This is a genomic window from Mumia flava (genome assembly GCF_002797495.1).
Classification (GTDB): domain Bacteria; phylum Actinomycetota; class Actinomycetes; order Propionibacteriales; family Nocardioidaceae; genus Mumia; species Mumia flava.
The window spans coordinates 844,996-901,342 of sequence record NZ_PGEZ01000001.1 but is presented as its reverse complement, the minus strand read 5'-3'; the positions used below and the strand labels follow the sequence as shown (position 1 = coordinate 901,342).

Genomic DNA, 56,347 nt, shown 5'->3' with positions numbered 1-56,347 from the left:
ATGGCGACCACGGCCGGATTCGCGACGCTCGCGGACTGGGAGGCGGTCTACAGCGCCTTCGGCGAGGGCGGCGTCGGCGCGTTCGTCACCGGCGGCGGCGCGATCGTCGAGGCCGGGCTCGGGCTGCCCGCCTCGCTGAGCGCGACGATCCTCGCGACGATGGCCGTGCTGTTCGCGGCGACGACGATGGACACCGGCGTCCGGCTCCAGCGGTTCGTCGTCCAGGAGGCCGGCGACCTGTTCGGATGGAAGATCGGCAAGGGCGTCGCGACCGTGGTCGTGCTCGTGGTGGCGATGGGACTCACCTTCAGCCAGGGCGCCGCGGGCGAGGGCGGCCTGCGGATCTGGCCGCTGTTCGGCACGACGAACCAGCTGCTGGCGTCGTTGACGCTGTCGATCGTCGCGGTCATGCTGCTGCGCAAGCGGCGCAACCCGTGGCCCGCGCTGATCCCGCTGGCGTTCGTCTTCGTGATGTCGTTCTACGCGGCGCTGGTCCAGCTCGGCGACCTCCAGGAGGCCGAGGACTGGCTGCTGCTCGTGCTCGACGTGGTGATCATCGTGGCCGCCCTGTGGGTCGCGGTCGAGGCGCTGATGGCCATGAACAAGGCGCGGACCGAGCCGGCCGAGGAGGCCGACGCGGACCTGGCCGGCAGCTCCCGCGGCGACGGGTCGTGACGCGCGGGTGAGCGACGCGTCGTCCAGCGGTCCTGCAGGCAGTCGCCTGCGGGACCGCTGGTCCGCGTTCACCGCCGGCCTCCAGGAGTTCTACGCCGGCCCGTACCGCCGTACGTTCGCCCGTGCGCAGCGCGACGAGGACGATCTCTTCATGCTCGTCGTGCTCGCCGACGCCCTCGGGGTCCCGGATCCCGCCGCGTACCACTCCGTCGAGCTCGTCCCGGCGCTCTACCCGGAGTTCCACGCGTGGCATCGCCGGGCCGGGCTGGAGCGCTCGCCGTTGGAGCACGTCGGGTGCTGCTGAGACTGGCCGCCGAGCGGCGCGTCCTGTTCGTGGGCGGCAAGGGCGGCGTCGGCAAGACCTCCGTCGCCTCGGCCGTCGCGCTCGAGCGCGCTCGAGACGGCGGCCGCGTGCTGGTGGTGTCCACGGACCCGGCGCACAACCTCGGTCACCTCTGGGACCGCCCGCTGGGTGACGAGCCGACGACGGTGGTCGCGGTCGCCGACGGTGCGCGGGCCGGCGGCGGTGCCGCGCGGGTCGACGGCCGCGGCGGTGGCGTCGACGCGGTCGAGATCGACCCGGCGCGGACGGTGGAGACCCACCTCGCCGGGGTCCGCTCGACGATGCTGCGGCTGCTCCCCGAGCGGTTGCACGGCCAGGTCGAGCAGCACCTCGCGTTCGCGCGGGAGGCGCCGGGGACCTACGAGTCGGCGATCCTGGACCGGCTCGCCGAGTGCGTCGAGGCGGGCCTGGACGCGTACGACCTGGTCGTGGTCGACACCGCGCCGACCGGTCACACCCTGCGGCTGCTCGCCCTGCCCGCGCAGCTCACCTCGTGGACGGAGACGCTGCTCGCCAGCCGCGACCGTGCCGAGCGGTTCGGCGCGGCCGTGCGTGGCTTGGGCGGGCGCCGGGCGGCGGACGTCGACGTCGACGCCGAGCTGCGGCGGGTGCTCGTGCGGCGCCGACGGCGGTTCGCGACGTTGCGCGACGTGGTCGGGGACCCGGGGCGGACGTCGTTCGTGATCGTGGGCGTCGCCGAGCCGATGCCGGTCGCGGAGTCCCTCGCCCTCGACGCCGAGCTCGCCTCGCTGGGGGTCGACGTGAGCGCCGTCGTGGTCAACCGGCGCTCACCGGCTGACGCGGGCGAGCTGCTGGCGCAGCGACGCCGTGCGGAGGACCAGCAGCTGCGCGTCCTGCGAGCCGGCCTGGAGGCGGGGTCAGGAGCACGGGCCGGCGGCGGGCCGGACGTGGTCGAGCTGCCGCTGCTGGCCGGCGACCTCGTGGGTGAGCCGGGCGTGGCCGCGATCGGTGCGGCGATCCGGGCAGCGGGCTGACCACCCGGGGCGCGCCTCAGGTGTCGAAGCCGACCCGGCGGCCGCCCTCGCCGGAGAACTCCAGGTAGGCGACCTTCGCGACCGGCACGACGACGCTGCGTCCACGGTCGTCGGTGATCGCCAGCAGGCCGTCACCGTCCTGGGCCTGGCTGAACGCCTTGAGGATGTCCTCACGGCTGTCGCTGGTCTCCAGGGACAGCTCACGGGCCGAGTGCTGGACGCCGATCCGGATCTCCACGTCGTGCCTTTCTGCTGATGGGTGCGCCGCACGCTGCGCGACGCAGGTTCACGCTATCTCGCCCGGGTACGGTCGGGCACGGGCGTTCGCTGCCCGCGTACCGTCCGGGGCTCCTCGTCAGTCGTCGCCGGGCTCGTCGGTGCGGGGGAATCCCGAGATGCCGCGCCACGACAGCGCACTGACCATCGCGACCGCGTGCTCGCGGGAGAGCTCCGAGCTCTGGTCCAGCCAGTAGCGGGCTCCGACGTGCGCCATCCCGACGAGGCTGACCGCGAGGAGCTCCGAGGCGACCGGCGGAAGCTTCGTGTCGTCGTGGATCACCTCGGCGATCGCCTTGGCCGTCTCCTCGTTGACACGATCCACGCGTCGACGTACCTCGGGGTCGCTGGTGATGTCCGACTCGAAGACCAGCCGGAACGCCGCCTGGTCGCTCGCCACGTAGTTGTAGAACACCTCGATCGTGGCCTGGACGCGTTCTTTGTTGTCGTCGGTCGAGGCGAGTGCGTCGCGGACGGCGTCCACCACGGTGTCGCACGCCGAGTCGAGCAGGGCGAGGTAGAGCTCCAGCTTGCCCGGGAAGTGCTGGTACAGCACCGGCTTGCTGACGCCGGCCCGCTCGGCGATGTCGTCCATGGCCGCCGCGTGGTAGCCGTTGTCGACGAACACGCCGCGTGCTGCTTCGAGGAGCTGGGCCCGGCGGGCGCTGCGGGGGAGCCGTCCGCCGCGCGGTCGGTCGCTCGTGGTGGTCTCGCTCACAGAGTGATCGTACGCCGTTGCTACCGACGGGTACGTGCCCGGCTCGGGCGGCGTGGCGCCGTCGAGCGCCGCGTCCGAGGGGCGGACGGTCCGTCCGCGTCGCGGGACGGTCCCGGGCGGCTCGTGGGCGCCAGGCATCATGGAGAAGGCGGGAACAGGCCCGGGGGCGGCGTTGTTGACGCACTCGTGGCACCCGCCGTGCCGTACCCACCCAGACCCCGACCGAGGAGACGTCGTGGCACTAGCACCCCTGGTCGAGCCCGCTGACGAGCTGACCGTCGACGAGGTTCGCCGCTACAGCCGGCACCTGATCATCCCCGACGTGGGCATGGCCGGGCAGAAGCGGCTGAAGAACGCGAAGGTCCTCGTGATCGGCGCGGGCGGACTCGGCAGCCCGGCGCTGCTGTACCTCGCGGCGGCCGGCGTCGGCACGATCGGCATCGTCGAGTTCGACGAGGTCGACGAGTCGAACCTCCAGCGCCAGGTGATCCACGGCCAGAGCGACGTCGGCCGGTCCAAGGCCCAGTCCGCGAAGGACTCGGTCGCGGAGATCAACCCGTACGTCGACGTGGTCCTGCACGAGACCCGGCTCGACGTCGACAACGTGCTCGAGATCTTCGCCGACTACGACCTGATCCTCGACGGCACCGACAACTTCGCCACCCGCTACCTGGTCAACGACGCCGCGGTGATCCTCGGCAAGCCGTACGTGTGGGGCTCGATCTACCGCTTCGAGGGCCAGGTCTCGGTGTTCTGGGCCCAGGAGGGTCCCCAGTACCGCGACCTCTACCCCGAGCCCCCGCCGCCGGGCATGGTGCCGTCCTGCGCCGAGGGCGGCGTGCTCGGCGTGCTGTGCGCGTCGATCGGCTCGGTGATGGTCAACGAGGCGATCAAGATGATCACCGGGATCGGCGACCCGCTGATCGGCCGGCTGCTCGTCTTCGACGCGCTCGAGATGCGCTGGACCGAGCTGAAGATCCGCCGCGACCCGAACGGCGTCGTCCCGACCGAGCTGCTCGAGGACTACGAGGCGTTCTGCGGCGTGCTGTCCGACGACGCGGCGGAGGCCGCCGCCGACTCGACCATCTCCGTCGCCACCCTCGAGGGCTGGCTGAAGGAGCGCGAGGAGGGCAGCCGCAGCTTCGTGCTGGTCGACGTCCGCGAGCCCAACGAGTACGAGATCAACAAGATCCCGGGCTCGGTGCTGATCCCGAAGGGCGACTTCCTCGCCGGCAACGCGCTCGAGCAGCTGCCGCAGGACCAGCAGGTCGTGCTGCACTGCAAGTCGGGACAGCGCTCGGCCGAGGTGCTGGCGATCGTCAAGGGTGCCGGCCTCGAGGACGCGGTCCACGTCGGCGGCGGCGTCGTGGCCTGGGTGAACCAGATCGACCCGTCCCAGCCCGCGTACTGACCCCTCGCTGGTCGACCGGCGCCCTCGCTGGTCGACCGGCGCCCTCGCTGGTCGAGCCTGTCGAGACCACCACGGCCCCCGGACCCCACGTCCGGGGGCCGTGGTGCGTCCGGCGCCCCGTCGCCGCATGACAGGCTGACCCGGTGGACACGCACGACCCTTCCGACGCCGCCGACCCCGAGGCGTACGTCGAGGCCGTGCTGCGGATCGCCGAGTCGGTCCCGCCCGGCCGGGTCACGTCGTACGGGGTGGTGGCCGCCGCCGTCGGACGCGGAGGGCCGCGGCAGGTCGGCCGGGTGATGGCGACCTACGGGGCGGCCGTGCCGTGGTGGCGCGTGATCCGTGCCGACGGGACGGTGGCACCGGGATTGGAGCACCGGGCGCGCGAGCACTACCTCGAGGAGGGGACGCCGTTGCGTGGAGATCTCGACGGCCCGCTGCGGGTCGACGTGCGCGCCGCCGCCTGGGATCCCCTTCGCGCCGTGTGACGCGAGCGCCGTTCTTCCTGCTGCGCAACGGTCCTGACGTCACACAGCGGGAAGGGGTCGGCGCGTCTCCGCGAACTGTCAGCGGGCTCTGCTGGGATTGAGCCATGACCCCGCGGTACGTGCTCTCGCCCCCCTCGGAGCGTGCGGAGCGGCCGGAGCTCGACGAGCACCAGCAGGCGGTCGTCGATCACCCCGGGGGTCCGCTGCTCGTCCTGGCGGGGCCCGGCACCGGCAAGACCACGACGCTGGTGGAGTCGGTCGTCGACCGGATCGAGCGGCGGGGAGTCCCGCCGGAGCAGGTCCTGGTGCTCACGTTCAGCCGTCGCGCGGCCGACGAGATGCGGCAGCGGATCGCCGCACGGCTCGAGCGGACGGTCGCGACGCCGTTGGCGACCACGTTCCACTCGTTCTGCTACGGACTCGTGCGCGAGCTCCAGGACCCGAAGGACTACGCCGAGCCGATGCAGCTGCTGTCAGCTGCCGAGGCCGACCACCGGGTCCGCGAGCTGCTCGAGGGCGCGGCCGACGGAGTCCGCCACCCGTGGCCCGCGCGGCTGCTCCCGGCCTTGCGCACCCACGGCTTCGCCGTCGAGCTCCAGCGGCTGGCCGGCCGGGCCCGCGCCCTGGGTCTCGACCCGGTCGATCTCGCCACCACGGGCTCCGCGACGGGCCGTACGGACTGGGTCGCCGCAGCCCACTTCTTCGAGGAGTACCTCGACGTCCTCGACGCCCAGAACATGCTGGACTACGCCGAGCTCGTGCACCGTGCCCGGCTGGCGGTGGAGGATCACCGAGGCGAGCTGGCCGAGCGCTTCTCGTACGTCGTGGTCGACGAGTTCCAGGACACCGACCCGGCACAGGTCGCGCTGCTGGAGGCCCTCTGCGGGGGTGGCCGCGACCTCGTGGCGGTCGGTGATCCCGACCAGTCGATCTACGCGTTCCGTGGCGCCGAGGTCCGTGGGGTCTGGGAGTTCCCCGGGCGGTTCGCGGCCGCGGACGGTCGGCCGGCGCCGGTGCGGGCTCTCCGCCGCACGCGCCGGTTCGGGCCGCGCCTGCTCGCGGCGTCCAAGCGGGTCGCCGACAGGATCGGGCTCGGCACCCTGCCGCTCGAGGCCCGCGGGTTCCGCGACACGGTGCCGACCCCGGCCGCGCACCTCCGCGCAGGGGACGACGAGCTGTGGCTGGCGACGTTCACCGACCCGGCGGCCGAGGCCGAGCACGTCGCGCAGCTCCTGCGGCGCGCGCACCTCGAGGAGGGGACGCCGTGGGACGAGATGGCGGTCCTGGTCCGCGGCGGCGCCGCGATGGGACGTCTCCACCGTGCCCTGGTCGCAGCGGGCGTTCCGGTCGAGGTCGCCGGGTCGGAGGTGCCCCTCCGTGCTGAGCCCGCGGTCGGCGGGCTGCTCGCCGCGCTCGAGCTGGCCGTCACGCTGGCTGAGGAAGCCCGGCCCGACCCCGAGGCGGTCGAGGCTCTGCTGACCGGTCCGCTCGGCCACCTCGACGGCGCCGACCTCCGGGTGCTGTGCCGGGAGCTCAGACGGCGGGACGCGTTCGGCGACGACGGCGAGCGCCGTCCGCCCCGGCCGTCGACCGAGCTGCTCGTCGACGCCCTCGTCGAGCCCGGCGTCCTCGCGGGCCTGCGCGGCGGCAGGGTCGACGACGTCGCCCGTCGCGCACGCCGGGTAGCGGACCTGGTCCGTCGCTGCGCGACGCTGGTCGCCCAGCACGCCTCGCCCGAGGTCGTGCTGTGGACGCTGTGGCGTGGGACCGCGTGGGAGCGTCGTCTGCTCGACGCCACCGCGGCCGGCGGCGAGGCGGCCGCTGCGGCCCATCGCGACCTCGACGCGGTCGTCGCCCTGTTCGCGCTGGCCGCGCGGTCCGAGGAGACCCAGCGCCGCCGCCGCGTCGGTGCGTTCCTGGACGAGGTCCGTCACCACGAGGTCCCTGCTGACTCGCTGCCCGAGCGCGGCCGCCGCGGCTCCGTGGTGAGCCTCCTCACAGCACACCGCGCGAAGGGTCTCGAGTGGCCCCTCGTGGTCGTCGCCGGGGTGCAGGAGGGCGTCTGGCCGGACGTGCGGCACCGCGGGAGTCTCCTCGCCGCCGAGCGGTTGGGAGGGCTCGAGCACGGCGCCGAGCTGCGAGGGCCGACGAGTCACGTGGAGCTGTTGGCGGAGGAGCGCCGCCTGTTCTACGTCGCGATCACCCGCGCGCGACAGCGGCTCGTCGTGACGGCCGTCGAGAGCATCGATCCCGAGGGCGACCAACCGTCTCCGTTCCTCGACGACCTGCGCCCGCTCGCGTCCCGCGCGCCGGCACACCCCGTGCGCCGCCCGGATCGCCCGCTCTCCTTGCGTGGGGTGGTCGGGGAGCTCCGTCGCCTCGCGCAGGAGGGTGCGACCGCGGCAGTCCGTGACGGCGCGGCTCGGCGTCTCGCCGAGCTCGTCGAGAGCGGTGTCGACGCGGCGGCAGGGGCTGACCCCGCGACCTGGTGGGGACTGCGCGAGCCGACCGAGAGCGACGCCCAGGTCCGTCCGGCCGGTGACCCGATCGTGCTCTCCGGCAGCACGTTGGACGGCATCGTCTCGTGCCCGCTGTCCTGGTTCCTGGGGCACGAGGCCCGCGGTGAGACCACGAGCACGACCGCCCAGGGGTTCGGGCTGCTCGTCCACGCCCTGGCGGCCGACGTGGTCCGAGGGGAGTCGGCAGCGGACCCGGCCGCACTGGACGCGACCTTGGATGCGGTCTGGGACCGGTTGTCGTTCGCCGCCGGGTGGGTCTCGGCTCGCGAGCGCGAGGAGGCGCGGACGGCGATCCGTCGTTTCGCGCTCTGGCACCATGCCCAGCAGGAGGCCTCCGCTCGCCGCCCGATCGCGGCCGAGCACGAGTTCCGGGTCCGGTTGGCCGTGGGCGACGAGCGGGTCGTGCTGCGCGGGTCGATGGACCGCGTGGAGGTGGACGCGGCCGGGCTGGTGCACGTCGTCGACTTCAAGACCGGCCGTTCTCCCGTGAGCGGGGCCGAGCTCGCCGAGCACGCGCAGCTCGGCGTCTACCAGCTGGCGGTCGAGCACGGCGCCGCCGACGAGCTGCTCGGTGGTCCTGCCGACGACGCCGGGGAGGTGGCGGGAGACCCCACCGACGCCGAGGCCGCTGCGTTCAGCGGAGGTGCGGAGCTCGTCCAGCTGCGGGTCCCGGCATCGACCCGCGACCTCGAGCACCCGAAGGTGCAGCCGCAGGATGCGCCTCACCCCGACGAGCCGTTCTTCGCGCTCGAGCTCCTCGAACGTGCCGTCCGTACGGTCCGCGAGGAGGAGTTCGTGGCGACGCCGAGCGAGCGAGCCTGCCGGTTCTGCACGTTCAGGCGATCCTGTCCGGCGAAGGTCGAGGGCACGACGGTCCTGTCGTCCGGAGGCGGTGCGACCGGCCGTCGGGGCGGTACGGCCGGTCCGGGCACCGGTGCCGACGGGGCCGAGGAGGCGACCGCGTGACGAAGCCCCTGCTCCGCGACACCACCGATCTGTGCCGTGTGCTCGACATCCCGTTCTCGTCCGAGCAGCTCGAGGCGATCACCGCGCCCGTCGATCGTCCGTCGGCGATCATCGCCGGCGCCGGCTCCGGCAAGACGACCGTGATGGCAGCCAGGGTGGTGTGGCTGGTCGGTCACGAGGGGATCGACCCCGGTGCGGTCCTCGGGCTGACCTTCACCCGCAAGGCCGCGAGCGAGCTCGGTCACCGGGTGCGTGGAGCGCTGAGTCGGCTCGCCGACGAGTCGGGGGTGCGCGGTCTGATGGACGAGGGCGGCGAGCCGGTGGTCTCCACCTACCACGCGTACGCCGGGGACCTGATCTCCGAGTACGGCCTCCTGCACGGACACGAGCCGGACGTCCGGATCAGCACCGACGCATCCCGGTTCCAGCGCGCCTACCGCGCGATCGCGAGCTACCCGGGCCCGCTCGCGTACGCATCGACGTCGCTGCCCGACCTCGTGGCGGACGTTCTCGCGCTGGACGGGCAGATGGCCGAGCACCTCGTGACGGCGGCGGACGTGCGGTCCTTCGACCGGCAGCTCCGCGACGACGTCGAGCGGACGACCGCCGAGATCCGACGGGTCAGGCTGCACGACGAGATCGTCGCGGCCGCCCACCGACGCGACGAGCTGGTCGCGCTGGTCGAGCGCTACCGCGCCGCCAAGAACGACGCCGGTGTCGTCGACTTCTCCGACCAGATGGAGCGGGCCGCGCGGCTGGCGCTCGGCTGCCCCGAGGTGTCGCAGAGCCAGCGCGACCGGTTCGCGGTCGTGCTGCTGGACGAGTACCAGGACACGTCGGTGGCCCAGCGCGATCTTCTCCAAGCGCTGTTCTCCGGATCCACCGTCGCGGACGGTCGTGGTCACCCGGTGACCGCGGTCGGCGACCCCTGCCAGGGGATCTACGGCTGGCGCGGCGCGGCGGCGAGCAACCTCCAGTCCTTCCTCGGCGACTTCCCGGCCGCCACGGCCTCGACCGAGCAGGCGTCAGCCGCTCCTGCCTGCCGCGAGTCCCTCGCCCACCCGCTGCACCTCCAGGTCAACCGCCGCAGCCGCGCGGAGATCCTCGACGTCGCCAACCGCCTCGCCCGCCCGTTCTACGCAGCGAACACCGACGTCCGCCCGTTGGCCGCTGCGCCCGACAGCGACGGCGGGGTCGTCCGCGCCGCGCTGCACCGGACGGTGGAGGACGAGGTCGGCTGGGTGGCCGACGAGGTGGTGGCCGCGCGGTCGGAGGTGCGACGGCAGGGTGCCGGCTGGTCGGAGATCGCGATCCTCGTCCGGACGCGCACCGAGATTCCGGCCCTGGTCGCGGCGCTCCGCGAGCGTGCGGTCCCGGTCGAGGTCGTCGGGCTGTCTGGGCTGCTGTCCCAGCCGGAGGTCGGTGACGTGCTGGCGGCGATGCGCGTCGTCGCGGACCAGACCGCCAACGCCGACCTCCTGCGGCTGCTCACCGGCCCGCGCTGGCGGATCGGGCCGCGCGACCTCGCCCTGCTCGGCACCCGGGCGCGCCGCCTCGCCGGGCGCCTCGACGTCGAACGCACGACGACGCTCGTCGAGGAGCTCGAACGCTCGGTGGCCGGCATCGACCCGACCGAGATCGTGTCGCTCGCCGACGCCGTCGACAGTCCCGACGACCCGCACGACCGGCTCGGCTACTCCGAGGAGGCACGGCGCCGGTTCGCCGAGGTCTCGACCACGCTGCGTGGTCTGCGGCGACGCGCGGGTGGTTCCCCGGTGGAGCTGGTCCGGCACACGATCTCGGCGCTCGGTGTCGACCTCGAGCTGATCGCGACGGGCGGCGCTGCGGCTCAGGTTGCCCGTGACAACCTCGCCGCGCTGATCGACGCGGTCGCCGACTTCGTCGCGGCCGAGCCCGCGGCGAGCCTGACCGCCGTCCTGGCCTACCTGGACGCCGAGGAGCGCTACAACGGCGGCATGGAGGTCGCGGCGCCGTCCGAGGCCGACGCCGTCAAGATCCTCACCGTCCACACGGCGAAGGGACTGGAGTGGGACGTCGTGTTCGTGCCCTTCCTGAGCGAGGGCGTCTTCCCCAGCGACCGAGCACGCTCGGCATGGCCGCGCAGCGCGAGGACGCTTCCTCACGACCTGCGCGGCGACTCCCACGACCTGCCCGCACTGGAGAGCCTCGACCGTGCCGGTCACGCTGCGTTCGCCACCGCGATGCGAGAGGACGCGCTGCTCGAGGAGATCCGGCTCGGCTACGTCGCGCTCACCCGCGCGCGGCACCTGCTCGTCACGAGCGGCCACCACTGGGGTCGCCGCCGGACGGTCCACGGGCCTTCGCCGTTCCTGCAGACGATCACGGACTGGCTGCGTGAGCAGGCGGGCGAGCCCGAGCTCTGGGTGCCGGCTCCCGAGGACGGCGAAGACAATCCCCTGCGCGCAGCACGGGCGGCGTTCGCGTGGCCGGCGCCCCTCGACGCCGAGGCCGTCGGATCGCGTCGGGAGGCTGCGCGGCGCGTGCGTGCCTGGATGTCTGCGCGGGCGCCGGGGGACACCGACGCCGACTCGAAGGAGCCCGACCTCGTGCCCGCCTCGGTGACACCCCCGACCGACGCCGACGTCGAGCCCTCCCATGCAGCCGACGACGCCGAGCAACGCGAGCTGCGTCGTCTGTCCGAGCTCGATGTCGAGATCGCTCACCTGCTCGCCGAGGCGAGGGCGGGGACCTCGGAGTTCCAGGAGGTCCCGGTTCCTGCGCGCCTGTCGACGACGGCGCTGATGGCGATGAACGCCGACCCGGACGGGTACGCCCGGACGCTCGCGCGCCCGCTTCCCCGGCCGCCCGCGCCGGCGGCCCGGTTCGGCACGCGGTTCCATGCGTGGGTCGAGGCGCGGTTCGGTCAGCAGGTGCTGCTCGCCGACGACGACCTCCCCGGCCGCGACGATCTCGACATCGCCGACGACGTGGAGCTCGCCGAGGTCGTGCGTGCGTTCGAGAGCGGGCCGCTGGCCGACCGCGTCCCGCACGTCGTCGAGGCCGCGTTCACGATCCGGCTCGCCGGTCAGACGATCAGCGGTCGCATCGACGCCGTCTACCGCACCGACGACGGATGGGAGGTCGTCGACTGGAAGACGAGCCGCTCCGCGCAGGCCGACCCGCTCCAGCTCGCCGTCTACCGCCTCGCCTGGGCAGAGATGCACGGCGTCCCGCTCGAGCAGGTTCGAGCTGCGTTCTGCTTCGTCCGGCTCGGCGAGCTCGTCTACCACCACGACCTCCCGGGTCGCGGGGACCTGGAGAGGATCGCGTCAGGCGCGGGCGTAGGGTCGGCGTCGTGACATCTGGCTTCACGTTCGCCGGCGGCGAGCACGACCGGCACTCCGAGCGGCGTGACCTCGAGTCCCTGATCCCTACGCTGCTCGCCGACCCGACGACCCGCGTCCTGGAGGTCGGTGGCGAGCACGTCGGGGTGGTCGGGACCGAGGACCCGACGCTGCGATGGCGCTCGCCCGCGGAGTCGCCCCGTGGAGAGGTGATCTACCTCGGCACGCTCGACGGGCTCGAGCACGTCGCGGTGATGGTCGATCGGGTCGCGTCGCCTGCGACGGCGCTGCGCCTGATCGCGGCCGACCTCGATCCGGCGCAGGCGCGGATGGCCGTCCACGCCGTCGGGATCGCCCAGTGGCACCGCACCCACCCGCGGTGCGCGCGGTGCGGGGAGCCGACGGATGCCGCGCAGGGAGGACACGTCCGGCACTGCCCCGTCTGCGGGGCCGATCACTTCCCACGCAGCGACCCGGCCGTCATCATGCTCATCACCGACGAGGACGACCGTGCGCTGCTGGGTCGCCGTCCGACCTGGCCGGACGGCCGGTTCTCCACGCTCGCGGGCTTCGTCGAGCCGGGCGAGACGCTGGAGGACGCCGTCCGTCGTGAGACCCACGAGGAGACCGCGGTCACGGTCGGCGACGTCTGGTACGCCAGCAGCCAGCCGTGGCCGTTCCCTTCGAGCCTGATGCTCGGGTTCTACGGCCGGGCGCTGAGCACCGACATCACCGTGGACGGCACCGAGACCGCTGATGCCCGGTGGTTCACCCGCGACGAGGTCACCGAGATGACCGCCGCAGGTGCGCTGTCGCTCCCGGGCATCGTCTCGATCTCACGCTGGCTGATCGAGGGCTGGCACGGCGGCCACGTCGAGGGCGCCTGGCGCTGACCCGGCGCCGTCCATCCCCGCCGGCCGTCGACGAACGACGATGACATCCGACCACGGGCGGGTTCGGATGCATCGACGCCCGTGGCGGCTGCTCGACGCCGGGCTCGGGTGTCAGCCCGAGATCAGGGCGAGCTGGTCCTTGACCTGCGCGAGCGACGGATTCGTCAGCGCCGAGCCGTCGGAGAAGACGAGGGTCGGGACGGTCTGGTTGCCCCCGTTGGCCTGCTCCACGATGAACGCCGAGTCGGGGTCCTGCTCGATGTCGACCTCGGCGAAGGTGATGCCCTCCTGGTTCAGCTGGCGCTTCAGCCGGTGGCAGTAGCCGCACCAGGGGGTCGAGTACATCGTGAACGTGGCCGACATTCCTGTCCTTCTCTCCAACTAGGGTGGTCGTCGACGCACAACGTCGCCGCCTGCCGAGCTTATTCCGCGTACGAGGAGGACCGTGCCCGCCGACGACCGATCAGCCGACTCCCTGCTGGAGGCGCTGGACCCGGAGCAGCGCGAGGTCGCCCTGGCCCTGCGGGGTCCCGTCTACGTGCTCGCCGGCGCGGGCACGGGCAAGACGCGGGCGATCACCCACCGGATCGCGTACGGCGTGGCCTCGGGGGTCTACAAGCCGACCGAGGTGCTGGCGGTCACGTTCACGAGCCGCGCGGCCGGCGAGATGCGCGGCCGGCTGCGCGCCCTGGGTGCCGACGGTGTGCAGGCCCGGACGTTCCACGCCGCCGCGCTGCGTCAGCTCGGCTACTTCTGGCCCCGGTTGTACGGCCACGCGCTGCCCGAGCTGATCGCGTCGAAGCTCCCGCTGGTCGCCGAGGCGGCGCGGCGGTGCCGGGTGCAGCCGGACTCTGCGCTGCTGCGTGACCTCGCGGGTGAGATCGAGTGGGCCAAGGTGTCGAACGTCCTCCCCGACGACTACCCGCGGCGTGCAGGGTCGGCCGGGCGTGGGCTCGACGCCGTCGATCCGGCGACGATCGCGCACGTGATGGCGGCGTACGAGGAGGTCAAGCGCGATCGCGAGCGGATGGACATGGAGGACATCCTGCTGTGCACCGCGTCCATGCTGGCCGACCACCAGGACGTCGCGGCGCAGGTTCGCCGCCAGTATCGCTGGCTCGTCGTGGACGAGTACCAGGACGTCAACCCGCTCCAGGCCACGCTGCTCGACCAGTGGCTCGGCGGGCGCGACGACGTCTGCGTCGTGGGCGACCCGCAGCAGACCATCTACTCGTTCGCGGGCGCGTCGCCGAGCCACCTGACCGACTTCCCCCGCCGCCACCCGGGGGCGAAGCGGATCGAGCTCGTCCGCAACTACCGTTCGACGCCGCAGGTGGTCGCGGCGGCCAACGCCGTGTTCACCCGCTCGCGCCGCGACGGTGTGGTCCTGCGGGCGCAGCGCGACGCGGGCGCGGAGGTGTCCTACACGCAGTTCGCCGACGAGGTCGCGGAGGCCGAGCAGGTCGCCGCCAGCATCCTGGCGCTCCGTGAGCGCGGGACGGCCCTGCGCGACGTCGCGATCCTGTTCCGGACCAACGCCCAGTCGGAGGCGTACGAGGAGGCGCTGGCCGCCCGCAACCTCGCGTACGTCGTGCGGGGCGTGGAGCGGTTCTTCGACCGTCCGGAGGTCAGGCAGGCCGTCACGCTGCTGCGTGGGCAGGCGCGCGGTGGCGTTCCGGCCGAGGACGGGCTGGTCGCCGAGGTTCGGGCGGTGCTCGGCTCGGCCGGCTACACCGAGCGCGCTCCGAGCAGCGGCGGAGCACAGCGCGACCGTTGGGAGTCGCTGCACGCCTTGGTGTCGATGGCGACCGACCTGGCCTCGGAGCGTCCGGACGCAGGACTCGCCGAGCTGGTCGAGGACCTCGAGCGCCGAGCGCAGCACGCCCACGCCCCGCTGGCCGACGGCGTCACCTTGGCGACCCTGCACTCCGCGAAGGGTCTGGAGTGGTCGGTGGTCTTCCTGGTCGGCGCGCAGGAAGGCACGATCCCGATCACCTACGCCCACGGGGACGCGGCGATCGAGGAGGAGCGCCGGCTGTTCTACGTCGGGGTGACGCGCGCGCGTGACCGGCTCGAGGTGTCCTGGGCGCAGGCCCGCAACCCCGGTGGCCGGGCGTCGCGGCGTCCGACCCGGTTCCTCGACGGTCTGCGTCCGCGCGATGCGGCCGAGGAGCGCGGTCCGGGTCAGCGTCGCGTGCGGCGCGAGCGCACCCTCGCCCGGTGCCGCAGCTGCGACACGGTGCTCTCGACCGGCGCGGAGCGCAAGCTCGGTCGGTGCCTCGACTGTCCGTCGACCTACGACGAGACGCTGTACGAGTCGCTGCGGCAGTGGCGAAGCGAGCAGGCGAGCGAGCAGCGGGTGCCGGCGTACTGCGTGTTCACCGATGCGACGCTCACGGCGATCGCCGAGGCTCGTCCGGGCGGTGAGGACGAGCTGTTGCGGGTCCCGGGAGTCGGGCGCGGCAAGCTCGCGAAGTACGGCGACGAGGTGCTGGCCCTGGTCGCCGACGGGGCGTCCTGACGGGGTGGCCGAAAAAGATCGCAACAAGGCCGATAATTGGTTTGCGCGCTGTCGAAGGGCAGGCGTACTGTCAGGGAACGTCAGCCCCAACGACTGAGAGAGGAGTGTGCGTCATGGAGATCTATGGTTCCAAGCCCGCCGCGTTCGTCGCCGCCGCAGGCACGTGTGCCATGACGCGCACGCGTACGGGCGCCGTCAAGCCGTTTTTCGGTTGGACGAACGTCCACGCCTTCCTCGACCCGGGGGCCGCTGCCCGGAGCTCTGTCCCATCGCCTTGACCCGATGAGACAGGACCTCACAGGCCGCGGAACCCGAACCGGGATCCGCGGCTTTTCTGTTGTCACCACCGCCGACACACCGCACCTCTCTCAGACCAGGAGAACCACCATGACCGCCGTGCTCGAGCAGCCGTCGCTCCGCACGATTCCCTGTCACGCCCACGACCCCGAGCTCTGGTTCGCCGAGTCGCCCGCCGACGTCGAAGCGGCCAAGGCTCTCTGCCTCGACTGCCCGATCCGCGCCGAGTGCCTGGCCGGCGCGCTCGACCGTGCCGAGCCCTGGGGGGTGTGGGGAGGACAGCTCTTCCTCAAGGGCACCGTGATCCCGCGCAAGCGGCCCCGCGGACGCCCGCGCAAGGACGCCGTCGCCTGAGGCGACGTCACGACGACCCGAGCGCGCGTGTGCGGCCGGACCGGCCGCGCGTGCGCTCGACCGAGAACAGAACAGGAGCACGACCGTGCTGAGCCGCATCGCGCGCAGCGCACAGCGGGCCGCGTACGGTGCCCGGATCCGGATCGCCCGGATCCTGTGACCGGACCGGCCGCCAAGCCCGAGTGCGGGCGCCCCGACTCCCGGGGCGCCCGCACTCGCACGTCCGGCGTGTCAGCCTGGTGACCCGACCTCGGCGATGCAGCGGTTCAGGTACCGCTGCTCGGGGATGCTCCGGGTCAGCCGTGCGGCGGCCTCGAACGACGCGAGCGCGCCGTCGCGGTCGCCGAGACGGAGCAGGAGGTGGCCGCGGACCGCGTGCGCGCGGTGGTTGCGCGGGTCGGTGACGTCGTCGAGGACGGCGAGCCCGGCCGCCGGGCCGTCGACCTCGGCGGTGGCGGTGGCCAACCCGATCGACGCCGCGGCCGAGGGCGCGATCTCGTCGAGCATCCGGTAGAGGACGACGATCTGCTCCCAGTCGGTCTGCTCGGCCGACGGCGCCTCGGCATGCACGGCCGCGATCGCGGCCTGGACCTGGAACGGCCCCACGTACCCGCGGGGGAGCGCGTCCTCGAGCAGGGCGACGCCTTCGGCGACGAGGCCGCGGTCCCATGCCGATCGGTCCTGGTCCTCGAGCGGGACGAGGTCGCCCGCTGCGTCGAGGCGCGCACCGGACCGAGCCTCGGTGAGCAGCAGCAGGGCGAGCAGCCCGGCGTTGTCGGGATCGCCGGGAAGAGCCGTGACGAGCGTGCGGGCGAGGCCGATCGCGGTCTCCCGCAGGGCGCTGTCCGTGGCGTCGGCGCCCTCGGTGCGCAGATGGCCCTGCGTGAACATCATCGACACGGCGTGCCGGACCGCGAGCACGCGCCCCGGGAGCTCGGCGACCGGTGGCGGCCGGAACCGTACGCCCTCCCGTGTCAGCGTCGCCTTCGCCCGGCTGATCCGCTGCGCCGTCGTCGCCTCCGGCACCGCGAACCCGTCGGCGATCTGCCGGGTCGTCAGGCCGCCCACGGCACGCAGGGCGAGCGCCACCTGCGAGGCCCGCGTCAGGCTCGGGTGACAGCAGAGGATCATGAGCGCGAGCGTGTCGTCGACGTCGGTCGTGGCGCCGGTCGTGGGGTCCGGGTCCGGCCGGACGTCCAGCTGAGCGGCGCGTTCCTCGCGGGCGCGGCGGCTCATCTCCTGCCGCTGCTGGTCGATCATGCGGCGCGAGGCCACACGGAGCAGCCAGCCGCGCGGGTCGGTCGGCAGCCCGTCGGCCGGCCACCGGTCCGCCGCTGCCATCAGCGCTTGCTGCGTCGCGTCCTCGCAGTCGTCGAAGTGCCCGTACCGGCGGGTGAGCGCGGCGAGGACGTGCGGCAGCTCGCGTCGCCACACGTCCTCGTACGCGCCCGCCGACGCGTCACCCGTCGGTGCGGTCACCGCTCATCACCGGGCGGAGCTCGACGGTCTCACCGGGTCCGCCGAAGCTCGCCGTGATCTCCTCGGCCCGCTCCTGGCTCTCGACGTCGATCAGGAAGAAGCCCGCGAGGTGTTCCTTGCCCTCGGCGTACGGGCCGTCGGTCACGACGCGGTCGCCGGCCGACCACCGGAACAGGCGGGAGCTCGCCGGGTCGCCCAGCGCCTCGGCGTGGACGAACTCGCCGCGCTCCACGAGCTCCTCCAGGGCGCTCTCGAACTGCTGGTTCAGGCGGTCGCGGGTCTCGGCGGGGAGCGCCCGGTGCTCCTCGATGAAGTCCGAGGTCGGGTGGCCCCACGGCTGCGGGTTGGACTGGATCAGGATCACGTACTTCATGGCTGTCTCCCTGGCGCTGGTCGGTACGGTCGGGGGCGCGCCCGCGCTCCCGTCATGATGTCGAAGCAGGGCGCGGCTTCTCGACATCGGGGACCGGCGGCGGCGGGGACCGGATCAGTCGGCGAAGCCGGGGAGGCTCTCCTCCAGCACCGCACGGAACGGCGCGGTGGCGCCGAGCTGGCTGAGGACCGCCAGCCCGCCGCTCCAGGTCCGGTGGATCAGGAGGTACGAGGGCGGCAGGTTGATCCGCATGGCGGTGCCGAGTCCCTCCCGCGACGGACGGGCGATGCGCTGGGCCTGCTCGCGCATCCACTCGCGGGAGAAGGTGAACTGGTCGTGCCGGGCCGGCTCCACGAACGGCTCGAGGTAGTCGCGCAGCAGGTCCTCGTCGAACCGGACGCCCGGCTTGAGGAAGCCTTCCTCCCGCAGACCCTCGACCACCGTGGGGTAGTCGTCGTCGACGGCGGCGCGCAGGAGCCGGCCCATCACACGGGGGAGACCTCCGGGCAGCCGGGCGACGGCACCGTAGTCGACGACCCCGAGGCGGTCGCCGTCGAGCACCCGGTAGTTGCCCGGGTGCGGGTCGGCGTGCAGCATCCCGACGCGCGCCGGGCCCGCGAAGAGGAACCGGGCGAACAGCTCTCCGTAGTGATCGCGCTGCTCGGGCGTGCCGGTGTCGATGATCTGCGCGAGCGACCCCACGGACGGCATCCAGGTCGAGACCAGCACCGTGTCGGTGTGCATCACGGGCTCGGGGACCTCGATGTCGGAGTCGCTCGCGAAGCCCTCGGCGAAGGCGCGCTGCGCCTCCGCCTCGAGCCCGTAGTCGAGCTCCTCACGCACACGGGCGGCGAGCTCGTCGGCGAGCGGCTTGACCTCGATCGCCGGGAACACCACGGCGAACATGCGGCTGAGCCGTCCGATCTGGCGCAGGTCGGACCGGAGCGCGGCCGCCGCTCCCGGGTACTGCACCTTGACCGCGACCTCACGGCCGTCGTACCAGCGACCCCGGTGCACCTGACCGATCGACGCCGCGGCGGCGGGCTCGTCGTCCAGCTCGATGAGCTGGTCGCGCCAGCGGGGCCCGAGCTCGGCGTCGAAGACCCGGTGAACCCGGCTGATCGGCATGGGCGGAGCGGAGTCCTGGAGGCGGGTGAACGTCTCGCGGTAGGGAGAGATGAGCTCGGGCGGCATCGCGGCCTCGAAGACGCTCATGGCCTGCCCGAACTTCATCGCGCCGCCCTTGAGCTCGCCGAGGACGGCGAAGATCTGCTCGGCGGTCCGGAGCTGGACCTCGTTGAGGACGGCATTGGTCGGGGTCCCGACGAGTCGGCGACCGACTCCCACCGTCGTCCGCCCCGCGAACCCGATCGGCAGGGTCGCCAGGCGTGCCGCACGCGCCAAGGAGCGTTGCGGCAGGGGTGCGTCGTCTCGGTCGCGGCGACCGCGGCGACCAGCGGATCCGGCGTCGCCCTCGCTCATGCCGTCATTCTGACACCCGGCGCAACCTCGGGTCCGGTCGCCGCTTCGACGATCTGGCACGCGCAGCCGACCGCTTGGGCGAGGACGTGCTCGTGGCGGTCGTCGGGTCCGGGACCGAGCACGAGGACGCTGCCCTCCGTGGCCGCGGGCCGGGCATCGCCGTAGTCGAGCACCTGCTCGGCGATCGTGACCGCGAACCGCCAACGAGTGGCCGCGGGCAGCGGCGAGGGGTGCCCGGCGGTGCTGGCGATCGGGCGGGCGTGCTGGGCGAGGACGAAGGGCCAGGACCGGTCCCAGCCTGCGCGGTCGCGGTCGTCGCACCGGACGCACGGGGTGGTGCCGGGCCGGACGAGCGGCCCGAGACGGACCGACGTCGACTCGCACACCACCGGCAGGTGCGGGACTCCGGCGCCGGTCAGCACGTCGACCACCTCACGCGGGCACGGGCCCGTCGAGAGCACGAGGACCAGGGTCGGGCTGTCCACGGTGGCGCTCGTCGCGGTGACGCCGCCGGTGGCGAGCACCGCCATCACGGCCTCGGCCAGCGGCTGGGTCGCCGGGTCCGCGTGCACCTCGACCCGGCAGCGCGACCGGGAGCGGACCCGACGACGGACCTCGCGCGCGTCGTGGCCGGCGGCGCTGAGGGCGACGGCCTCGGCGACGAGCTCGCGACCGGCCGTGCCGGCCCAGGTCTCGGCGTCGAGCAGCAGGCCGGCGGCGACCAGCGACGCGACGGTCGCGCGCGCCTCGCCGGGCTCGAGTCCGGTCATCGCCGCCAGCATCGCGATGTCGCGGGTGCCGTCGCACAGCCGCAGGATCGCGGCGGTGCCGGGCCGGTCCTCGACCAGGATCGGCCGGTCGGCGACGGTCCCGGCCTGCAGGGTGCGCCGGTCGCGGCGGACGACGGTGACGGCGGGGTGCAGCAGGGGCTTCATCGAGGCTCCTCGGGCTGGTGGGCGAGGGGGTCGACCCACCATGCCCGAGGAGGGACCGGAGCCGGGGAACTCATCCACAGCTTCGATGCGTCGAGGGTCCTGGCCGCGCGCAGCCGCCCGCCTTCCCCTGCCGGCGACGCGCGCGGACCAGGACCTGACCTCCACACGCTAGAGCCGCCGGGCCGACTCGGCAATCCGAGCGGGCAGAACGTTGTCCACGCCTGTGGAGAACCTTGGGGATAGCTTGTGGGAACCGCCGGGCGACGCTGTGGAGAGCTCGATGCAGCGGTGGACGACGGTGTGTGGAGCCGGGCCGTACGGAGCCGCTCCGGCGGTCTGACCTGCGGCGACACGCGAAGCGAGGCTGTGGACGGCACAAACCTGTCGCACCGAGGTCGTACGGTGGCTTCGTGACCGCCCCGTTCGAGCACGACGAGACCGGCCTCGATCGGATCGACCCGACCGATCCGGTCGACGACGCACGCGTCGAGGTGCGCCGCAGCGCCCGCCGGCGCAAGTCCGTCCAGGCCTACCGCGACGGTGATCGGATCGTCGTGCTGATGCCCGACTCGTTCAGCCGCGCGGAGGAGACCCGCTGGGTGCGCGAGATGGTGGCGAAGGTGCTGCGCAAGGAGCAGCGCAGTCGCCTGGGTGACGTCGACCTCCTCGAGCGGGCGACCGCGCTGTCCCAGACGTATCTCGACGGGGCCGCGGTGCCGTCGAGCGTCCGCTGGGTCGACAACCAGGAGCACCGCTGGGGATCGTGCACGGTCGAAGACCGGACGATCAGGCTGTCCTCGCGACTCCAGGGCCTGCCGTCGTGGGTCGTCGACTACGTGCTGCTGCACGAGCTCGTGCATCTGCTGGTCCCGCACCACGGGCCGCGGTTCTGGGCGCACCTCGAGTCCTACCCGCGTACGGAGCGGGCCCGCGGATTCCTCGAGGGGGTCGTGGCGGGCCGCTCTCTGGGCGGCTGAAGCCTCGCTGCCTGCGGGACAGCGACGCTTCACGGAGTCGTCACCGGATCGTGACCGAGGCCTCCGCGCAAAAATCAGTGCATGGCGCAATCATGAGGGAGGCTCACCCCCGTCCCTCAGGAGCATCATGAACACCACCCCCGAGGAGAACCCCTCGCAGCACGTCACCCGCCGCACGCTGATCTCCGGGTCGGCCGCCGCGGCGGCCCTCGCGGCCGCAGGGTACGCAGCGCCGGCCGCCGCGAAGCCGAAGCACGGCCACGGCCACGGCCACCACGACAGCGCGACGTTCACCGTGCTCGGCACGACCGATCTGCACGGCAACGTCTTCAACTGGGACTACTTCAAGAACGCCGAGTACGACGACTCCGCGCACAACGACATCGGTCTGGCGAAGATCTCGACGCTGGTCGACGCGATGCGCCGCAGCCACACGTATCCGAGCCCGCTGCTGATCGACGCCGGCGACACCATCCAGGGAACGTCCCTGGCCTACTACTTCGCCAAGGTCGAGCCGATCAGCCGGACCGTGATCCATCCGATGGCCCGTGCGATGAACGCGATCGGCTACGACGCCGCGGCCCTGGGCAACCACGAGTTCAACTACGGCATCCCGCTCCTGCGCCGCTTCGAGCGGCAGTGCGACTTCCCGCTGCTCGGCGCGAACGCCCACGACGCCACCACCGGCCTGCCGGCGTTCCCGCCGTTCGTCATCAAGAAGGTGAAGGTCGGGCGTCACCTGATCCGCGTCGGGATCCTGGGGCTGACGAACCCGGGGATCGCGATCTGGGACAAGGCGAACGTCGAGGGCACGATGGTCTTCCCGGGCCTCGTGGAGGAGGCCGCCCACTGGGTGCCGAGGATGCGGCGGGCCGGCGCGGACGTGGTGATCGTCTCCGCGCACTCCGGCGCCGACACGTCCTCGTCGTACGGCGACGCGCTCCCGTACCCGGAGAACGCCGCCAGCCTGGTCGCCGAGCAGGTGCCCGGCATCGACGCGATCCTCGTCGGGCACGCGCACGCCGAGATCGCCCAGCGCGTCGTCACGAACATCGAGACCGGCAGGCCCGTCGTGCTGACCGAGCCGCTGCGGTGGGGCATGCGCCTGTCGGCGCTCGACGTCACGGTGAGGAAGACCCGCGGGCGGTACGAGGTCACGTCGGTGTCCGCGCAGGTCCTGAACGCCAACACGGTCGAGGAGGACCCGGAGATCGTCCGGCTGCTCCGTCGCGACCACGAGACCGTCGTCGCGTACGTGAACTCCGTGATCGGCACCGCGACCGAGGCCATGTCGGCGGCCACCGCCCGCTACGAGGACACCGCGGCTCTCGACTTCATCAACGTCGTCCAGGCCGGTGCGGTCAAGGACGCCCTGGTGGGCTCGCCGAGCGAAGGACTGCCCGTCCTCAGCATCGCGGCGCCCTTCAACCGCGAGGCGGCGATCCCGGCCGGCGAGGTGTCGGTCCGGGACGTGGCCGGCCTGTACATCTACGACAACACGCTGCTCGGGATCAGGATGTCGGGTGCGCAGATCGCGGCGTACCTCGAGAAGTCCGCGGAGTACTTCAAGGCGGTCCCGGGGCCGGGCACCTACGCTGCCGGCGACGTGACGAATGCGCCGACCGCGACCGCCCCGAACGGGACGCCGGACTACAACTACGACGTGATGGGCGGGCTCGACGCCCCGCTGACGTACGACATCGACCTCACCGCGCCCGTCGGCAGCCGGATCGTCGGACTGGCGTACGGAGGTGTGCCGGTGGCCGCCGGCGACCAGTTCGTCGTCGCGATCAACAACTACCGCCAGTCCGGGGGCGGCAACTTCCCGGGCGTGACGAGCGCCGAGGTGGTCTACAACGCGCAGGTGGAGATCCGGCAGCTGCTGATCGACTGGGTCAGCGCCCAGGGCGTGATCGACCCTCCGACGTTCCACCAGGTCGACTGGCGGCTGGTGGCGGGCTCGACCCCGCTCACGATCACCGGATGAGCGCGGTCCGTGCGCGTGCTGCCGCGACCAGCGCGCGCACGGACGCGTCGGTCTCGGGCAGCGCCTCGGCATCGAACCAGGCCACGTCGATCGACTCCTCGCTGATCACCGGCGTGGCGCTCGCGGGCGCGACCGCGACGAACTGCACGTCGAGATGGTGCGACGGCCGGACCGGCCCGCACGGGACCTCGTGCAGCGACAGCAGCACGGGCTCGGGATCGAGTCGCAGCCCGTCGATCCCGGACTCCTCGGTCGCCTCCCGCAGAGCCGCGGCGGCGAGGGTCTCGTCGCCGGGCTCGCAGTGCCCGCCGGTCTGGAGCCAGCGTCGCAGCCGGCGGTGCAGCGTGAGCAGGACCCGCGACGCGTCCGCGCTGACGACGAGCGCGCTCGCGGTCAGGTGGTCGGGATGGCACGCCCGCTGCATCGCGTCGGGGTGAGCGTCGAGATGCTCGACGTAGCGTGCTCGCAACGCGTCCTGGACGCCGTCGGGCGCGGACCAGCGCGCGAGCAGCGCCCGCGCGTCGGCGTGCAGGCTCACCGGTCGCCGGAGTCCGTGGGGCCGCCGTCGCCCGGAGCGTCCGGGCCGGCGTCGGGCGCCGTGCCCCCGTCGTCCGCGCCCCCGTCGTCCGTGCCCCCGTCGTCGGGCCGCTCCGTGCTGCCGTCCAGCAGGTCCGCGAGCGCAGCGTCGAAGCTCGCGGAGTCGTCGGTGGCATCGGTGTCGTCGACTGCGAAGCCGATCGGGTCGTCCAGGTCGGCGGCCGTCGGCATCAGGTCCGGGTGGGCCCACACCGCGTCGCGCGCCGAGGCGCCCTGGCGATCACGCAGCGCAGCCCACAGGGCGGCGGCGTCGCGCAGGCGGCGCGGTCGCAGCTCGAGCCCGACGAGCGACGCGAACGTCTCCTCGGCCGGCCCACCGGCCGCCCGGCGGCGGCGCATCGCCTCGCGCAGCCGGACCGCGCTCGGCATGCGGCCGTCGGTGGCCTGCGTGACGACCTCGTCGACCCAGCCCTCCACGAAGGCGAGCAGAGCCTCGAGCCGATCGAGCGCGGCCTGCTGCTGCGGGGTCCGCTCGGGCTCGAACAGCCCGCCGGCCAGGGCCTCCTGGGCGGCCTGCATGTTCGTGGGGTCGAAACCGCTGAGCTTGTCCTCGATCGCGCGCACGTCGATCGTGGTGCCGCGGCCGAACTCCTCGACGGTCGTGAGGATCCGGGCGCGCAGCCACCCGGCGTGGGCGTACAGCCGCTGGTGCGCGGCCTCGCGCAGCGCGGCGTACAGGAAGACGTCGGCCTCCGACTCCTCGAGGCCCTCCGCGAACGCGCGAAGGTTCGCGGGCAGCATCGCCGACACGCCGCTCGGGCCCATCGGCAGGCCGGTGTCCGTCGAGCTGAGCACCTCGGCGGCGAGCCCGCCGACCGCCTGGCCGACCTGGGCGCCGAACATCGCGCCCCCGGCCTGGCTGAGCATCCCCATCAGCGGCCCGGCCATCGCCTTGGCCTCCTCGGGCAGCGCCGAGGCCATCGCCCCGACGACGTGCGCGGCGATCGGCTCGACCATGGCCTGCCAGGTCGGCATCGTCTCCTCGACCCACGTCGAGCGGCTCCACGCCTTCGCCCGTACGGAGGCCGCGGGGAGGTCCGTCACCGAGTCCAGCCAGGTGTCGGCGAGCCGCACGGCGTCGGCGACCGCGGCGTCCTCCGTGCTCAGCGGTGCCGGGTCCTTGCCGGCCGCGACGGTCTGGCGGGCGACGTCCTTGGCCAGCTCCCAGTTCACCGAGCCGTCGTGCGGCGCGAACATCCGCTGCATCTGCTGCATCAGGAGGTTCATGTCGGGCATCTGGCCGCCGCCGAACGCACCGAAGAGGCCCTCCATCGGCGTGCCCGCGAACGGGTTCGCGCCTGCGGGACCGCCGGCTCCGGCGTCCCCGCCCGGCCGGCCCGGGATCTTGCCGAAGCCGATCCCGCGGTCGGGCGTGGGCTCCGACGAGCCGTCGCCCGGCTCCTCGGGCAGGTCGTCTCGGTCGCGGTCCTCGTCGGATGCCATGGCTCCAAACGTACCCGCGTCGTCGCGGGCACCCTAGAGTTGTTCGCCATGAGCGATGTGATCCGCCTGGTCGACGTGCGAGACGAGCCGCTCGACCTGACCGAGGTGTTCGAGACGGTGGGCGACGACGTCGCGGGCGCGGTCGCGATGTTCGTGGGCACGGTCCGCGACCACGACGGTGGCCGGGGCGTGGACGCCTTGTCCTACTCCTCGCACCCGAGCGTGTTCGACGCGATGAACGCCGTGGCGTCGTCGGTGGCGGAGGAGTGCGCGGTCACCGCGCTCGCGGTCGTCCACCGGATCGGAGCCCTGGAGGTCGGCGACGTCGCGGTGGTCGCCGCCGCGTCGGCCCCGCACCGACCCGAGGCGTTCGCCGCCTGCCGGGAGCTGATCGAGCGGCTCAAGGCGCAGGTCCCGATCTGGAAGCTCCAGCTCTTCGACGACGGCAGCGAGGAGTGGGTCGGCACTCCGTGAGGGTCGCGTCGGCCGTCGGACCGGGGCGCCACCGCGACCCAGGGCCGGGAAGCCGCCACGCCACCGCCGTGCGCCGTGGTCCGACCCCGGCGGGGTGGGCGTGCCTAGACTGTGCCGCGTGAGGATCCTGCTCTGGCTCGCCGTCCCGCTCGCGATCACCGCGGTCGCGGCGCTGTGGGCCGCCTGGTACGCCCGGTCGGGGCGTCGCGCCACCCCCGAGGTGGAGGTGGTGACGTACCGGCGGGACGGACGGCACGGTGCCGTGCCGGGCTCGGGTGCGCGCGACCGGCGGTTCGCCGCCGCGGTCCGTCGCCCGGTCAGGACCCCGGTCGTACGGGGCCGCTCGGCCCCCGTCCGCGGCAGCGGCGTGGTCGTACGCCGGGCCGGGCGGTGAACGCGCCACGATGAGCCGTCGCACCTTCACCCTGGCGACCGCCGGGTTCCTTCTCGTCAGCCTGCTCGCGGTGGCCCTCGTGCTGCCGGTCCCGTACGTCACCATGCGTCCGGGCCCGACCGTCGACGTCCTCGGCGACTACGAGGACGCGCCGGTGCTCGAGATCGACGAGTCGGTCGAGACCTATCCGACCGAGGGCGAGCTGCGGCTGACGACGGTGTCGGTGACACGGGCGGATGCCCGGCTGACGCTTCCCGAGGCGTTCTGGGCGTACTTCGACGACGACGAGGCGGTCGTGCCCCGCGACCTGATCTACCCGCCGGGTCAGACCGCGGAGGAGTCGCGCGAGCAGAACACCGCGCAGATGGAGGGCTCGAAGCTCGACTCGGAGGCCGTCGCGCTGCGCGCGGCCGGGTACGACGTGCAGCAGGTCGTGGTCGTGGGGGCCGTCGAGGAGGGCAGCCCGTCGGACGGTGTCCTGCGGCCCGGCGACGTGGTGCTCGCGGTGGACGGGACCGGGGTGGAGGCGCCCGGCGACGTGGTGGACCTGGTCGGGGCGCAGGCGCCGGGCGACAGCATCCGCCTGCGGATCCGGCGCGACGGCGAGACCTCCACGGAGACGGTGGTCGCGGGCGAGCAGCCCGACGACCCCGACAAGGCACGGATCGGGATCACCCTGGGCACCGACGTCGACCTGCCGTTCGACGTCACGAACACGATCGGGGACACGATCGGCGGGCCGAGCGCCGGCCTGATCTTCGCCCTCGGCCTCTACGACGAGCTCACGCCCGGCCCGCTGACCGGCGGCCAGACCGTCGCCGGGACCGGGACGATCGACCTCGAGGGCTCGGTCGGGCCGATCGGGGGGATCCAGCAGAAGATCGCCGGCGCGGTCGACGAGGGCGCGAGCGTGTTCCTGGTCCCGGCCGCGAACTGCGACGAGGCGGCGGCGCTCGACGACCCGGGTGCCGTCCTCGTCGAGGTGGCCACCTTCGACGACGCCGTGGACGCGCTGGGCGTCCTGGCCGACGACCCCGACGGGACGGTACCGACATGTCGCTGATGCCGAGCAACCCCCTGCGCGACGTCGCGTGGGAGATCGAGAACCTCGCCGACTCCGAGGGCTGGGACCAGGCGCCGTCGCTGTACGCCCTGGTCGAGACGGCCCGGCTGCGCTCGGACGAGCCCGCGCTCGCCCGGGAGCTCGGGCTCGACGAGGACTCCGACGAGGACGGCTACACCGCGGTGGCCCAGGACGAGCTGCCCGCGGACCGCGACTTCGAGGACTTCGTCGCCGAGATCGTGTGGCCGCCTCAGGTCCACGGCACGGCGGCGGTGCTGGAGCGGCTCATGCTGCCCCCGGAGGCCGAGGCGGCCCTGCCCGACGACCAGACCGACCTGCTGTCGTACGTGGCCGAGCACCCCGATCGCCAGGAGGTCCGGATCACCGTCGCGGTGACCCGGGACGGTGGTGCGCACTGCGTCCTGCGCCTGCGTGGCGTGGACGAGGTCGCCGAGGGTCCGGACCTCGTTCCGGGTCTCGTCTCGATGCTGCGGCAGACCTTGACGGACTGACCTGGCAGACTGGCAGTCCGTACCAACGAAGGAGTCGCGTGAGTCACGGATCCGCCGCCGCCCCGCCCGACCGGCCCGGGATCTCGCGTCAGGGCCGACGCGTCCTGATCCCGACGATCATCACGCTGGTCGCGCTGCTCTTCCTGGGCGCGATCTTCACGGGCGTGTGGACGGACCGGCTGTGGTTCGCGTCGATCGACTACGGCAGCGTCTACTCGACCCTGCTGAGCACGCGCGTGCTGCTCTTCCTCGTGTTCGGCGTGCTGTTCGCCGCGATCGTGCTGGTCAACATCTGGTTGGCCTACCGAGCGCGTCCGAAGATGACCGGCCCGCAGCGCCAGAACGACCCGGTCGCGCGCTACCGCGATGCGCTGGAGCCGCTGAAGAAGCCCGCGATGCTGGCGCTCGGCGTGCTGCTCGTGATCTTCGCCGGCTCCTCGAGCGCAGGCCAGTGGCGCACGTTCCTGCTGTGGCGCAACGCCACCGAGTTCGGCCAGGACGACCAGACCTTCGGCGTCGACCTGTCGTTCTTCATGTTCGACTACCCGTTCCTGCGGTTCCTGACCGCGTTCGGGTTCGCGGTGCTGATCGTCGCGGGGATCGCGGTCGCGTTCGTGCACTACGTCTACGGCGGCATCTCGCTGTCGTCGAAGTCGCAGCGGGTCTCGCGCGCAGCGCAGGTCCACCTGTCGATCATCGTCGGTCTGTTCATGCTCCTGAAGGCCTTCGCCTACTGGCTCGACCGCTTCGGCTTCGCGATCGACTCCTCCAACCTGGTCACCGGCATCACCTACACCGACGCGAACGCCCGGATCCCCAGCAAGAACATCCTGATGGTGGTCGCGCTGATCTGCGCCCTGCTGTTCTTCGCGAACGCGATCTGGCAGAACTGGCTGCTCCCCGGGATCAGCCTGGCGCTGCTGGTGCTCACCTCGGTGCTGATCGGCGGGATCTGGCCCGCGATCATGCAGTCGTTCCAGGTCAACCCGTCGGAGCCGGACAAGGAGGCTCCGTACCTCGAGAAGAACATCACGGCGACGAGAGACGCGTACGGCATCGACACGGTCGAGAAGGAGTCGTACAACGCCCGTACGTCCCTGACCCCGCAGCAGCTCACCGAGACCGCCGAGTCGCGGGTCAGCACGCGGCTGCTCGACCCGACGCTGGTGTCGCCGGCCTTCGAGCAGCTCCAGCAGGTCCGCGGCTACTACACGGTGCCGGGCACGCTCGACGTCGACCGCTACCAGCTCGAGGGCCAGGAGAACCCGCAGGACATCGTGATCGCGGCGCGTGAGCTGAACCTCGACGGCCTGCCCCCGAACCAGCGCAACTGGGCCAACGACCACACCGTCTACACGCACGGGTACGGCGTGATCGCCGCGCGCGGCAACCAGCGCGGGTCGCAGGGTGAGCCCGTGTGGGTGGAGAAGGACATCCCCCCGACCGGCGAGCTCGACATCGAGACCGCCCCGCGGATCTACTTCGGCGAGAACTCCCCGAGCTACTCGATCGTCGGGCGTCCCGAGGGCGACGCGCCGATCGAGGTCGACATCCCGCGCGGCAACGGCGCGAACCCGTCGACCGACGAGTCCGACACCGAGGACGTCACCCAGAACACCTACGACGGCGACGGCGGCGTCACCATCGGCAGCACGTTCCGCAAGCTGCTGTACGCCGTGAAGTTCAGCGAGCCGAACATCATCCTCTCGAACCGCGTGAACGACCAGTCGCGGATCCTCTACGACCGCAACCCGCGCGACCGTGTCGCGAAGGTCGCGCCGTGGCTGACGATCGACGGCGACCCGTACCCCGCGGTGGTGGACGGGCGCGTCGTGTGGATCCTCGACGGCTACACCACGAGCGACTCCTACCCGTACTCCGAGAAGGTCTCGCTGCAGGAGGCCACGTCGGACTCGCGGACCGGCACCGGCAACCAGATCGCGCTCCCGAGCGACCAGGTCAACTACATGCGCAACGCGGTCAAGGCGGTGGTGGACGCCTACGACGGCACCGTCGACCTGTACGAGTGGGACACCGAGGACCCGGTGCTGCAGACCTGGATGAAGGCGTTCCCGGACACCGTGCAGCCGAAGTCGGCGATCTCCGACGACCTGCTGGCACACCTGCGCTACCCGGTCGACCTGTTCAAGGTGCAGCGGTTCATGCTCGGCGCGTACCACGTGACCGACCCGCAGACGTTCTACGAGGGCGGCGAGCGCTGGAAGATCCCCGAGGACCCCACCTCGAAGGGCTCGCTCCAGCCGCCGTACTACCTCTCGATCCAGCGGCCGGGGGACGACGACGTGCGCTACTCGCTCACGAGCGTCTACCTCCCGAACAACCGCCAGAATCTCGCGTCCTTCGTCTCGGTGAACTCCGAGGCGAGCGATCCCGACGGGTTCGGCAACATCCAGATCCTGCAACTGGGGGCGGGGACGACCGTCGACGGCCCGAACCAGATCGCGAACCGGTTCGAGGCGGACAGCCGTGTCTCCAGCGCACTGCTGCCGTTCAAGTCGGCCGGGACGAAGGTGCTGTTCGGCAACCTCCTGACGCTGCCGGTGGGTGACGGGCTGCTGTACGTGCAGCCCGTCTACATCAGACGAAGCGCGACCGAGGGCTCCTACCCGGTGCTCCAGTTCGTGATCGCGTCCTTCGGCGACGAGATCGGGTTCGGGCAGAGCCTCGACGAGGCGCTGCGCGTCGCGACCGGGACCGAGGGCACCCCTGACGTCAGCGACGGCACCGAGGACGGTGAGGTCGAGGAGGGCTCCGCCGGTGGCGGAGGCTCCGGCGGCGAGGGCTCGGGCGGTTCCGGCGGTGCCGGGGGTGCCGAGCCGGCCACGCTCGAGGAGCTCCTCCAGCAGGCCGACGCCGAGTACAACGCGGCGCAGGAGGCGCTGCAGCGCGGTGACCTCGGTGAGTACCAGGACCGCGTGAACGACATGGCCGGGATCCTGGACCAGATCCAGGAGCAGTACGGCACACCTGCGGCGACCCCGTCGCCGGACGGGGAAGGATGACGAGGAGAGGCATGGCGCAGCAGATTCCGGAGTCGCTCGAGGGCCTGACGATCGCGGTGCTCGGTGGCACCGGTCCGCAGGGTCGTGGTCTCGGGCGGCGGTTCGCGGCGGCCGGCCTCCCGGTCGTGATCGGGAGCCGCGCGGCCGACCGCGCCGAGCAGACCGCGGAGGACCTCGCAGCGGCGACCGGCGGCACGGTCACCGGCGCGGCGAACGAGGATGCCGCGGCTGCCGGTGACGTCGTCGTCGTCGCGGTGCCCTACGACGGCCACGCCGCGCTCCTGAAGGAGGTCGCGCCCGCGCTCGCCGGCAAGGTGGTCGTCGACTGCGTCAACGCGCTCGGCTTCGACAAGCAGGGTGCGTACGCCCTGCCGGTCCCGGAGGGGTCGGCAGCGCAGCAGGCGGAGCTCCTGCTGCCCGACTCGACCGTGGTCGGCGCGTTCCATCACGTGAGCGCCGTGCTGCTGGAGGATCCCGAGGTGACCAGCGTCGACACCGACGTGCTGGTGCTCGGGGACGTGCGCGAGGCGACGACGCTCGTGCAGGACCTGGCGGCGACGATCCCCGGCGTCCGCGGGATCTACGGCGGCCGGCTGCGCAACGCGTTCCAGGTGGAGGCCCTGACCGCTAACCTGATCAGCGTCAACCGGCGTTACAAGGCACACGCGGGGCTGCGGGTCACCGACGTCTGAGTCAGCGCGCCGTCGTCGGAAGGGGATCCGGTGGTCGAGGAACGGATCGGTGACATCGAGCTCGCCCCGCTGGCTCGGTCGAGGTCGTTCTGGGTTCTGATGCGCGACGCCGTCGTCTTCGGCGTCGTGCTCGCTCTGGGCGGTCTCGTGTTCCTCGCGATCGTCGAGGGCGGGGACTTCTGGGGCGAGCCTGCCGATGACGGCTGGTGGGGCGGTCACTGGTGGTGGGTGGCGGTGACGACCGGGGCCGGTCTCGCCGTCGGGGTGCTGCGGCACGTCCTGAAGATGCCCGCGCACGTCCCGGGTCTGACCGAGGAGCTGGCCGAGGAGCGGGTCGAGCCTCGCTCCGTCCCCGCGACGGTGACGGTCTCGGCGGTCTCGCTGGTCGGCGGAGCGAGCCTCGGGCCCGAGGCGGCGCTCGGGTCGCTGGGCGGCGGGGTCGGGACGTGGGTTGCCGAGCGTCGCGACGACGTCGACGAGGACCTGCGCAAGGCGACGACGCTCACCGGGATCTCCGGTGCGTTCGGGGGTCTGCTCGCCTCACCGTTCCTGGCGGCGATGCTCGTGATCGAGCTCGCGCGTCCGCACCGCCGTCGGATGCTGCACGCGCTGTTCGGCAGCCTGGCCGCGGCCTCGGTCGGGTTCGCTGTCTTCTACCCGATCGCGGGGGCCACGTTCCTCGGCATCTACGACGTGCCCGACTACGAGTACAAGAACTGGCACCTGCTGGCCGGTGTCGGGCTGGGGCTGGTCGCCGCGGTCGCCGCGATCGTGCTCGCCGTCATGACGGCCGTGGTGAAGTGGCTGCTCACGCCGCTCGACGGCCGGACCATCCTCCGCCCGACGATCGGGGGCGCGGCGTTCGGGCTGGTCGCGGTCGTCGTTCCGTTGACGCTGTTCACCGGGAGCCACCAGCTCGACACCGTGGTGGAGTCGGGCGCGACCCTCGGAGCCGGCTTCCTGCTGGTCGTCGTGCTCGCGAAGATGGTGACGTTCGCCGTCAGCATCGGCTCCGGGTTCATCGGGGGACCGTTCTTCCCGATGCTGTTCGCCGGTGGCACGCTCGGGTACGCCGTGCACCTGATGTTCCCCGAGCTCCCGTTGGCGCTCGCCTTCTCGTGCGTGTTCGCGGCGTTGCCCGGGGCGATCGTGGCGGCGCCGTTCACGCTGGTGCTCCTCGCCGCGCTGATGATGGAGCTCGGTCCGCTCCAGACGGCGCCGATCGGGCTCGCGGTGCTGACGTCGTACATCGCGATCACGGGCTCGGGGGTCCTGGTGGAGATGGCCGAGCGCCGCGGTCGCCGCGCCGAGCAACGGACCGGGCAGCCGACGGGGACCTGACGACACCGGCGAGAGACGAGCCGGGGCCGTGGCACGGCGCACGAGCGCGTGGCACCATCAGCACCGTGGCACACACGCTGGCGGGACGAGCCGAGACGCCGACCCAGTCGCGGATCCTGCGTCTGGTCCGCGACGAGGGCCCGATGTCGCGGGTCGACCTGGCCGACCGCCTCGCGGTCTCCCGGACGACCGTGGCGGCGGAGGTGAGCCGGCTGGTCGACCTCGGGCTCGCCGAGGACGCCGGGCCGGCCGCGTCCCGGGGCGGTCGTCGCTCGACGATGGTCGACCTCGACGGGCGGCTGAGGTTCGTCGGGATCGACGTGCGGGCGACGTCCGTGCACGTCGCCGTCACGGACGGACGCCTCACGGTGCTGTCGCGGACGAGCCAGCCCAGCGACGTGCGCCGCGGCCCGGAGCTGGTGCTGGCGGACGCGCTGGCCCTGACCCGCAAGCTGCTGGCCGAGGACGGGGTCGAGCGTCCGGCCGGGGTCGGGATCGGCCTGCCCGGGCCGGTCGACTTCCACGCCGGCGTGCCGGTCTCGCCGCCGATCATGCCCGGGTGGGACGGCTATCCCGTACGGGACGCGCTCTCGCGCGAGCTCGGCTCCCCGGTGCTGATCGACAACGACGTGAACGTCATGGCGCTGGGGGAGCAGCACAACGGGGTCGCGCGGGGTGCACGCGACTTCCTCTTCGTGAAGATCGGGACCGGCATCGGGTGCGGGATCGTGGTGGACGGTCAGCTCTACCGTGGTGCCGACGGCTGCGCCGGCGACATCGGGCACATCGGCGTGGCGCCGTCCGGTCCCGTGTGCGCCTGTGGGCGCGTGGGGTGCCTCGAGGCGACCTTCGGTGGTGCGGCCCTGGCCCGGGATGCTGCAGCCGCAGCGCGCGACGGGCGCTCCGAGGTGCTCGCCGCACGGCTCGCGGCGGAGGGGGGCCTGCGGGCCGAGGACGTCGGCGAGGCGGTCGCGCAGGGTGACGCGACCGCGCGGCGGCTCGTGGTCGACGGCGGTCGACGCGTGGGCTCCGTCCTGGCGAGCCTGACGTCGTTCTTCAACCCGGACCTGATCGTGATCGGTGGCGGTCTGTCGGCGCTGGGGCACCCGTTGCTCGCCGAGATCCGCAGCGTGGTCTACCGGCAGTCGCTGCCGCTGGCGACCGGCAACCTCCCGGTGGTGCTGAGCGAGCTTCGTGACGACGCCGGTGTCGTCGGGGCGGCGCGTCTCATCAGCGACGCGGTCTACGACGCGCCCTGAGTCGGCGGCGGCGCAGCTCCCCGCATCCGGAACGCGGTGCGGTGAAGGTCACGCAACGGTAACTTTCGCAAGTTTCTTGCGAAAGAGTGTTGCCCACTTGCGTATCCGGTCCTTAGCCTCGCTCTCACAGTGATCCACATCACGTCCAGGGGGGCGCATGGAGGCGACGGGGCCGATCCTCGAGATGCACGGGATCGTCAAGGTGTTCCCCGGGGTACGGGCCCTCGACGGCGTCGACCTCGACGTGAGGCCGGGCGAGGTGCACTGCCTGCTCGGGCAGAACGGTGCCGGCAAGTCGACGCTGATCAAGGTGCTCTCCGGCGCCCACCAGCCTGACGAGGGCGAGCTGCGCTGGAACGGCGAGCCGGTCACGATGTCGACCCCGTTCGCGGCGATCGAGCACGGGATCTCCACGATCTACCAGGAGCTCGACATGGTCCCGGGCCTGTCGGTCGCCGAGAACGTCCACCTCGGGCACGAGCCCGCACGCGCCGGCTTCATCGGTCGCGCCGAGATGCGCCGCGCCACGCGCGAGCTGCTCGCGCGGATGGGCCACGACGAGATCCCGGTGGACCGCGAGGTCGGGATGCTCCCGGCGGCGGGGCAGCAGATCGTGAGCATCGCCCGCGCCCTGTCCCACCACAGCCGGCTGATCGTCATGGACGAGCCGTCGGCGGTGCTGGACCAGCAGGAGGTGGAGAACCTCTTCCGCGTCATCGAGCAGCTCACCGCCGAGGGCGTCGCCGTCGTGTACATCTCCCACCGCCTCGAGGAGATCCGGCGGGTCGGGGACCGGGTCACCGTGCTCAAGGACGGCCGTACGGTCGCGAGCGGCCTCCCGGTCGAGACCACGCCGACCTCCGAGCTGATCCACCTGATGACGGGACGCGAGATCGAGTACGTCTTCGGTGAGCGCGTGCCGCTTCCCGCGGACGCGCCGGTGGTGCTCGAGGTCGAGGACCTGGCACTCGCCGACACGTTCTCCGGGGTGTCGATGCAGGTCCGGGCCGGCGAGATCGTCGGCCTGGCGGGGCTGGTCGGGGCCGGGCGCTCCGAGATCCTCGAGACCGTCTACGGAGCCCGCCGGGCATCCGGGGGCCGTGTCCGGGTCGACGGGCGGCGGCTGCGCGCCGGTTCGGTGCCCGCGGCGGTGAAGGCCGGCGTCGGGCTGGCGCCCGAGGAGCGCAAGGCCCAGGCCCTGCTGCTGGACCAGCCGGTCGACCGCAACATCACCCTCGCCAGCCTGGCGCGGTTCTCGACCGGAGGGTTCCTCGACTCCGCCGACGAGCGGCGCGCCTCGGAAGACCTGACCGCGTCGCTGGACGTCCGCCCCCGTGGCGTCCAGCGGCCGGTCGGCACCCTCTCCGGCGGCAACCAGCAGAAGGTCGTGCTCGCCCGGTGGCTGCTGCGCGACTGCCGCGTGCTGCTCCTGGACGAGCCGACCCGCGGCGTCGACGTGGGGGCGCGCAGCGAGATCTACGCACTGGTGAGGTCCCTCGCCGAGCGCGGCGTCGCCGTCGTGGTCGTGTCGTCGGAGCTCGAGGAGGTGCTGGGGCTGGCCGACCGCGTCCTGGTCGTCGCCGAGGGACGCGTCGTGCACGAAGGCCCGGCCGACGAGATCGACGAGCACCAGGTGCTCGACATGGTGATGGAAGGAAACGCAGCGTGAGCGAGCACAGCCAGACCACGGTCGACGACCAGGCCGGAGGCTCACCTCCGAGGACACCGCGAGCGCGCCTCGGCCTGCTCGCGGGCTCCTCCGTCGGGCGCAACCTGGGCCTCGTCGTCGCCCTCCTCATCCTCTGCGGCGTCGGGGTCGCGACGGCGGGCAGCCAGTTCGCCGACGTCGACAACATGCTCACGATCCTGCGGCTCGCGTCGGTGATCGGGGTCGTCAGCATCGGGATGACGTTCGTCATCACCGGCGGCGGGATCGACCTGTCGGTCGGCGCGATCGTCGCGCTCGCGTCGGTGTGGGCGACGACGCTGGCGACGCAGACCCTCGCCGAGGACACCCACTGGATCATCATCGTGACGACCGCCCTCGCGGTCGGCATCGGGTGCGGGCTGATCAACGGCCTGCTCATCGCCTACGGGGGCGTCGTCCCGTTCATCGCCACGCTCGCGATGCTCGCGAGTGCCCGCGGCCTGGCCGAGATCATCGCGAACCGCCGCACCCAGATCGTGACCGATCGGGACTTCGTCGACTTCTTCCGCGGCTCGGTGCTCGGGATCCCGATGCTCGTGCTGATCTTCGCCGTCGTCGCCGCCCTCGGCTGGGTGCTGCTGAACCGTACGACGTTCGGCCGCCGGACGTTCGCCGTCGGCGGCAACCCGGAGGCGGCCCGCCTCGCCGGCATCAACGTGCGTCGCCACACCGTCCTGCTCTACGTGCTGCTCGGTGCCTGCTGCGGCATCGCGGCGGTGATGATCGTGGCGCGCACGACCACCGGGACGTCGACCCACGGCACCCTCTACGAGCTCGACGCGATCGCCGCCGTCGTCATCGGCGGCACGCTGCTCGCGGGCGGTCGCGGCACGGTCACCGGCACCGTGTTCGGCGTCCTGATCTTCACGACGCTGTCCAACGTGTTCACGCTCAACAACCTGTCCAGCTCGGCGCAGGCCGTGGCCAAGGGCGTGATCATCGTCGTCGCCGTGCTGCTCCAGCAGCGGTTCGCCCGCCGCAGCGACACGCGGACCTGACCGCCGACCGACCCGGACGTACGACCCGACCACCGATCCCGACCCACCGATCGCACCACCCGAGGCAAGGAGCCGACCATGACCACCCACAAGACCCCCCGACGCCGCATCGCGGCGAGCGCCGCAGCCGGTCTCTCCGCGCTGCTCCTCGTCTCGGCGTGCACGGGCAACACCTCAGACTCCGACGGCGACGACGGTGGCAACACCGCGGTCTCGAACAACGACGAGACCGGTGACACCGTCGTGATCGGGTTCTCGGGCCCGGCGGCCGACCACGGCTGGCTCGGCGCGATCAACAGCACCGCGCAGGCGGAGGCCGACGAGTACGACGACATCGATCTCCAGATGGCGGAGGGCACCAACGACCCGAGCCAGCAGATCGCGCAGGTGGAGACGTTCATCAACGACGAGGTCGACGCGATCGTGCTGCTGCCGACCGACGGCGCCGCTCTGACCCAGGTCGCCACCCGCGCGATGGACGCCGGCATCCCGGTGGTGAACGTCGACCGCGAGTTCTCCTCGCCGTTCGCAGCGCGGACGACCATCCTCGGTGACAACTACGGCATGGGCGTCTCGGCCGGCACGTACGCGTGCGAGCTGGTCGAGGAGAACGATCTCCAGGACCCGGTGATCGCCGAGATCGCCGGCATCGACTCGCTCCCGCTGACCCAGGACCGGTCGCAGGGCTTCGCCGACGCCCTCGAGGCGTGCGACCAGACGGTCGACAACCGCGTCGCGGCCGAGTTCACCGTCGAGTCCGGTGAGGAGCAGGCCGCGAACCTGCTCCAGGCCGCGCCGCAGATCGACATCATCTGGAACCACGACGACGACCAGGGCGTCGGCGTCAAGGCCGCGTTCGAGAACGCCAACCGTGACGAGTTCTCCTTCATCGGCGGTGCGGGATCCTGCAACGCGATGGACTGGATCGAGAACGGCGAGATGGAGGCCACCGTCATCTACCCGCCGACGCAGGCGGCCGACGGCATCAAGCTGGCTCGCCTGATCGCGCAGGACAAGGGGATGTCCGACCTGGTCCAGGTCGAGGTCCCCAAGCGGGTCGTGCTGAACGCACCGGTCGTGGACGCCGACAACGTCGACGAGTACCGCGACCTCTGCTTCGACTCCTGACCCTCGGGGTGTGCCAGCGGCTGCCCGCCGGGCGACGACGACCGGCGGGCAGCCTCCCTTCGAAGCAGAGGACCGCAGATGGACAGCTCACGACCCGCGCTCGGGATCGGGATGGTCGGCTACGCCTTCATGGGCGCGGCGCACTCCCAGGCCTGGCGCAACGCCCACCGCTTCTTCGACCTGCCGCTGACGCCCGACATGCGGGTCCTGTGCGGCCGTGACGAGGGCCGAGCCCGAGCAGCGGCCGACCGGCTCGGCTGGCCCGAGGTCGAGACGGACTGGCGCCGGCTGCTGGAGCGCGACGACGTCGACCTGGTCGACGTGTGCACGCCCGGCGACACCCACGCCGAGATCGCGATCGCGGCGCTCGAGGCAGGCAAGCACGTCTTGTGCGAGAAGCCGCTGGCCAACACGGTCGACGAGGCCCGGGCGATGGCCGCGGCCGCCGACCGTGCCGCGAGGGACGGCGTGTGGGCGATGGTCGGCTTCACCTACCGTCGGGTCCCTGCGATCGCGCTCGCGCGCCGCCTGGTCGAGGAGGGCCGGATCGGGACCGTGCGGCACGTCCGCGCGCAGTACCTCCAGGACTGGCTGGCGGACCCGGCCGCCCCGATGAGCTGGCGCCTCGAGAAGCAGAGGGCCGGCTCGGGGGCCCTCGGCGACATCGGCGCCCACATCGTCGACCTGACGCAGTTCATCACCGGCGACCGGGTCGCCAGCGTGACGAGCCGGCTCGAGACGTTCGTGACCGAGCGTCCGTGGCCCGACGACGGGGTCGGCGGGCTGACCGGGACGGGAGCCGCCGGTGGCGCGACCGGCACGGTCACGGTCGACGACGCCGCGACGTTCCTCGCTCGGTTCGACAGCGGTGCGATGGGCGTCTTCGAGGCGACCCGCTACGCCTCCGGTCGCAAGAACGCGATCCGGATCGAGATCAACGGGACCGACGGCAGCCTCGCCTTCGACTTCGAGGACATGAACGTCCTGCACGTCTACGACGCGGGCGCTCCGGCCGAGGTCGCGGGGTTCACGCGGGTCGTCGTCACCGAGCCGACCCATCCGTACCTCGCGGCGTGGTGGCCGCCCGGGCACGGGCTCGGGTACGAGCACGGCTTCACCCATCAGGTGGTCGACCTCGTCGAGGCGATCGCCGCAGGGTCCCAGCCCCTCCCGTCGTTCACCGACGGGCTGCAGGTGCAGACCGTGCTCGACGCGGTCGTGACCAGCGCGCAGTCCGGTCGGTGGGTCGATGCCGAGGTGCCGGACCTGGACGCCCGCGACACCATGACGCCGAAGGAGAGGATCGAGACATGAGCCGACCGATCACGCTGTTCACCGGGCAGTGGGCGGACCTGCCGTTCGAGGAGGTGTGCAAGCTGGCTTCGGGGTGGGGCTACGACGGTCTGGAGATCGCCTGCTGGGGCGACCACCTGGATCCGTGGCAGGCGGCCACGGACGACGCGTACGTCGAGGCGAAGCTCGCGATGCTGGAGAAGTACGGCCTGAAGGTGTGGGCGATCAGCAACCACCTGAAGGGGCAGGCGGTCTGCGACGATCCGATCGACGACCGGCACCGAGCGATCCTGCCGGCGAACGTGTGGGGCGACGGCGACCCCGAGGGCGTGCGGCAGCGCGCCGCCGAGGAGATGAAGCTGACGGCGCGGACGGCGCAGCGGCTGGGTGTGGACACGGTGATCGGGTTCACCGGGTCGTCGATCTGGAAGTACGTCGCGATGTTCCCGCCGGTGAGCCAGGAGCAGGTGGATGCGGGGTACGCGGACTTCGCGGACCGCTGGAACCCGATCCTGGACGTCTTCGACGAGTGCGGAGTGCGGTTCGCTCACGAGGTGCACCCGAGCGAGATCGCGTACGACTACTGGACGACGGTCCGGACCCTCGAGGCGATCGGGCACCGTGAGGCGTTCGGACTGAACTGGGATCCGAGCCACTTCGTGTGGCAGGACCTCGACCCGGTGGGGTTCATCCTCGACTTCGCCGACCGGATCTACCACGTGGACTGCAAGGACGCGAAGAAGGCGACGGGCAACGGGCGGAACGGTCGGATGGGGTCCCACCTGGCGTGGGCGGACCCGCGCCGGGGCTGGGACTTCGTCTCCACCGGGCACGGCGACGTGCCGTGGGAGCGGTGCTTCCGCGCGCTGAGCTCGATCGGGTACGAGGGTCCGATCTCGGTGGAGTGGGAGGACGCCGGGATGGACCGCCTGGTCGGGGCGCCGGAGGCGCTGGAGTTCGTGCGGCGGCTCGCGTTCGACCCGCCGGAGGCGGCGTTCGACGCCGCGTTCGCCACCGACTGACCCGACCCAGCGACCAGATGCCAGGAGGCACGATGACGAGGATGCCGACGGCCGAGGACCGGTTCTCCTTCGGCCTGTGGACGGTGGGATGGACCGGTGTCGACCCGTTCGGCACGGCGACCCGGCCGGCGCTGGACCCCTGGGAGTACGTCGGGCGGCTCGCCGAGCTCGGGGCGTGGGGGATCACGTTCCACGACGACGACGTCGTCCCGTTCGGCTCCGACGAGGCGACCCGCGAGCAGCGCTTCGGTCGGCTCAAGGACGCCGCCGACGGGGCGGGGCTGGTGATCGAGATGGTCACCACCAATACGTTCACCCACCCGGTCTTCAAGGACGGTGGGCTGACCAGCAACGATCGCGGCGTACGACGGTTCGCGCTGCGCAAGATCCTGCGGGCGGTGGACGTGGCCGCGTGGATGGGCGCCACGACGTTCGTGATGTGGGGCGGGCGGGAGGGCTCGGAGTACGACGGCTCGAAGGACGTCTACGGCGCGCTCGAACGCTACAAGGAGGGTCTCGACACGGTCGCCGGCTACATCCTGTCGCAGGGCTACGACCTGCGGATCGCGCTCGAGCCGAAGCCGAACGAGCCGCGGGGCGACATCTTCCTGCCGACCGTCGGGCACGCGCTGGCGCTGATCGCCGAGCTCGACCACGCCGACCTGGTCGGGCTGAACCCGGAGACCGGCCACGAGCAGATGGCGAACCTCAACTACACCCATCAGCTCGCCCAGGCGCTGTGGAGCGGCAAGCTGTTCCACATCGACCTGAACGGCCAGCGCGGTCTCAAGTACGACCAGGACCTGGTCTTCGGGCACGGCGACCTGATGTCGGCGTTCTTCACCGTCGACCTGCTCGAGAACGGCTTACCGGGACATCCCGACGCGCCGCGCTACGCCGGGCCCCGCCACTTCGACTACAAGCCGTCGCGGACCGAGGGGTTCGACGGTGTGTGGGCGTCGGCGGCGGCGAACATGGAGACGTACCTGATGCTCGCCGAGCGGGCACGGGCGTTCCGCGCCGATCCGGAGGTCAACAAGGCGATGACGTACGCCGGCGTGACCGATCTCGCGCGCCCCACCCTGGGCCCGGGGGAGACGGCGGCGCAGCTCGTCGCGTCGGACGACGAGGTCGACCCGGCGGTCGCGGCGGAGCGCGACTTCGGCTTCGTGCGTCTGCACCAGCTCGCCGTGCGCCACCTGATCGGTTGAGACGTACCGGTCGACCTGGTTGACAGTCGCGCAGCCCGACCGTAGGTTCTCTTTCGAATCTTGATTAAAAATCTACGGAGGCCCCCGATGCAGATCCACAACACCGTCGCCCTCGTCACCGGAGGGGCCTCCGGGCTCGGGCGGGCGACCGTCGAGGCCCTGCTCGCGAAGGGCGGCCGCGTCGTGATCGCCGACCTGCCCGGCTCCCCGGGTGCGACGGTGGCGAAGGAGCTCGGGGAGGCCGTGCGCTTCGTCGAGGCCGACGTCCGGGACGAGGACGCGGTCCAGGCGGCCGTGGACGCCGCATCCGAGGTGGGAGAGCTCCGGGTCGTCGTCAACTGCGCCGGGACCGGTGACGCGATCAAGACCGTGGGTCGTGACGGAGCCCCGTACCCGCTGGAGGCGTTCCAGCGGATCATCGAGATCAACCTGATCGGCACGTTCAACGTGGTCCGGCTCGGCGCGGCCCGGATCGCCACCTCGGACCCGGTCGGGGAGGAGCGCGGCGTGATCGTCAATACCGCCTCGGTGGCCGCGTTCGACGGGCAGATCGGTCAGGCCGCCTACTCCGCCTCGAAGGGCGGCGTGGTCGGCATGACTCTCCCGATCGCCCGCGACCTGGCCTCGCTCGGCATCCGCGTCGTCACGATCGCGCCGGGCCTGTTCAACACGCCGCTGCTCGCGGGCCTGCCCGAGGAGGCGAAGGCGTCCCTGGGCGCACAGGTGCCGCACCCCGCCCGCCTCGGTGAGCCGGCGGAGTACGGCGCGCTCGCCGCCCACGTGGTCGAGAACCCCATGCTCAACGGCGAGACGATCCGGCTCGACGGTGCGATCCGGATGGCTCCGCGCTGAGCCGGGCCCGACGGCGTACGGCGCGACGCCGGGGGCGGCGCCGTACGACGCTCAGCGCTGGTGCGTGTGCGCGATGTAGACGTCGCACGGCGCCTTGTGCGCGACGTCGGTCGCGATGCTGCCGAGGACGCGCGCAAGACCCTGGACGCGCTTGTTGCCGACCACGATCAGGCTGGCGCTGAGCTCGTCGGCCGCGCGGACGAGCGCGTCGGCCGCCTGGCCGTCGGCCGGCGCCGCCGTCGCGTCGAGTCCCGGGAACTCCTGGCGCAGCGCACGGATCGTGTCGTGCGCGAGGCCGTCGGCCGCCGCCTCGGTGGTGAGCAGGATCTCCTCACCGGCGGTGTCCACGCGCTCGGCCTCGAACTTGCCGTACGCCGAGATCACGTGCAGGCGCGCTCCGAGTGCTACCGCCAGCCGTGCGGCCGTACGGGCTGCCGCGGTCGCGGTCTCGCTGCCGTCGACACCGGTCACGATCGTGTCCATGGGTGGTCCTTCCTCGTCGGCCGGGGGCGGCCGCCTGCGTACGTCGTCGTGCGTGTGGTCGTGAGCGTAGTGCAAACGCGGGTTGCAGCGAGTCCGGTCCGCTGACCGGATCCGGTCACCTGCGGAGCTGGACCGCCGATGACGGCGCCGGCCGGAGCCGTGGCACCAGGATGGCGCCGAGCGCGTGGTAGACGTCCGGCTTGCCGTGCCACACCGTCGACGCCGGCTGGTTGGAGGCGTCGAGCTCGTGGTGCCAGCTCCCGCCGCTGCGGTCGACGTGGTGCTCCTCGGTGAAGTCCCACCACGTCGCGGCCCACCGGTCGTACGCCGGATCGCCGGTGCGGCGTCCCAGCGTGCCCGCCGCCGCGATCGCCTCGGCGATCACCCAGTGCATCCGGCTCCGGACGACCGGGGTGCCGCCGAAGTCGACGGTGTAGACGAACCCGGGCGCGCCGTCCACCTCCCATCCCGCGCGGACGGCCGTGCCGAACAGCGCGGTCGCGTCGTCGGCGAGCCAGCCCGGCGGTTCCGGCAGCGACGCCTCGAGCTGGACCAGCAGGCGTGCCCACTCCAGCAGGTGGCCGGGCGTGGCGCCGTACGGGCGGAACGGGTCGGCCGGGCGGTCGACGTTGTAGTCGAGAACGGGCTGCCAGTCGGGCGTGAAGTGCTCGGGGAGGAGCCAGTCGTGGTGGCGGGCGACGTCGTGGACCAGGTGGTCGGCCATCGCGAGCGCGCGGCGGTGCCAGGCCGGCTCGTCGAGAGCGTCGCCGAGCGCGAGGAACGCCTCGACGGTGTGCATGGTGGCGTTCGCCCCGCGGTACGGCTCGGCGCGCGTGAAGCCGCGGTCCCAGGACTCGACCACCCGCCCGTCGCCGTCGAGGAAGCGCCGCTCGTAGGTGTCGGTCGCGCGCTCGACCAGGGCGTCGGCGCGTGGGATCCCGGCGGCGTACGCGGTGCCGGCGGCGAGCGCGACGAACGCGTGCGGGTAGGCCCCCTTGGCCGCATCGACCGGACCGGACCCGTCGGTCGCGATCGAGGTGAACCACCCGCCCCGCTGGTCGTCGTGCAGCGGGCCCAGCAGCGCGTCGACCCCGATCGCCGCGATCTCCTCGGCGCCGTCGACGTCGAGCAGCGCCGCGAGCGAGAACACGTACGTCATCCGCGTGGTGATCCAGGTGTGGATCGGCTGTCTCGGGTCCGGGCGGCCGTCGTCGTCGAGCCAGGCGAAGCCGACCGGCGGTGCGGCCGACGCCCGTGCGAAGTCGATCAGGCGCAGGCCCTCGGGGGTGAGCAGGCCGGAGGGGGCGTTCGGGGAAGGCATCGCGGCTCCTCGGGGGACCCCGGTTTGGGTCGTTCAGGGGCGTCGGCTACTGTAGTTCTTGCGACGCGGGGTGGAGCAGTTCGGTAGCTCGCTGGGCTCATAACCCAGAGGTCGCAGGTTCAAATCCTGCCCCCGCTACCAGATGTCAGGCCCGGAAATCCACGGATCTCCGGGCCTGACTGCTTTCTGTCGACGGGTCCGGGCGACCGGCCGTCCCCGGTGCCACACGATCGCGCTGCGGCGACCTGCGACTACCGCTCGAGGGCGCGGTCCTCGCGGGTGTTGTGGATCAGCCGCTGGAGGACCTTGATCGTGGTGACGTAGTCGGCGTCGTCGATCCCGTCATGGATGAGCGCGCGGATCGCAGGTGCGTGGCGCGCGAGCTCCAACCGGCCCGCCTTGCCGGCCTCGGTGATGCGCAGCCGGACTCCCTCGCGCTCCAGCCAGCCCCGTGCAACCAGGGTGTCGGCCTCGGTGTCGAGATCGTCCTCCTCGCGAAGGTACTCAGCCATCGCGTGCTCGAGCTCGGCGACGGTCGCGCCCTGGTCGTCCTCGGCGAGGTCGTGCGCATCCAGGTGGCGCAGCAGCCAGAACTGAGGTTGCGTGTACCCGCGGAGCCGTTGCTCCCGCCGAGTGAAGGTGATGACGGACTCGTAGGCCCGTCGTGTCCAGTACGCCGCGACCTGGCGGGCGAGAGCGGCGTCGTTGTCCGTCGTGGAAGTCGTCATCGCAGCACGGTAGGAGCTCAAGTCGACGTGAAGTCAAGAGCGCTGCACGCGGCATCGCTGCGCACCCTCGCGGGACGCGCGGGTCCCGGCCGACGACCGGCACGCCCGATGAAGGAGACATCGTGAACACCACGCCCACGCCTGACGACGCCGACTCCCCACCGAGGAAGACCTGCGATGCGAGCGGGATGGCCGAGATCCACCGGATGTTCCGGGCGGGGTTCGGTGAAGGGCCCGAGCTCGTGCGCGGCGTACGCCAGGGCGACACGACCCACGCCGAGACGGTGGCGCGACATCTGACCATGCTCTCCGTCGGGCTGCACGCCCACCACGAGGGGGAGGACGAACGGTTGTGGCCGGCACTCGAAGCGCGCGCGCCGGCCTGCGCGCTGCACGTCGAGCGGATGAAGGCGCAGCATGCCGAGATGCTGGTCCAGCTGGATGCACTCGATGCGGCTCTGCCGTCCTGGCGGACGTCCGCCACGGATCCCGCCGCCGTCCTCGCTGCGCTCGGCGGGATCAACGCGGCGCTCGCGGAGCACCTGCCCGACGAGGAGAAGACCATCGTGCCCGCGATGGAGACGACGCTCACGGAGAAGGAGATCCAGTGGTTCTCCACGCACGGGCGCAAGGCGACGCCCAAGGGTCAGACGTGGGACCAGCTCGGGGCCATCCTGGATGCCCAGCCCGATGGCGATCTCTGGATGCGCAAGCACCTGCCGGCGCCGGTCCGGCTGTTGTGGCGCTGGCGGGGCAAGGCGCACTACGAGCGCACGCGGGCGGCGCTCCGACCTCGCTGATGGCGAGCTGCGGTCCTCAGGTGGAGAGGACCGGCGTGTTCTGGTTCGCGGTGAGCAGCCAGCGACCTGCTTCCTTGGCGACGACGTACATCGGCGATCCCTCGCTCTCGGGCATGCCGTCGGCGGTGAAGAAGCGCTGGCGCACCTTGACCGCCGCCACGTCCGGTCGGATGAACAGGACGTGCTCGAGCTCGTAGGTGGTCGTTCCCAGCGTGCTGGAGCCCGGGAGCACCTGGGCGGTGAACTCGGCGATCGCGTCGCGCCCGAACAGCCGCTTGCCGTGCCCGGTCGTCCAGATCGCATCCTCCCGGAAGAGGTCGAGGAACTCGTCGACGAGCTCGTTCTGCTGGGCATGTTCCACGGCCGCGACCAGCGCGTGCAGGGCGGCGAGCTCCGCGACGCGCGTCGGATCGGGGGCCTCGGTGCGTGCTTCCTGTGCGGTCATGACGGCCATGGTGGTAGTTCGAGCCCACTTCAAGTCAAGCCTTCGACGAGCCGGCTCGATCGTGGCTCGGACGTGGCCCTCATGGGGTGGCCGAGAGGGTGTAGCCGGCGATGGGGATGACCAGCCTGCCGTCCTCGACGAACGTCTCGAGCAGCTCGTGCGACTCCACGAGCATCCGGTCGAGGGTCGGGACGTCGAGCCGGTCCCGAAGCGGCGTCGCGTTCACCTCGGTCCTCACCATCGCTTCGACACTGGGGAAGAAGGCCGGTCGGGTGTGCCGGCGGACTGCTAGCACCCGCAGCCCGACATCTGCGCAGCAGTCGGCCAGAGCCGACGGATCACCCTGCGACCAGTAGGTCCCCAGGAGCTCGGTCGCCTCCGGTCCCGCATGGTGGGTGACCATCTCCACCCAGGGTCCGTACGCAGGCTGCGCATGCAGCGACGAGAAGGCGTGCACCACGACACGTCCACCGGGTCGGGTCACCCGCCGCATCTCGGCGAGGGCGCCGGCAGGATCGGGGAAGAAGAAGATCGCAGCCTGGCAGGTGAGGACGTCGAATCCGCCGGCCGGGAACGGAAGCGCCGCCACGTCGCCCTGCTCCCAGGAGACGCGCGGCTCGACGCGGTGCGCGACAGCAAGCATGGCGGGATTGAGGTCGACCCCGGTGACGCTCCCACCCGGTGCAGCCAACGTCACCGCTGCGCGCGCCACGACGCCCGTCCCGCACGCCACGTCCAGGACCTGGTCCCCGGGGCCGACCTCTGCCGCCTCGAGGACGGGTTCCACCCACTGCCGGAAGAGCGCGGGGACGAACCGCTCCTCGTACGCCTCGGCCTGCTCGGCATCGATCATGAACTGCTCGGTCGCCATGTCCCCAGCGTCGGTCTCCGATCCTCTCGACGGATCGGTCACCCGTCCCATCGCGTGACCCATGTTCGGCGAGGGACACTGTCGGGATGGAGGCCGAGGAGCTTCTCAGCGTGGCCGACACCCGCGCCGCGGAAGGTGACTACGCGGGGGCGCTGGCTGCTCGCGAGCAGGCGTACACCCGGCTGCGGCAGGCGGGGGAGACCCGGTCGGCGTCACGGCTGGCGGCGTACCAGATCGCCTTCGACCACCTGGCTCTCTTCGGCAACAAGGCCGTGGCGCAGGGATGGCTCGAGCGGGGCATCAGGCTTGCGTCCGCTTCCGGTGACTGCGCTGAGGCGGGCTGGGTCGCCCTGGCCCGCGCGCTCCACGCCGCGGACACGCGCGAGCGGGATCGTTGGACCGGCGTGGCCGAACGCGCCGCCGCCACGTTCGGCGACGCGGACCTGGGCTTCGACGCCCTGGCGTACCGGGGGCTCGCCACCGTCGAGCGCGGTCGGGTGGGGCGCGGGATGCGGCTGCTCGACGAGGCGGTCGCGGCCGCCTACAGCGGCGAGGTGACGAGTCCGGTCGTGGCCGGCGAGATCTTCTGCAAGCTGATGGTCGCGTGCGAGCAGGTGCTGGACGTGCCGCGCGCCGAGGAGTGGCACCGGGTGGTCACGCTGCTCGAGCAGCGGCTCGATCTCGCGTGGGCCTCGGCGATCTGCCGGATGCACGTCGGCGCCGTGTGGACCGTCGCCGGCAGGTGGGACGAGGCCGAGCGCGAGCTGGCCCGAGCCATCGAGCTGTACGACGCGACGTACCGCGCGCTGCGGCCGGCCGCGTGCGCACGCATGGCGGAGCTGCGCGTTCGCCAGGGACGGCTCGAGGAGGCCGAGCGCCATCTTCAGGAGGGCAGGGAGGACGGCTTCGCATCCCGCCCTGCGGCACGGCTCGCCTGGCGGCAGGCCGTCAGCGACATCGAGCGTCGGGCCGCGGCGGCGGCGCTCTCGGACGCGATCAGGCCTCGCAGAGACGAACCGGCAGTGATCCCTGAGCTCGCCCTGCTCGTCGAGCTCAAGATCGCCTGCAACGAGCCCGAGGATGCTGCCACCACTGCGGCGAGGCTGACCGAGGTCACCACCCACGACGTCGGCGCCGCGCTCACGGCGTACGCGCGGCTTGCCGAGGGTCAGGTCGCAGCGTCGCGTGCGTCCCCCGACACTGCTGACCTGTTGCGTGAGGCGGTGCGTCGCTTTGCTCGCGCCCGGCTGCCGTTGGAGCAAGCCACGACCGGAGTCGCCCTGGCCGAGGTGCTGGCCGAGTCGGACCCAGCCTCCGCACTGGCCGAGTGTCGGGCAGCCGCAGAGATCCTCGTCTCCCTGGACGCCCGCAGCGAGACCGACCGGGCCTCGGCGGTGCTGCGCAGACTCGGTGGGCGAGGGGTCCCAGAACCGCGCGCCACGGGTGTTCTCACCCACCGAGAGCGGGAGGTCCTGTCCCTGGTCGCCAGCGGCCTCACGAATCCCGAGATCGCCGAACGACTGTTCCTGAGTCGCAAGACCGTGGCCCACCACGTCAGCAACGTGCTCGCGAAGCTCGGCGTACGCAACCGCGGTGAAGCCGCCGCTCTCTGGCGCCGGCACGACGAGCCCCACGAGCAGAGGACGCGGCCGCTCAGAGCTCCGCGACCGCCGCGATCGTCGCATCGACCTCGTCGGTCGAGTTGACGATGCTCGGGCCGAACCGCAGGTACGGGGTGGCGTACGGGGTCACGCCCGCCACGATGTGATCGCGCTCCCGCAAGGTGGCGACCGCGTCCGAGGGCGAGAGGCCGTCGAGCTCGTAGCAGACGATCCCGGCGGAGACCTCGGCAGCGGCGGGTGTCACCAGGCGCCCGTTCGGCAGATCGGCGAGCCCCTCCTTGAGCCGGCCGGCGAGCTCCGTCGTCCGGGATGCGATCCGCTCGACACCGATCGCGTCGTGGAACGCGAAGGCCTGCGGCAGGGCCCACCGGTGCTCGAACGAGTGGTAGCCGCCGGCGGTCATCGCGAGGCCGAACGGACTGGGATCCGATCCGCCGGTGATCCAGTTGGTGAAGCTGGGTGCGTAGAAGGCCGGGATCGTCGGAAGGACGCCGTCGACGGACTCCGACCGCGCCCACACGATGCCGGTCCCGCGAGGGCCGAACAGCCACTTGTGCGTGCCGCTGATGAAGACGTCGACGCCGAGGTCCGCCGGCCGCTCGGCACTGGCTCCGAAGCCGTGCACCGCATCGAGGCACACCACCGCGCGGCGCTCGGGCGGTCGACCGCGGTTCGCGTCGGCGACGAGGTCCGCGACCGCTCGGACGGGGATCTTGACCCCCGTCCCGGAGTGCACCCACGTCAGCGCCACCACCCGGGTGCGGGCGGTGATGCCCCGCTCCACGCGTCGCACCATCTCGTCGGCGGTGGCGTCGGCCGGGTCGTCGTACAGCGTGACGACGTCGAGCCTCGCGCCCGAGCGCTGAGCGGCGAGTCGTAACGACTCGTGCGAGGAGTAGAAGTCGTGCGTGGTGGTCAGGATCCGGTCCCCGGGCCGGAGCCGCAGCCCGTTGTAGACGGTCCCGAGACCCATGGTCGTGCTGTCGGTGAGGGCCACCTCCATCGGATCGACGCCCAGGTGCGCCGCGGCGGCCTCGCGCGCCACCTGCTCGTGGGCCTGCTCGTCCTCGAGCACCAGCGCGGGGTCGGCGTCCAGCGCATCCCGCCACTGCTCGATGGCGCGACGCACCGGATCGGGGTGGGCCGCGAGGACGAACGCCGCGAGGTGGGCCTGCTCGGTCGACAGCGGGAAGGAGTCGCGGACGTCCTGCCAGGTGGACAGGGAGAGGGGATCGTCCGTCGCGCCTCGCTCTGCGTCGGCCGGGGAATCGTCCGCCGAACCCGAGCACGCCATCAGCGAGCTCGAAGCCGCTGCCAGCGCTGAGGCCGCCAGGGCCTTGGTCAGCACGCTCCGTCGGGTGAGGTCGGTGTCCATCGTCCAGGCTCCTCGTCACAGGCTCCGTGGTTCCCGCTCCGGGCCGCGGCCCTCGGCCGGAATCCACTCCGCAGAGTAGGGACCGGCGCCGATCTCGTCGAGAGAATCGCCCGTGCTGGCGCTGTCTCGGCGCTCGATGGCTCCCGTCGCTCGGTGTGCCGGCGGGCACGAGCTCAGGTCGTCGCCTGCTCGCAGTACTCCCAGAGGCGGCGCTTGTCGTCGTCCGTCGTCTCGTTGCGGCCGAGGTAGGACGTCGGCCGGATCCGGCGGTCGTGCCAGAACGCGCCGCCGTGCCGGGCGGGTTCGTCGGCGGCGATCAACCACACCATCGTCTCGGCGCCCTCCTCGGGCGTACGCAGGATCGGCCGCGTCAGCGCCCGGAACCGCGGGAGGTAGGTCTGCACGCCCGGCGTGTCCGCCCAGCCCGGGTGCATGCTGTGCGCGGTGGCGTCGGTGAGTCGTTCGTTCCAGAACGGCGTCAGGTCCACCTGCATGCGCTTCGTACGGGCGTACGCAGCCGTTCCGGAGTAGCCGCGGCGGAACTCGAGATCGTCCATCTCCACCCGCGTCGCGTACATCCCGCCGGAGGCCACGGCGACGACGCGCGCGCCGGGCTCGAGGCGGGGGGGCCAGGAGGCGGTTCATCAGGTGCGGGCCGAGGACGTGCAGGGCGAGGGAGAGCTCGTGGCCCTGCGCCGACTCGGTGCGCTCCGGCGGCATGGAGCCGGCGTTGTGCAGGATCGCGTGCAGCCGGACGTCGAGGCCGATCAGCTCCTCGGCGAACCGCCGGACGTCGTCGAGGTCGGCCATGTCGACGACGTGCGCCGTGATCGAGGCGTCGGGCACGGATGCGGCGAGCTCGGCAGCGGCTGCCCGGGCGCGCTCGGGGCTGTGGCCGACGATGCGGACCTCGGCTCCCAACTGGGCCAGGTCGCGGGCCGCGGCCTTGCCGAGGCCGGCGGTGCCGCCGGTGACGATCACCGTCTTGCCGGCGAGAGCGTCCGGCGGCAACGGCTCCCAGTGCCGCGACCGCAGCGCGTAGCCGATCTTGCTGTAGCCGAGTGCGACCGAACGGTCGAGGGCACGGTCAGCGAGCGACTCCCTCACCGCGGACACCGCGAATGGCGACGCATGAGACTCCTCGAGGTGCGAAGGCGCTGGTGGCGCGACTGTAGCCGCGGGCCTGACGTCGCACCGGTCGCCGAGCGTCGCCGAGGAGTCGAGCAGCGCTCAGGAGTCGAGCAGCGCCTCCAGCCGAGCGGTGAGGGCCTTGGGATCGACGCCGTGCCAGTGCCCGGGCTCGCGCCAGACCCGAGCGTCGATCCGGCCCGCCAGCTGCTCGGCCATGCCGACGATCTCGGGCGGCGACGCCGTGCTGACCACCACGTGGGTCGGGACGGCGACGGCGCCCAGCGTGTCCTCGTCGACGACGGCGAGATCGATGTCGCCGAGCAGGGTCGGCGCAGCGCGGACGACGCCGGGCCACGCACGCGATGCCCTCAGGTCGTCGAGGATCTCGTCCGGCACGCCGGTCGCCTCGTAGAACGCGACGACGGCGGCCTCGTCCTCGCCGGCGGCGAGCGCGTCGGCGATCCGTGTGCGCAACCCGGAGTCGTCGGCCGCGGAGTCGACGGCGGGCTCGAGCAGGACCGCGTGGTGAGCCTCGAGCGGGCCCGCCGCGGCGGCCTGGAGCACCAGCGCGGCGCCAGAGGAGAACCCGAGCACCGCGCAGGCGCCGCCGACGAGCGCCAGCAGCGCTCTCAGGTCCGCGATCTCGTGGCGCACAGTCAGGTCAGAGGTTGCGGCGTTGCGACCGCGGCCCCTGCGGTCGTACGTCACCACCTCGAACCGCCCCGCCAGCGCGTCGATCGCGTCCTGCAGCGGTCGCATCGCGCTCGAGCCGAGCGCGGGGTCGACCCACACAAGGCGTGGACCGCTCCCGACCACCGTGTAATGGAGCACGTACTCGCCACGATCCAGGGTGCTGTCCATCGATCACTCCCATCGTTCTTAACCTGTACTTCTGAGTACAGTTCTGAAAACTGTACTCTTGCGTCCATGTCGAAGGCAAGCGGTTCGGTCTCCGGTCGCAAACGGGACGCGATCCTCGTCGCGGCGAAGCAGAGCTTCCTCGAGCGCGGCTTCACCGCCACGAATCTCGACGAGGTCGCCGAGGCCGCCGGGGTGTCGAAGATGACGATCTACAGCCACTTCACCTCGAAGGAGAACCTGTTCGTCAGCGTGCTCCAGAAGGTGATCACGGAGCGCTCGGCAGCCGGGCCGCCGCTCGACGCCGATGTCAAGGCGTCGCGGCTCCAGGACGCGCTTGTCGCGATCGCGGCTGACATCGTCGCGACCGTGCAGGATCCGGACGTCGTCGGCCTGCGCCGCGTGCTCATCGCGGAACAGCCCCGGCACCCCGAGCTGGCCGCCGCCTGGAGGCGCTCGACCGTCCTGGCCACCGTGGATGAGCTCGCCGACTACCTCGCGCGGCTGCGCACCCGCGGCTTGATCGCTGTCGACGACGCGACCATGCTGGCGCGGCAGCTCCTCTGGATGCTGATCGGCGATCCGCTCGACGCCGCGCTGCTGACGCCGGACGCCGAGCGGACGAGCGCCACGGTCCACGCGTCGCAGGCCGTACGCACCGTGCTCGCGGCCTACGGGAGGCCGTGAGGGTCGGGGCGACCCGACCAGCGTCCGAGCACATGGCCGAGCCGCGCAGCTCAGACGTCCGTCCCGGCACGACCTGCCAGTACATCGGCCAGCGCACCGCGAGGCGGGGCGCCGAGGAGCGTCGTCGTCACGAAGCCGGCTGCGAGCCCGTCGAAGAGGTGGTGCCGCCGCAGCATCGCGTGCTTGCCGCCCCGCACGCGGACGAAGGTGACGTGTGCCGAGCGCTCGAGCGCGTGCGAGACGGCCGCAGCGATGGCCGGGTCGGCGACGCGGTCGTCGGTGCCGTGCACGATCAGCACCGACCTGCCGTCGAGGTCGGTGTCGCCGTCGGTGGCGTACAGGTACGGGTTGAGCGCGACGACGCTCGAGACGCTCGGATGAGCACCCGCCAGGATCGCGGCACGGCCGCCCAGCGAGTGCCCGACCAGCGACACGGGCACATCGAGCCGGTGCTCCGTCCGGAGGCGCTCCAAGGCCCAGCGCACGTCGTCGACCGGCGTACGTCCGGGGTTCCAGCCGCGGGTGCTGTTCAGCAGTCGGAAGACCGCCAGCCTGCCGCGACCGGCGTGCGCGAGTCGCTTCGCGATCGGGACCATCCGCAGGACGGACGGCTGGGTGGGACTCACCACCGTGGTGCCGCGACGGCCCCCACCCCCGTGCAGGACGACGACCGCTGCGGCCGGTTCCTCCGGCAGCCGGGTCGCGATGAGTCGGGCTCTGACCTCCATCGACGACCAGCCAACCCCAGGAAGCGCCTCGGCGCAGGCCGCCGCTGGGGGACCGTGGACGGACCCGAGCCGTCCACGGCTCGCGACCTCACGGCGTGGCCGCTCCCGCGAGCGCGACGCCGTGCCGCTGCGTCACCGAGAGGATCGCCTCCATCGCGTCCTCGACCGGCCGGTCGAGCGGCACCGTGGAGGCGAAGTCGGCGAAGAACCGCCCGGCTCCGTCGCCCGACGTGATCGCGAGGAAGCGCGCGGTGTCGCCGACGACCCCGAACGTGGCAGGCGTCCCGGCCGGGATCACGACCAGCCCGCCCGGCTCCACCTCGTACGACGTCGCGTCGACCATGACGCTCACGCGTCCCTCGAGGAGGAACAGCACGCCGGTCCACGGTGAGACGTGCGGCGGCGCCATCGGTGCGGCGGGTGCGATCACCTCGAACACCTCGAACGCGCCCGCGGTGTCGTGGACGGCCGCCTTCGCGACATGGTCGCCGTCGATCATCCGGTAGCGTCGGCCCTCGCCGGGCTGGACGTTGATGCTGGTCATGGCTCCTCCTTCGCCGGATGCGTCCAGCCTCCGACGACCGGGCGAGGTCGGATCGAGTAGTGGGCTACTCGATCCCGAGGAGGTCCGCGAGGGCGCTGCGCTCCGAGACCCCCAGCTTGTGCCCGGCGCGGTACAGATGCCCTTCGACCGTCCGCACCGAGACCGTCAGCCGTGCGGCGATGTCCTTGTTCGTCAGCCCGCGCGCGGCGAGGGTGACGATCTCCCGCTCCCGCCCGGTCAGCGGGAGGGGCCGCGCCGCGATCGACAGGGCCGGAGTCCGGGCACCGGACCGGGCCGCGAGGCCGTCGGCACGAGCTGCGGCCGTCAGCGCCGCGCCCTGCTGCCCGCGACGGCGGTAGGCCTGGGAGGCCTGGGCCGCCGCGTCCCCGGCAGCGACCAGGTCGCCGAGCCTGCTCCAGCGGTCGGCGGCCTCCAGGAGCGCCGTGCCGTCCTCGTCCTGCCACGCGCGAGCGTGGGCGAGCGCGACCTGCGCGCGCGGGACGGCGTCGCCCAGGGCGACCAGGCGAGGGCCGGCCTCCGCTGTGCCGCCGAGCTGCACGGCGCTCTGCCACGCCAGCACCTCGTACGCGGTGGCGCCGGTCTCACGGGCGAGCCCCGCCGCGCTCGCGGCGAAGCCGATCGCCGCGGTCGTCGATCCGTCGGCAGCGGCTGCCCACGCCTGCGCGAGGAGGTCGTCCGGCCGGTACAGGCCGTACGCCGGGTGCTGCTCGGTCTCGATGTCGACCAGGACGAGGCCTGCCTGCTCGGCGAGACCCGCCTGCGCGAGCGCGGTCCCCAGCAACGTCCGGCACCGGAAGCGGAACTCGTGGCCCGAGCCCTCCAGGCCCGCCCACGCCTCGCGCAGGAGCGGCAGCGCATCGCCGAGCCGGCCGCCGCAGAGTGCGGCGTGGCCCGCCACGACCAGGCCCATCAGCCGCGCCGGGCCCGGCAGGTCCGCGGATGCGGTGCGCATGCGTCGGGCCAGCTCGTCGGCCCGACCGGTCGTCCCCGCCAGGCGGTGCCCGAGCACCTGGAGATCGGCGAGCCCGAATCCGGGGATGGTGGTCGGCACCCGGTCCTGCGTGAGGCCGCCGACCGCAGCGGCCTCGTCGAGCAGCTCGGCGCGTCCCGTCACGGCGGCTGCCGCCGAGACCGCCGAGGCGACGAGGATCCGCGCGAGGTCGTCGGGCAGCTCGGCGCGCAGCAGCTGCGGTCCGCGGTCCAGCACGGCGGAGGTCTCGCCGGCGGCGGCCTCGAGGGCGAGGGACATCGCGGCCACGTGGAACGGAGCTGCTCCGGCGGACTCGGCCGCGGCGAGCGCCCCGCGGGCCTGCTCGGGGCGCGCCATCGTCCAGAGCAGGTTGCCGGTGCGGTGCAGGTGGGCCATCGCGGACACCCCCGGGTCCGAGGTGCTCGTGGCGAGGTGCGCCAGGATCGTCTCGGCCTCGTCACCGCGGCTGAGCCAGGAGAGGGCCGCGGCGTGCACGAGCAAGGCCACGGGGTTGCCCGTCGTGGCGGCCGCGCGTGCGAGCCGCTCGGCCAGGGGCAGGTCGTACAGCCGGGTCGCGGCCTCGGCCGCCCTGAGGAAGAGCTCGGGGTCGGCCGGCAGATCCGAGTCGAGCGTGAGCACGGCCCGCGGGAGCGGGTCCGGGTCGGGCTCCAACGTCTGCGCGACGAGCCCGCGCAGGCGGCGGGCGCGCAGCGTTCCCATCGCGGCACGGCGGACCTCGCCGTACAGCGGGTGCGCCAGACGGGCGACGACCCCGTCGCTGCGCACCAGGTGCCGAGCCTCGGCCTCCTCCAGCGCGGTCGCCGAGACCAGGGCGGCGAGCGTCGCGACCGCGACGGGCTCCGTGAGCGCGACCAGGTCGACCACGTCGTGCACCGGCTGGGGGAGGCTCCCGATCTCGTGCTGGAGCAGGTCGGCGAGGTCCGGCGAGATCGCCGGCTCACTGGTCCACCGCCAGATCCCGGACGCCGGGGTGAAGCGGCCTGCCGCCACCTCGCCGCCGAGCAGGTGTCGGAGGAACAGCGGGCTGCCCTGGGTCAGTGTCCACAGCCGCTGGGCCGACGCCGAGTCGACCGGGCCGCCGAGGACCTGCGCGACCAGGCCGGTCGTCTCCGCCAGGTCGAGCGGGACCAGATCGAGGCGGGGGAGGTGCTCGTCCTTCCACAGTGCCGTCACGCTGTCCGGCGCCGGTTCCCCGGTCCGCAGCGTGATCACCGCAGGCGCGATCCGTCGCTCGACCACACGGTGGAGCACGAGCGCGGAGTGCTCGTCGAGCAGGTGCGCGTCGTCGACGGCCAGCACCAGGGGTTGCTGCTGCTCGAGCTGGTCCAAGGCCTGTCCGATGGCGTCCGCGGCCGGCGAGGCCGGGACGTCGAGCAGACCCGCCAACGCACCGAGCGGCAGCGGTCGGGCCGCCGCGCTGCCGTGGGCCAGGACGACCGCCGCGCCTCGCGGCGCGGACGTCTCGAGGGCCTCGCGGACGAGCCGGGTCTTGCCGACCCCGGCCGGACCGGCCACCACCACCCCCGCAGCACCGGGTCGGATGGCCGCCGCAACCCTCCGCAGCTCCTCGTCACGCCCGGTGAGCGGCCACGGCCGCTCCATGGGCTCAGGCTAGCGCCACGGATTCGAGTACCGCACTACTCGTGCCTGCGCGGTCGAGCGGCGCGACCCTTGCTGCATGAGCACACGAAGGGTCCTCGTCACCGGTGCCGGCCGG

The 56,347-nt window shown here is 72.4% G+C and carries 51 protein-coding genes, 1 tRNA gene and 1 pseudogene (2 of these 53 running past the window's edge); 32 read left to right on the top strand and 21 right to left on the bottom strand.

The annotated features are described in order from the left end of the window. The 3 genes in view from CLV56_RS04285 to CLV56_RS04275 are tightly spaced (at most 7 nt apart) and all read left to right on the top strand, a layout consistent with a single transcriptional unit that may run on beyond the window. Positions 1-675, top strand: the end of a protein-coding gene (locus CLV56_RS04285; protein WP_039371092.1) for a carbon starvation CstA family protein. 1,029 nt of this gene lie to the left of the window's left edge; the window shows 675 of its 1,704 coding nt (coding positions 1,030-1,704); its start codon lies beyond the left edge, outside the window; its stop codon occupies positions 673-675. 7 nt (positions 676-682) lie between these two features. Next, positions 683-979, top strand: a complete 297-nt coding sequence (locus CLV56_RS04280) for a cory-CC-star protein (protein ID WP_211287975.1) — start codon at positions 683-685, stop codon at positions 977-979. Continuing rightward, positions 970-2,013 carry an ArsA family ATPase gene (locus CLV56_RS04275; protein ID WP_039371089.1) on the top strand — a complete coding sequence of 348 codons (1,044 nt, stop codon included), beginning with the start codon at positions 970-972 and terminating at the stop codon, positions 2,011-2,013. Before CLV56_RS04280 ends, CLV56_RS04275 begins: the two co-directional genes overlap by 10 nt. Positions 2,014-2,029: 16 nt before the next feature. On the opposite strand, the gene CLV56_RS04270 is transcribed toward CLV56_RS04275, so the two are convergent. Together CLV56_RS04270 and CLV56_RS04265 are read right to left on the bottom strand one after the other, a co-directional pair. Continuing rightward, positions 2,030-2,251: a DUF3107 domain-containing protein gene (locus tag CLV56_RS04270; protein WP_039371085.1), complete on the bottom strand. Its 222-nt coding sequence runs from the start codon at positions 2,249-2,251 to the stop codon at positions 2,030-2,032. Between the two features lie 117 nt (positions 2,252-2,368). Beyond that, positions 2,369-3,007: a TetR/AcrR family transcriptional regulator gene (locus CLV56_RS04265; protein WP_039371164.1), complete on the bottom strand. Its 639-nt coding sequence runs from the start codon at positions 3,005-3,007 to the stop codon at positions 2,369-2,371. A 235-nt stretch (positions 3,008-3,242) separates the two neighbouring features. On the opposite strand from CLV56_RS04265, the gene moeZ reads away from it, so the two are divergent. The 5 genes from moeZ (at position 3,243) to nudC (ending at position 12,610) form a co-directional block, all read left to right on the top strand. Then, positions 3,243-4,418, top strand: coding sequence for an adenylyltransferase/sulfurtransferase MoeZ (moeZ, locus tag CLV56_RS04260; RefSeq protein ID WP_039371082.1), 1,176 nt, complete (start codon positions 3,243-3,245; stop codon positions 4,416-4,418). 143 nt (positions 4,419-4,561) lie between these two features. Beyond that, entirely contained in the window at positions 4,562-4,906 is a 345-nt protein-coding gene (locus tag CLV56_RS04255; protein WP_039371079.1) for an MGMT family protein, read from the top strand. A gap of 104 nt (positions 4,907-5,010) precedes the next feature. Then, positions 5,011-8,391, top strand: a complete 3,381-nt coding sequence (locus tag CLV56_RS04250; protein WP_100414433.1) for an ATP-dependent helicase — start codon at positions 5,011-5,013, stop codon at positions 8,389-8,391. Then, a complete protein-coding gene (locus CLV56_RS04245; protein WP_245857587.1) occupies positions 8,388-11,732 on the top strand; it encodes an ATP-dependent DNA helicase in 3,345 nt (1,114 codons plus the stop codon). Before CLV56_RS04250 ends, CLV56_RS04245 begins: the two co-directional genes overlap by 4 nt. Then, positions 11,729-12,610 carry an NAD(+) diphosphatase gene (gene nudC / locus CLV56_RS04240; RefSeq protein WP_170224739.1) on the top strand — a complete coding sequence of 294 codons (882 nt, stop codon included), beginning with the start codon at positions 11,729-11,731 and terminating at the stop codon, positions 12,608-12,610. The genes CLV56_RS04245 and nudC overlap by 4 nt, the downstream gene beginning before the upstream one ends. Positions 12,611-12,721: 111 nt before the next feature. On the opposite strand, the gene CLV56_RS04235 is transcribed toward nudC, so the two are convergent. After that, positions 12,722-12,973: a mycoredoxin gene (locus CLV56_RS04235; RefSeq protein WP_039370845.1), complete on the bottom strand. Its 252-nt coding sequence runs from the start codon at positions 12,971-12,973 to the stop codon at positions 12,722-12,724. An 82-nt stretch (positions 12,974-13,055) separates the two neighbouring features. On the opposite strand from CLV56_RS04235, the gene CLV56_RS04230 reads away from it, so the two are divergent. Further along, on the top strand, positions 13,056-15,131 hold the full coding sequence (locus tag CLV56_RS04230; RefSeq protein WP_039370848.1) for an ATP-dependent DNA helicase UvrD2: 2,076 nt from the start codon (positions 13,056-13,058) through the stop codon (positions 15,129-15,131). Between the two features lie 387 nt (positions 15,132-15,518). Beyond that, positions 15,519-15,782 (top strand): WhiB family transcriptional regulator, encoded by a 264-nt coding sequence (locus CLV56_RS04225; RefSeq protein WP_039370850.1) that lies wholly within the window; start codon positions 15,519-15,521, stop codon positions 15,780-15,782. A gap of 231 nt (positions 15,783-16,013) precedes the next feature. On the opposite strand, the gene CLV56_RS04220 is transcribed toward CLV56_RS04225, so the two are convergent. From CLV56_RS04220 to CLV56_RS20500, 4 genes are all read right to left on the bottom strand, one after another. Next, positions 16,014-17,261, bottom strand: coding sequence for an RNA polymerase sigma factor (locus CLV56_RS04220; protein WP_211287973.1), 1,248 nt, complete (start codon positions 17,259-17,261; stop codon positions 16,014-16,016). Continuing rightward, positions 17,242-17,634 (bottom strand): YciI family protein, encoded by a 393-nt coding sequence (locus tag CLV56_RS04215; RefSeq protein WP_039370852.1) that lies wholly within the window; start codon positions 17,632-17,634, stop codon positions 17,242-17,244. The genes CLV56_RS04220 and CLV56_RS04215 overlap by 20 nt, the downstream gene beginning before the upstream one ends. A gap of 114 nt (positions 17,635-17,748) precedes the next feature. Next, positions 17,749-19,116 (bottom strand): ABC1 kinase family protein, encoded by a 1,368-nt coding sequence (locus tag CLV56_RS04210; protein WP_100414432.1) that lies wholly within the window; start codon positions 19,114-19,116, stop codon positions 17,749-17,751. Next, positions 19,113-20,051 (bottom strand): hypothetical protein, encoded by a 939-nt coding sequence (locus tag CLV56_RS20500; protein ID WP_039370854.1) that lies wholly within the window; start codon positions 20,049-20,051, stop codon positions 19,113-19,115. The genes CLV56_RS04210 and CLV56_RS20500 overlap by 4 nt, the downstream gene beginning before the upstream one ends. A 410-nt stretch (positions 20,052-20,461) precedes the next feature. On the opposite strand from CLV56_RS20500, the gene CLV56_RS04200 reads away from it, so the two are divergent. Then, positions 20,462-21,028 (top strand): SprT-like domain-containing protein, encoded by a 567-nt coding sequence (locus CLV56_RS04200; RefSeq protein WP_245857584.1) that lies wholly within the window; start codon positions 20,462-20,464, stop codon positions 21,026-21,028. Between the two features lie 127 nt (positions 21,029-21,155). Next, positions 21,156-23,015: a bifunctional metallophosphatase/5'-nucleotidase gene (locus tag CLV56_RS04195; RefSeq protein ID WP_039370859.1), complete on the top strand. Its 1,860-nt coding sequence runs from the start codon at positions 21,156-21,158 to the stop codon at positions 23,013-23,015. Here the strand turns inward: CLV56_RS04195 and CLV56_RS04190 are convergent. Both CLV56_RS04190 and CLV56_RS04185 read right to left on the bottom strand, forming a co-directional pair. Further along, entirely contained in the window at positions 23,005-23,553 is a 549-nt protein-coding gene (locus tag CLV56_RS04190; protein WP_039370862.1) for an NUDIX hydrolase, read from the bottom strand. The two genes, CLV56_RS04195 and CLV56_RS04190, sit on opposite strands and share 11 nt — an antisense overlap. Beyond that, positions 23,550-25,055, bottom strand: coding sequence for a zinc-dependent metalloprotease (locus tag CLV56_RS04185; protein ID WP_157805058.1), 1,506 nt, complete (start codon positions 25,053-25,055; stop codon positions 23,550-23,552). The genes CLV56_RS04190 and CLV56_RS04185 overlap by 4 nt, the downstream gene beginning before the upstream one ends. 48 nt (positions 25,056-25,103) lie before the next feature. Here CLV56_RS04185 and CLV56_RS04180 point away from each other — a divergent pair, with 48 nt between their 5' ends. From CLV56_RS04180 to CLV56_RS04110, 15 genes are all read left to right on the top strand, one after another. Beyond that, positions 25,104-25,529, top strand: a complete 426-nt coding sequence (locus CLV56_RS04180) for a molybdenum cofactor biosynthesis protein MoaE (protein WP_039370865.1) — start codon at positions 25,104-25,106, stop codon at positions 25,527-25,529. 118 nt (positions 25,530-25,647) lie between these two features. Continuing rightward, positions 25,648-25,923, top strand: coding sequence for a hypothetical protein (locus CLV56_RS04175; RefSeq protein WP_039370868.1), 276 nt, complete (start codon positions 25,648-25,650; stop codon positions 25,921-25,923). Between the two features lie 10 nt (positions 25,924-25,933). Beyond that, entirely contained in the window at positions 25,934-26,986 is a 1,053-nt protein-coding gene (locus CLV56_RS04170; protein ID WP_039345813.1) for a YlbL family protein, read from the top strand. After that, positions 26,977-27,498 (top strand): PPA1309 family protein, encoded by a 522-nt coding sequence (locus CLV56_RS04165; protein ID WP_039345810.1) that lies wholly within the window; start codon positions 26,977-26,979, stop codon positions 27,496-27,498. Before CLV56_RS04170 ends, CLV56_RS04165 begins: the two co-directional genes overlap by 10 nt. 38 nt (positions 27,499-27,536) lie before the next feature. Continuing rightward, the gene (locus tag CLV56_RS04160) at positions 27,537-30,521 is read left to right on the top strand and encodes a UPF0182 family membrane protein (RefSeq protein WP_100414431.1); all 2,985 of its coding nucleotides are present in this window, start codon (positions 27,537-27,539) and stop codon (positions 30,519-30,521) included. A gap of 11 nt (positions 30,522-30,532) precedes the next feature. Then, positions 30,533-31,213 carry an NADPH-dependent F420 reductase gene (npdG, locus tag CLV56_RS04155; RefSeq protein WP_039345807.1) on the top strand — a complete coding sequence of 227 codons (681 nt, stop codon included), beginning with the start codon at positions 30,533-30,535 and terminating at the stop codon, positions 31,211-31,213. A gap of 30 nt (positions 31,214-31,243) precedes the next feature. Next, entirely contained in the window at positions 31,244-32,554 is a 1,311-nt protein-coding gene (locus tag CLV56_RS04150; protein WP_039345804.1) for a chloride channel protein, read from the top strand. 65 nt (positions 32,555-32,619) lie between these two features. Beyond that, positions 32,620-33,813: an ROK family transcriptional regulator gene (locus tag CLV56_RS04145; protein WP_100414430.1), complete on the top strand. Its 1,194-nt coding sequence runs from the start codon at positions 32,620-32,622 to the stop codon at positions 33,811-33,813. Between the two features lie 157 nt (positions 33,814-33,970). After that, a complete protein-coding gene (locus CLV56_RS04140) occupies positions 33,971-35,482 on the top strand; it encodes a sugar ABC transporter ATP-binding protein (protein ID WP_039345801.1) in 1,512 nt (503 codons plus the stop codon). Then, the gene (locus CLV56_RS04135) at positions 35,479-36,519 is read left to right on the top strand and encodes an ABC transporter permease (RefSeq protein WP_100414429.1); all 1,041 of its coding nucleotides are present in this window, start codon (positions 35,479-35,481) and stop codon (positions 36,517-36,519) included. The genes CLV56_RS04140 and CLV56_RS04135 overlap by 4 nt, the downstream gene beginning before the upstream one ends. 78 nt (positions 36,520-36,597) lie before the next feature. Beyond that, a complete protein-coding gene (locus tag CLV56_RS04130; RefSeq protein WP_039345798.1) occupies positions 36,598-37,647 on the top strand; it encodes a substrate-binding domain-containing protein in 1,050 nt (349 codons plus the stop codon). A 78-nt stretch (positions 37,648-37,725) separates the two neighbouring features. Next, positions 37,726-38,961 (top strand): Gfo/Idh/MocA family protein, encoded by a 1,236-nt coding sequence (locus CLV56_RS04125; RefSeq protein ID WP_100414428.1) that lies wholly within the window; start codon positions 37,726-37,728, stop codon positions 38,959-38,961. Then, positions 38,958-39,962: a sugar phosphate isomerase/epimerase family protein gene (locus CLV56_RS04120; RefSeq protein ID WP_039345795.1), complete on the top strand. Its 1,005-nt coding sequence runs from the start codon at positions 38,958-38,960 to the stop codon at positions 39,960-39,962. Before CLV56_RS04125 ends, CLV56_RS04120 begins: the two co-directional genes overlap by 4 nt. A gap of 32 nt (positions 39,963-39,994) precedes the next feature. Further along, on the top strand, positions 39,995-41,173 hold the full coding sequence (gene xylA / locus CLV56_RS04115) for a xylose isomerase (RefSeq protein ID WP_039345793.1): 1,179 nt from the start codon (positions 39,995-39,997) through the stop codon (positions 41,171-41,173). An 87-nt stretch (positions 41,174-41,260) separates the two neighbouring features. After that, complete coding sequence (locus CLV56_RS04110; protein WP_039345790.1) at positions 41,261-42,025, top strand: 3-hydroxyacyl-CoA dehydrogenase; 765 nt, start codon at positions 41,261-41,263, stop codon at positions 42,023-42,025. Between the two features lie 51 nt (positions 42,026-42,076). Here CLV56_RS04110 and CLV56_RS04105 read toward each other — a convergent pair whose 3' ends face one another. Together CLV56_RS04105 and CLV56_RS04100 are read right to left on the bottom strand one after the other, a co-directional pair. Then, the gene (locus tag CLV56_RS04105; protein WP_039345786.1) at positions 42,077-42,508 is read right to left on the bottom strand and encodes a universal stress protein; all 432 of its coding nucleotides are present in this window, start codon (positions 42,506-42,508) and stop codon (positions 42,077-42,079) included. Between the two features lie 115 nt (positions 42,509-42,623). After that, entirely contained in the window at positions 42,624-43,829 is a 1,206-nt protein-coding gene (locus tag CLV56_RS04100) for an AGE family epimerase/isomerase (RefSeq protein ID WP_100414427.1), read from the bottom strand. Positions 43,830-43,893: 64 nt separating this feature from the next. Here CLV56_RS04100 and CLV56_RS04095 point away from each other — a divergent pair. Continuing rightward, positions 43,894-43,970 (top strand) — tRNA-Met (locus tag CLV56_RS04095). Positions 43,971-44,080: 110 nt separating this feature from the next. Here CLV56_RS04095 and CLV56_RS04090 read toward each other — a convergent pair. Further along, positions 44,081-44,557: a hypothetical protein gene (locus CLV56_RS04090; RefSeq protein WP_039345783.1), complete on the bottom strand. Its 477-nt coding sequence runs from the start codon at positions 44,555-44,557 to the stop codon at positions 44,081-44,083. Positions 44,558-44,679: 122 nt separating this feature from the next. Between CLV56_RS04090 and CLV56_RS04085 the strand changes: the two genes are divergently transcribed. Then, entirely contained in the window at positions 44,680-45,357 is a 678-nt protein-coding gene (locus CLV56_RS04085) for a hemerythrin domain-containing protein (RefSeq protein WP_211287972.1), read from the top strand. 16 nt (positions 45,358-45,373) lie between these two features. On the opposite strand, the gene CLV56_RS04080 is transcribed toward CLV56_RS04085, so the two are convergent. Beyond that, the gene (locus tag CLV56_RS04080; RefSeq protein WP_039345931.1) at positions 45,374-45,802 is read right to left on the bottom strand and encodes an SgcJ/EcaC family oxidoreductase; all 429 of its coding nucleotides are present in this window, start codon (positions 45,800-45,802) and stop codon (positions 45,374-45,376) included. A 79-nt stretch (positions 45,803-45,881) separates the two neighbouring features. After that, complete coding sequence (locus tag CLV56_RS04075; protein ID WP_039345781.1) at positions 45,882-46,673, bottom strand: class I SAM-dependent methyltransferase; 792 nt, start codon at positions 46,671-46,673, stop codon at positions 45,882-45,884. Between the two features lie 86 nt (positions 46,674-46,759). Between CLV56_RS04075 and CLV56_RS04070 the strand changes: the two genes are divergently transcribed. Continuing rightward, on the top strand, positions 46,760-48,379 hold the full coding sequence (locus tag CLV56_RS04070) for a helix-turn-helix transcriptional regulator (protein WP_100414424.1): 1,620 nt from the start codon (positions 46,760-46,762) through the stop codon (positions 48,377-48,379). On the opposite strand, the gene CLV56_RS04065 is transcribed toward CLV56_RS04070, so the two are convergent. The 4 genes and pseudogenes from CLV56_RS04065 to CLV56_RS04055 form a co-directional block, all read right to left on the bottom strand. After that, positions 48,327-49,670: an aminotransferase class V-fold PLP-dependent enzyme gene (locus tag CLV56_RS04065; protein WP_039345778.1), complete on the bottom strand. Its 1,344-nt coding sequence runs from the start codon at positions 49,668-49,670 to the stop codon at positions 48,327-48,329. The two genes, CLV56_RS04070 and CLV56_RS04065, sit on opposite strands and share 53 nt — an antisense overlap. 173 nt (positions 49,671-49,843) lie before the next feature. Continuing rightward, on the bottom strand, positions 49,844-50,227 hold the full coding sequence (locus tag CLV56_RS21170; protein ID WP_245857581.1) for a Rossmann-fold NAD(P)-binding domain-containing protein: 384 nt from the start codon (positions 50,225-50,227) through the stop codon (positions 49,844-49,846). Positions 50,228-50,393: 166 nt separating this feature from the next. Continuing rightward, positions 50,394-50,651: pseudogene (locus CLV56_RS21425) on the bottom strand (SDR family NAD(P)-dependent oxidoreductase); the annotation flags it as partial. Positions 50,652-50,900: 249 nt separating this feature from the next. After that, positions 50,901-51,662 carry an alpha/beta fold hydrolase gene (locus CLV56_RS04055; RefSeq protein ID WP_100414423.1) on the bottom strand — a complete coding sequence of 254 codons (762 nt, stop codon included), beginning with the start codon at positions 51,660-51,662 and terminating at the stop codon, positions 50,901-50,903. A 66-nt stretch (positions 51,663-51,728) separates the two neighbouring features. On the opposite strand from CLV56_RS04055, the gene CLV56_RS04050 reads away from it, so the two are divergent. Continuing rightward, entirely contained in the window at positions 51,729-52,346 is a 618-nt protein-coding gene (locus CLV56_RS04050) for a TetR/AcrR family transcriptional regulator (protein ID WP_039345776.1), read from the top strand. Between the two features lie 50 nt (positions 52,347-52,396). Here CLV56_RS04050 and CLV56_RS04045 read toward each other — a convergent pair whose 3' ends face one another. The 3 genes from CLV56_RS04045 to CLV56_RS04035 form a co-directional block, all read right to left on the bottom strand. After that, positions 52,397-53,074, bottom strand: coding sequence for an alpha/beta hydrolase (locus CLV56_RS04045; RefSeq protein WP_039345773.1), 678 nt, complete (start codon positions 53,072-53,074; stop codon positions 52,397-52,399). A gap of 88 nt (positions 53,075-53,162) precedes the next feature. Continuing rightward, positions 53,163-53,618 carry a cupin domain-containing protein gene (locus CLV56_RS04040; protein ID WP_039345770.1) on the bottom strand — a complete coding sequence of 152 codons (456 nt, stop codon included), beginning with the start codon at positions 53,616-53,618 and terminating at the stop codon, positions 53,163-53,165. Positions 53,619-53,682: 64 nt separating this feature from the next. Further along, a complete protein-coding gene (locus CLV56_RS04035) occupies positions 53,683-56,232 on the bottom strand; it encodes a helix-turn-helix transcriptional regulator (RefSeq protein ID WP_039345767.1) in 2,550 nt (849 codons plus the stop codon). A 76-nt stretch (positions 56,233-56,308) separates the two neighbouring features. Between CLV56_RS04035 and CLV56_RS04030 the strand changes: the two genes are divergently transcribed. Next, positions 56,309-56,347: the 5' portion of an SDR family NAD(P)-dependent oxidoreductase gene (locus CLV56_RS04030; RefSeq protein WP_039345763.1), read on the top strand. It continues 792 nt past the right edge of the window; only the first 39 of its 831 coding nucleotides appear in the window; the start codon lies at positions 56,309-56,311; its stop codon lies off the right edge, out of view.

What these genes read in the sequence shown, in the direction of transcription:
- CLV56_RS04250 (WP_100414433.1), top strand. Translation starts at nt 5,011, where the DNA reads ATGACCCCGCGGTACGTGCTCTCGCCCCCCTCGGAGCGTGCGGAGCGG.
- CLV56_RS04235 (WP_039370845.1), bottom strand. Translation starts at nt 12,973, where the DNA reads ATGTCGGCCACGTTCACGATGTACTCGACCCCCTGGTGCGGCTACTGC.
- CLV56_RS04225 (WP_039370850.1), top strand. Translation starts at nt 15,519, where the DNA reads ATGACCGCCGTGCTCGAGCAGCCGTCGCTCCGCACGATTCCCTGTCAC.
- CLV56_RS04215 (WP_039370852.1), bottom strand. Translation starts at nt 17,634, where the DNA reads ATGAAGTACGTGATCCTGATCCAGTCCAACCCGCAGCCGTGGGGCCAC.
- CLV56_RS04210 (WP_100414432.1), bottom strand. Translation starts at nt 19,116, where the DNA reads ATGAGCGAGGGCGACGCCGGATCCGCTGGTCGCCGCGGTCGCCGCGAC.
- CLV56_RS20500 (WP_039370854.1), bottom strand. Translation starts at nt 20,051, where the DNA reads ATGAAGCCCCTGCTGCACCCCGCCGTCACCGTCGTCCGCCGCGACCGG.
- CLV56_RS04195 (WP_039370859.1), top strand. Translation starts at nt 21,156, where the DNA reads ATGAACACCACCCCCGAGGAGAACCCCTCGCAGCACGTCACCCGCCGC.
- CLV56_RS04185 (WP_157805058.1), bottom strand. Translation starts at nt 25,055, where the DNA reads ATGGCATCCGACGAGGACCGCGACCGAGACGACCTGCCCGAGGAGCCG.
- CLV56_RS04180 (WP_039370865.1), top strand. Translation starts at nt 25,104, where the DNA reads ATGAGCGATGTGATCCGCCTGGTCGACGTGCGAGACGAGCCGCTCGAC.
- CLV56_RS04170 (WP_039345813.1), top strand. Translation starts at nt 25,934, where the DNA reads ATGAGCCGTCGCACCTTCACCCTGGCGACCGCCGGGTTCCTTCTCGTC.
- CLV56_RS04165 (WP_039345810.1), top strand. Translation starts at nt 26,977, where the DNA reads ATGTCGCTGATGCCGAGCAACCCCCTGCGCGACGTCGCGTGGGAGATC.
- npdG (WP_039345807.1), top strand. Translation starts at nt 30,533, where the DNA reads ATGGCGCAGCAGATTCCGGAGTCGCTCGAGGGCCTGACGATCGCGGTG.
- CLV56_RS04140 (WP_039345801.1), top strand. Translation starts at nt 33,971, where the DNA reads ATGGAGGCGACGGGGCCGATCCTCGAGATGCACGGGATCGTCAAGGTG.
- CLV56_RS04130 (WP_039345798.1), top strand. Translation starts at nt 36,598, where the DNA reads ATGACCACCCACAAGACCCCCCGACGCCGCATCGCGGCGAGCGCCGCA.
- CLV56_RS04125 (WP_100414428.1), top strand. Translation starts at nt 37,726, where the DNA reads ATGGACAGCTCACGACCCGCGCTCGGGATCGGGATGGTCGGCTACGCC.
- CLV56_RS04120 (WP_039345795.1), top strand. Translation starts at nt 38,958, where the DNA reads ATGAGCCGACCGATCACGCTGTTCACCGGGCAGTGGGCGGACCTGCCG.
- xylA (WP_039345793.1), top strand. Translation starts at nt 39,995, where the DNA reads ATGACGAGGATGCCGACGGCCGAGGACCGGTTCTCCTTCGGCCTGTGG.
- CLV56_RS04110 (WP_039345790.1), top strand. Translation starts at nt 41,261, where the DNA reads ATGCAGATCCACAACACCGTCGCCCTCGTCACCGGAGGGGCCTCCGGG.
- CLV56_RS04105 (WP_039345786.1), bottom strand. Translation starts at nt 42,508, where the DNA reads ATGGACACGATCGTGACCGGTGTCGACGGCAGCGAGACCGCGACCGCG.
- CLV56_RS04100 (WP_100414427.1), bottom strand. Translation starts at nt 43,829, where the DNA reads ATGCCTTCCCCGAACGCCCCCTCCGGCCTGCTCACCCCCGAGGGCCTG.
- CLV56_RS04090 (WP_039345783.1), bottom strand. Translation starts at nt 44,557, where the DNA reads ATGACGACTTCCACGACGGACAACGACGCCGCTCTCGCCCGCCAGGTC.
- CLV56_RS04080 (WP_039345931.1), bottom strand. Translation starts at nt 45,802, where the DNA reads ATGACCGCACAGGAAGCACGCACCGAGGCCCCCGATCCGACGCGCGTC.
- CLV56_RS04075 (WP_039345781.1), bottom strand. Translation starts at nt 46,673, where the DNA reads ATGGCGACCGAGCAGTTCATGATCGATGCCGAGCAGGCCGAGGCGTAC.
- CLV56_RS04070 (WP_100414424.1), top strand. Translation starts at nt 46,760, where the DNA reads ATGGAGGCCGAGGAGCTTCTCAGCGTGGCCGACACCCGCGCCGCGGAA.
- CLV56_RS04065 (WP_039345778.1), bottom strand. Translation starts at nt 49,670, where the DNA reads ATGGACACCGACCTCACCCGACGGAGCGTGCTGACCAAGGCCCTGGCG.
- CLV56_RS21170 (WP_245857581.1), bottom strand. Translation starts at nt 50,227, where the DNA reads ATGGACGATCTCGAGTTCCGCCGCGGCTACTCCGGAACGGCTGCGTAC.
- CLV56_RS04055 (WP_100414423.1), bottom strand. Translation starts at nt 51,662, where the DNA reads ATGGACAGCACCCTGGATCGTGGCGAGTACGTGCTCCATTACACGGTG.
- CLV56_RS04050 (WP_039345776.1), top strand. Translation starts at nt 51,729, where the DNA reads ATGTCGAAGGCAAGCGGTTCGGTCTCCGGTCGCAAACGGGACGCGATC.
- CLV56_RS04045 (WP_039345773.1), bottom strand. Translation starts at nt 53,074, where the DNA reads ATGGAGGTCAGAGCCCGACTCATCGCGACCCGGCTGCCGGAGGAACCG.
- CLV56_RS04040 (WP_039345770.1), bottom strand. Translation starts at nt 53,618, where the DNA reads ATGACCAGCATCAACGTCCAGCCCGGCGAGGGCCGACGCTACCGGATG.
- CLV56_RS04035 (WP_039345767.1), bottom strand. Translation starts at nt 56,232, where the DNA reads ATGGAGCGGCCGTGGCCGCTCACCGGGCGTGACGAGGAGCTGCGGAGG.